The organism is Microbacterium cucumeris (assembly GCF_058349845.2).
Map to the genome: position 1 here is coordinate 1,182,858 of NZ_JBYRIZ020000001.1, position 54,832 is coordinate 1,237,689.

Below are 54,832 nucleotides of genomic sequence, written 5' to 3' on the forward strand. Positions count from 1 at the left end.
TCACACGTACCGGCAGGCGATCACCGCCGCGGGAACGGGCTGCGCGGCGGCGCAGGACGCCCAGCACTACCTGTCGAACCTCGCACCCGCCAACGTTTCCGAGTCCGTTCTGGAGGTCTTCGCATGAGCGCCGTCACCCCCGTCACCGACGCCACTTTCCAGGCGGAGGTGCTCGAGTCCGAGTTGCCCGTCGTGGTCGACATCTGGGCGACCTGGTGCGGCCCGTGCAGGGCGATCGCTCCGATCCTGGACCAGCTCGCCGGCGAGTACGCGGGGCGGGTGAAGATCGTCAAGCTGGACGCCGACCAGAACCCCGAGACGGTTGCCGCGGCGGGAGTCACCTCGATCCCGACTCTCGGCTTCTACCGGGACGGGGAACGGGTGGGCGTGCTGATCGGCGCGCATCCGAAGCCGGTCTACATCGCGAAGATCGAGGAGCTGCTCGTATGACCGACACTTTGATCCGCACCGCCCCGAAGCGGCTCTCCACCCTCGACAAGTGGCTGCCGCTGTGGATCGGTCTCGCCATGGTCGCAGGTCTCCTGCTCGGCCGTTTCGTGCCCGCCCTCTCGGACGCGCTGGCCGCGATGGAGGTCGGCGGGATCTCGGTCCCCATCGGACTGGGACTGCTGGTGATGATGTACCCGGTGCTCGCGAAGGTCCGCTACGACAAGGTCGCCGCGGTCACCGGGGACAAGAAGCTCCTCGTCTCCTCGCTCGTCCTGAACTGGCTCGTGGGGCCTGCGGTGATGTTCGCCCTCGCATGGATCTTCTTGCCGGACCTGCCCGAGTACCGGACCGGGCTGATCATCGTGGGTCTCGCGCGCTGCATCGCGATGGTCGTGATCTGGAACGACCTCGCCTGCGGCGACCGCGAGGCCACGGCGGTGCTCGTCGCGATCAACTCGGTCTTCCAGGTCGTGATGTTCTCGGTGCTGGGGTGGTTCTACCTCACGGTGCTGCCCGGCTGGCTGGGCCTGGAAGCGCAGGGCCTGGAGGTCTCCGTCTGGCAGATCGCGCTGAACGTTCTCGTCTTCCTCGGCGTGCCACTGGTGGCGGGCTTCGCGTCGCGATGGATCGGCGAGAAGCGCCATGGCCGCGCCTGGTACGAGGAGAAGTTCCTCCCCGCCGTCGGCCCGTGGGCGCTGTACGGGCTGCTGTTCACGATCGTGCTGCTGTTTGCGCTGCAGGGCGACGCGGTGCTGGCGAAGCCTCTCGACGTGGCGCGGATCGCGCTGCCGTTGCTGGTCTACTTCGGCCTGATGTGGTTCGCGGGGCTGCTGCTCGGCAAGGGCCTCGGTCTCGGCTATGCACGGTCGACGACGCTCGCGTTCACCGCTGCGGGCAACAACTTCGAGCTCGCCATCGCGGTCGCTATCGGCACCTTCGGCGCGGCCTCCGGGCAGGCCCTCGCGGGCGTTGTCGGCCCGCTGATCGAGGTGCCCGTGCTGGTCGGTCTCGTCTACGTCTCGCTCTGGGCCGCGAAGGCCTGGTTTCGCACCGACCCCTACGCTGTCGAATCGAGGATGTCATGACCGATACCGCCGTCATCTCCGACACGGAGGCGTGCGCGCCGTCCGCGACGCATGCCATCGGCACCGAGGCCGCGACAACCGTTGCCGGCGCACTGAAGGCGCTCGCTGATCCGCTGCGGCTGCGGATGCTGTCCGCGATCGCGACTGATCCGCGCGGCGAGTCCTGCGTGTGCGATCTCGCCGAGCTCGCCGAGGTGTCGCAGCCGACGGTCTCGCACCATTTGAGAGTGCTGAAGGAGACCGGGATGCTGTTCTCGGAGCGCCGTGGCACCTGGGTGTACTACCGCATCGCGCCGGGCAAGCAGCGCGCCGTCGCGGCCCTCCTCGACGCGTTCGCTCCCGCCGCAGCCGTCATGGACGAGCCCGAAGACGCGCAGGCGCGGACCAAGGCCTTGCAGCAGATGGACGCCCGCGTGACCCGGCTCGCCGAGGAGCTCGCGGACGAGCTGACCGGGCTGAACCGTGATCTCGTGGTCGCGATCGTGCGCGAGTCCTACGCCGGCCTGGTGCGCTCGGCGAAGCTGACGGCGCACATGATCCCGCTCACCGAGCGGTTCGCCCGGCAGCGCCTGGCCGACCTGACCCGGGACCGGACGGCCGGGGTGCCTCAGGTGCTGTTCGTGTGCGTGCAGAACGCCGGCCGCTCCCAGCTCGCCGCCGCGATCGTCAACCAGCTTGCGGACGGCCGCGTGGTCGCCCGTTCCGCAGGTTCCACCCCGGCGTCGGACGTGCACCCGCACGTGCGTTCTCTGCTCACCGACATCGAGGGCGCGCAGGAGGCCGGGGATGCGTTCCCGAAGCCGCTAACCGACGACGCGGTGCGCGCCGCGGACGTGGTCGTGACGATGGGCTGCGGCGACATCTGCCCGATCATCCCCGGTGTCCGCTACGAGGACTGGGCCGTCGGAGACCCAGCGCTGGCCTCGCCCGAGGGCGTCGCCGCGATCCGCGATGACATCGAGGGCCGCGTCCGCGAGCTCCTCGCTACTCTCACCGACTGACTGAAGGAAACTGCCATGACTGACCAGAAGCCCTCCGTCCTTTTCGTCTGCGTCCACAACGCCGGACGCTCCCAGATGGCCGCCGGCTGGCTCCGCGAGCTCGCCGGTGACCGCGTCGAGGTCCGCTCCGCCGGATCCATGCCCGCTGACCAGATCAACCCCGTCGCCGTCGAGGCGATGCGTGAGGTGGGCATCGACATCACTGCGGAGCAGCCAAAAGTGCTCACCACCGAAGCGGTGCAAGACTCCGATGTCGTGATCACGATGGGCTGCGGCGACGCCTGCCCGTTCTTCCCGGGCAAGCGGTATGAGGACTGGAAGCTCGACGACCCCGCCGGGCAGGGCATCGAGGCGGTTCGTCCCATCCGCGACGAGATCAAGGGCCGCGTCGAGCCCCTTCTCGCCGACCTCCTGGGCTGAGCAGTACCGCACGTGCGAAGGGGCAGGAACCGTCTGGTTCCTGCCCCTTCCTGTTGTCCGCGATTCAGCGGCCAGCTGGTGCCGTGCCGAGCTGGATGAGCTGGGGGCTCGACGCGCAGCACGACCCGGCGGAAGACTCCTGGTCGGGAGCGTCGAACAGGCCGGAGCCTCCGCACACGCCCGTGTCCGGGAGGACGAGGTCCACGCGCTCGGCGGCCTCGCGGTCCCCGGCGATCGCGGCGACGACGCTGCGCACCTGCTCGAACCCGGTCAGGGCGAGGAACGTCGGCGCACGGCCGTAGGACTTCGCGCCCACGATGTAGAAGCCCGGCTCGGGCTGCTCGAGGTCGGCTGCGCCGGTGGCCCGCACGGAGCCGCACGAGTGCACGTTCGGATCGACCTCCGCAGCGATCTTCGACGGTGCCTGCAGGCGCATGTCGAGGTCGAGACGGATCTCGGAGAGGAAGGACAGGTCGGGGCGGAACCCGGTGGCGACGAACACCCGAGCGGCAGGTGCGAGCCGGCGGCCATCTTCTGCCACGAGCGCCGCCTGGCCGCCGTCGATGACGACCCGCTCGGAGCGGAACCCGGTCACGAGATCGACGAGCCCGTCTTCGACGGCCTTCTTCGCCCGCTGGCCCAGCGCGCCGCGCTCGGGCAGCTCGTCGGCGCTGCCGCCGCCGAAGGTGTTGCCGACCGCGCCGCGGCGCAGCACCCAGGTGATCCGCGTCCCCGGCTCACGCTTGGCCACCCTGGACAGGACCCCGATCGTCGTCGCCGCGGAGTGCCCGTTGCCGACCACCACGACGTGCTGGCCCGCCAGGGGGCTGGCGTCCTCGATCGCGGGCATGCGGTGCTCCAGGAGCCCAGCTTCGACCGCTGCCCTCTCACCGAGGGCGGGAAGACCGTCAGCGCCGGCGGGGCTGGGTGTCCGCCAGGTGCCGGAAGCGTCGATCACGGCACTCGCTTCGATCCGCTCCTCGGTGCCGTCGGCGCGCGCGACGTGGACGACGAAGGGCTGCTCGGCGCGGCCCGCGTCGACGGAGAGGTCCCGGCCCTTGCGGCCGACGCCGACCACGCGAGCTCCGTAGCGTACGCGGTCACCGAGGGCGTCGGCGAGGGGCGCGAGGTACTGATCGATCCACTGCGCGCCGGTCGGGTAGCCCTGAGTCGGGGCCGACCACCCGGTGGGCTCCAGCAGGCGTCGCGACGCGGCGTCGGTGAGCTCGGTCCACGGAGAGAACAGGCGGACGTGGCCCCACTCGGCCACCGCGGAGGCAGCCGTGTCGCCGGATTCCAGGACGATCGGGTCGAGCCCGCGCTCGAGCAGGTGAGCGGCGGCGGCCAGTCCCTGCGGACCGGCCCCGATGACGACGACAGGATTCACTGCGACCTCCATGCATTGACGTTCTTCGATGCGTTGACAGGAACGATCCTGTCCTTCATATCGACAGATGTCAATACGTCGGGCAGAATGGAGCCATGAACGCACTGCCCGCCACCATCGCCTCTTCCGCTGGGGCGTGCTGCGCCCCCGGCCAGGCGATGGACGACGGCACGGCCCACGACCTCGCGAAGGTCTTCAAGGCCCTCGGCGACCCGACGCGGGTGAAGCTGCTCTCGATGATCGTCGGCAGCAGCGCCGGCGAGATGTGCGTCTGCGACCTCACGGACCCCGTGGGCCTGTCGCAGCCGACCGTCTCGCACCACATGAAGCTGCTCGTCGAGGCGGAACTGGTCACCAGGGAGCAGCGCGGGAAGTGGGCCTACTACCGGCCTACCACCGGCACGCTCGCCGATGCGGCGAAGGCGCTGCTGGGCTGATGGGAGCGGTCGGGCTCCGGCCGATGGTCGAGACGGACTGGCCCGCGGTCGAGAAGATCTACCGCGCCGGGATCGCGACCGGCCACGCGACGTTCGAATCCGAGCCGCCGCCCTCCTGGGACGTGTTCGCAGCGGGCAAGCAGCCCGGTCTCATGCTCGTCGCGGCGGATGGACCGACGGTCGTCGGCTGGGCGGCCGCAGGCCCCGTCTCCGCCCGCGCCGTGTACCGCGGCGTGGTCGAGCACTCCGTCTACGTCGCGCCGCAGTCGTCGGGCAGAGGCGTCGGGCGTCTCCTGCTGGAGGGGCTGATCAGCGCCGCCGAGCACACGGGCATCTGGACCATCCAGTCCTCGGTATTCCCCGAGAACACGGCCAGCCTCCGCCTCCACGAGCGAGCGGGGTTCCGCCAGGTCGGCCGGCGCGAGCGGATAGCGCTCATGGAGCACGGCCCGCTCGCAGGCCAGTGGCGCGACACCATCCTGCTCGAACGACGCGCGGACGTGACGAGTGTAGGTGCACCTGTTCATAAGCCGGGGGCCGAGCGGAGCCCTGGATAGTCCGTCCAATCGCCGCTGGCGAGACGCGACCATGCGGCTGCGGAGGCGGGGGTGATGCCGAGCAGGTCGGAGACGATCCGCGGGTGCATCCGACGGGTGAGATCGATCAAGGCCGTGGTCCGGGCGCTTCCTGAGCGAAGCCCCTGTTCGCGGAGACGTCGACTGAGCGGGCCGGGTGTGAGATGGAGCCCGGGGTTCCGTGGATCACCACGGACCTCGGATACTCGCAGGCCCCCGTCGTCGTTGTCGACGAGCAGGATCACTGGTCCGGGTTCCAACCCGACGAGATCATACTGGTAGCGCCGACTGTTGTTGAGTTGCGTATTCAGCGGCTTCCGACTCTTCTCCCAATGAATGGTGGGGAACTGATCACCAATGATTGATCAGCGCTTGCTGTATAGTTCAGTACATGCTGACTATTGCTTCGCGCCTCGACGTCATGAACCGGCTCGGCCGGGCCATGGCGGACCCGACGCGCTCCCGGATCTTGATGACTCTGCTGAACGCCCCGAGCTATCCAGCCGTGCTCTCGCGCGAGCTGGAGCTGACCCGCTCGAACGTCTCGAACCACCTGACGTGCCTGCGTGACTGCGGGATCGTGGTCGCCGAGCCTGAGGGTCGCCAGACGCGCTACGAGATCGCTGACCCGCATCTTGCGGCTGCGCTCGTCGCGCTCGTGGATGTGACGCTGGCGGTCGATGAGTACGCGCCGTGTGTGGACTCGTCGTGCACGGTGCCGGGCTGCTGCGGTACAGGGGCGGACGCGTGAGCGCGGCGTGTAGCTGCGAGCACGAGCCTGCCACTGCGGCGGAGGATGAGACCGAAGAGGTGGAGCGGCCCTGGTGGAGGGACCGTGGGATCATGGTGCCGGTCTTCTCCGGTGTCGCGTTCCTGGCTGGTCTGATCCTTGAATGGTCCGGGCTCGAGATCCCGGCGCTCGTACTGTTCTGGATCGGCCTGCTGCTGGGCGCGTCGACGTTCACTCCTGGCGCGATTCGGAAGCTGTTCAAGGGCAAGCTCGGGATCGGGCTGCTGATGACGATCAGCGCGATCGGCGCGGTCATCCTCGGCTATGTGGAGGAGGCCGCTGCTCTGGCGTTCTTGTACTCGATTGCTGAGGCGCTTGAGGACAAGGCGATGGACCGTGCCCGTGGCGGCCTGCGGGCGCTGCTGAAGCTCGTGCCGGAGACGGCGACCGTGCTGCAGAGCGGCGTCTCTGCGCAGGTGCCGGCGAGGGAGTTGACGGTCGGCCAGGTCATGGTGGTCCGCCCGGGCGAACGGATCGCAACCGACGGGATCGTCCGCTCTGGCCGCTCAAGCCTGGACACCTCGGCGATCACCGGGGAGTCGATCCCCGTCGAGGTCGAGCCCGGGGACGCGGTGTCGGCCGGCGCGATTAACAGCTCCGGCGTGCTGGAGGTCGAGGCGACCGCGGCCGGTACCGATAACTCGCTTACGACGATCGTGGAGTTGGTCGAGAAAGCGCAGACGGAGAAGGGCGAGCGTGCGCGTCTCGCGGACCGGATCGCCCGCCCGCTCGTACCCGGTGTGCTGATTCTCGCAGCGCTCGTCGCGATCATTGGGTCACTGCTGGGCGACCCGGAGGTATGGATCACTCGTGCGCTCGTCGTGCTGGTAGCGGCCTCTCCGTGCGCGCTGGCGATCTCGGTGCCGTTGACGGTCGTTGCCGCGATCGGCGCGGCGAGCAAGTTCGGCGTGATCATCAAGTCCGGCGCGGTCTTCGAGCGCTTCGGCACGGTCCGGCACGTCGCGGTCGACAAGACCGGCACCCTGACCCGTAACGAGCCCGCGGTCACCGCGGTCCTCACTGCGAACGGCATTGCCGAGGAGCAGGCGCTGGCTTGGGCGGCGGCTCTGGAGCAGCACAGCACGCATCCCCTTGCGGCGGCGATCACCGCTGCAGCCCCGGGTGTTCCCGTGGCCGCGGATGTGACCGAGCAGGCCGGGCACGGCATCGACGGCACCGTCGATGGCGCTCGTATCACGGTCGGCAGTCCCCGCTGGCTCGACGCCGGCGAGCTCGGCGACCGGGTTGCAGGGCTTGAGGAGCAGGGCATGACTGTCGTGATCGTGCACCGCGACGAGGCACCGGTCGCGGCGATCGGCGTCCGCGACGAGCTGCGTCCGGAAGTCCCCGAGGTGGTCCGCACGCTTGCGGATCAGGGCGTCGGCATGACGATGCTCACCGGGGACAACGCCCGCACCGCTCGTGCGCTGGCTGCGCAGGCCGGGATCGCTGATGTGCGCGCGGAGCTGCGCCCTGAGGACAAGGCGACCGCGATCGGCGAGTTGTCGAAGGCGGGATCGGTCGCGATGATCGGTGACGGCATCAACGACGCCCCGGCCCTGGCGTCCGCGGACATCGGCATCGCGATGGGAGCGACCGGCTCCGATGCGGCGATCGAGTCTGCGGACGTGGCCTTCACGGGTCATGATCTGCGGCTCATCCCGCGGGCGTTCGATCACGCGCGGCGGGGCCGGCGGATCATCAACCAGAACATCATCCTGTCCCTGCTGATCATCACCGCACTGCTCCCGCTCGCGCTCTTCGGGGTCCTGGGGCTCGCGGCTGTCGTCCTGGTCCACGAGGTCGCGGAGGTCATCGTGATCCTCAACGGCCTGCGCGCCGCACGCACCCGCACACCACGAATGGAAAGCTGATGCTCGCAACCATCGGGTCGGCGATCGGCCTGTTCGCGGCGACCAACATCGACGACATCGTCGTGCTCACCGTGCTGTTCCTCGCCTCCAGCCGGGGAAAGCCGCGACCGTGGCAGATCGTCGCAGGCCAGTACCTCGGGTTCATCACACTCGTCGTGATCAGCGTGATCGCCGCGCTCGGTCTCACGATCGTCCCGGACGAATGGGTCGGCTTCCTGGGTCTGATCCCGCTCGGCATCGGCATCTGGACGCTCATTCGCGGCCTGCGCCGTAACGGCGACGACGATGATGACGACTCCAAGATCACCGCGGTCGGACTATGGGGGGTCGCCGGGATCACGATCGCCAACGGGGCCGACAACATCTCCCTCTACACGCCGATCTTCCGCACCAGCTCGCCCGGCGACGTCGCGGTCATGATCGTCGTGTTCCTGATCCTCGTCGCCGTCTGGTGCGCTGCCGGGCGACTGATCGGCACCCACAAGGCCGTCACCGAAACGCTCGAACGTGTCGAGCACTGGCTCGTCCCCGTCGTGTTCATCGGCCTGGGCCTGTTCATCCTCATTGAATCCGGCGTTATCGTCCGTCTCTTCGAGGCCCTCGCATGACCCCGGACACGAATACCGACGTTGAGTCGGCATCGGCGTCGGGAGAGCGTCCGCAGAGAGGACGCTGGCGGCTCACTGCCTGGGCGCTTCTGATCGCCGTGGTCGTCGTCGTGATCGATCAGGGAACGAAAGTGTGGGCCGAGGCCACCCTGTCGGAGCACGAGCGCATCCCGCTGATCGGCGACCTGTTGGGCCTGCAGCTCGCGTACAACCCCGGCGCGGCGTTCTCCTTCGGGGAGAGCTTCACCTGGGTGTTCGCTCTCATCGCCGTCGCGGCCACGGCCACCGCGATCGTGTTCGCGTTCCGGGTCCGACGCCCCGGGTGGGCGATCGTGATCGGTGCGCTCGGCGGGGCCGCTGCTTCGCACGCCGGCGACCGGCTTTTCCGCCAACCAGGATTCGCCCGGGGGCACGTCGTCGACTTCCTCGCCTACGGCAACTGGTTCATCGGGAACCTCGCCGACATCGTGATCGTCACCGCTACGATTGCCGGAGCGCTCCTGATGCTCCGCGGCACCGAGAACTGAGAGGGCCAACCATGGAGATCACCCTGCAGTACTTCGACGGCTGCCCGAACTGGGAAGTACTCGACCGCCGGCTTGCTGAGCTGCTCGACGGTCGATCAGATATCCGCGTCACACGACAGTTGGTCGAGACCGCCGAGGACGCCGAGCGCCTCGGATTCCACGGGTCACCGACCGTCCTCGTCGACGGCGTCGATCCCTTCGCCGACGAGCACACGCCGGTCGGGCTCGCCTGCCGGGTGTTCCGTACCCCTGCCGGGCTGGGAGGCTCTCCGACCGTCGAGCAACTGCGCGAAGCGATTTCCGGCCCGGCTCTGACGGGTGATGCTTGATCAGGGGTGGGTGGAGCGGAGAGCCGGGTAATCGGACCACTCGCCACCGGCGAGACGCGACCATGAGGCAGCGGATGCCGTCGTGATGCCGAGGAGATCCGAGACGATCCGGGGATGCAGTTGCCGGGTGAGCTCGATGAGCGCTGTCGTGCGGGCGCTCCCGGCAAGCAGGCCTTCGGCGCGAAGGCGACGGCTGAGCGGCCCCGGGGTGAGGTGACGGCCCGGGTTCCGGCCGGGGAACAACCACCCTTCAGGATGGCCCTTTGTGGCATCGACGAGCTCGACGATGGCGTCGCCGAGGATCGCGGGGACCTCGATCGGCTCGGCCCCGACGGTGAGCGTCACGGGCCGCGAGCTCGTGTCGACCTGTGCCCGGGTGATCGTGACGATGCGGGTCAGCTGGATCCCGTAGAGCAGCACGAGGAGACCCGCGGCCCGGGTCTTCGGGTCCATGTCGGCATCGGACAGGAACCTGCGGGCCATCTGCCATCGGTGATCAGAGGCGTAGTCTCGCCCCTCGAGGCGATGGGCTCGAAACTCGACCCGAAGGGTGCTCAGCCGGTGTTTTCGCAGCCAGCGAGTGAACGGTGCCAGCGCGTCGCGTTGGCTAGGCGAATCGGTCAGATACGCGTCGAGTAGGCGCTGCGGGAACGTCGCCAGCGTCTCCTGCTGCGCCCGGATCTCCCCGAGGAACGCGGCGCAGTACTTCAGTGCAGCCCTCTGCCTCTGGAAGCCGGAAGCAGGGCTGGACGCGCTGCGCAGTGTCCGAGTGGATCGGAGGAGCTCCCAGGTGCAGTAGCGGCGCAGGATCAGCCGGTCCTCGGGATGGTCGATGCCACCGAGCCAGTCGTTGAGCCAGTGGTCGAAGCGCGTGCCCTCGACGTCGAGCTCCGGCAGCACGCCGGAACGGACCAGCAGTGAGAGGAGGAACGCGACCGACTGTCCCGACCGGGCTCGGGTGATGATCGCCTCGGCGGTGAGCGGCAGGGTCCCGTCCGCGAGCTCGCGGAGCACCATCGCGCACTTGCTCTTGTGCAGCCAGCGTTCGAGCGACGCCGCTTTGCCATGGTGCGTGAGCAGATAGTCAGCAAGCGGGTGGAGATCCTCACGGATCTCTCCCGCATCGTCGGCGAGCAGCTGTTGGATCGCGACGGGCCGGCGGCACTCGACGCAGAGGTGATGTTTGCGGATTTCCTCGATCGAGCCGCATCCAGGGCAGGCCATCGTGATCGGAGTGCCCGCGCAGTCGGCGCAGACCTTCTGGCCATTCATGAACCCGGTGAGGAACACTCTGCGCGCGCACTCGGGACAAGGTTGGGGTCTGCGCATCGCGTAGTAGCAGCGCGCGCATACTCGTCGTCCGTCGAGGTGCGAGGCGACGCGGCCAGGTTCTCCGCAAAGACCACAGGTCTTGATCGGTGCGGTGTAGCAGGCCAGGCAGACGAGTTCCGGGCGACGGACGACGATGGTCGCGTGCTGACCGCACCGCGAGCAGTCGCCGAACGATCGAGGGTCGGCTCGCCAACAGTCACGGCAGAAACGCTGTCCGTCGATGGTGCGCTGCACGGGCCGGACCCGGCCACAGGACGCGCAGGAGACGGACCGGGCCTTCCGCTCGCATCGGGAGCAGTGCCGACCACCGCCCGGCGTCTTGTGGGGCATTCTCACCGCGCGTCCGCAGGACTCACACGTCGGCAACACCACCCGGCTCGCCCCTTCTTTGACCAGCGCATGGGCCAGATTCTGAACGGTCGCTGGCACGTTCGCATGCTGCCCCTCCAGGACTCCGGGCTGCTTGATCAGCGCGAGCTCAAGAAGCCGCTGCGTGAGGGGTACTGGCGCGACCGTATGCACGATCTCAGTGAGTCGCTCGGGAGAGTTCTCGGGAACGAGAGGGCGGACGAGAGCGACGACTTCAGCGACTCGCGGCAGCTGCGGAGGCTTGGCCACCGCGGCTACTTCGTACGCGGCCGACGGATCGCCGCGCGAACAGGACGGAGATCACCGATCGCCCCCCGTGTCGCCTCCTCACCCACCGCCACCGGGGTCGAGGCCTCCCGGCGAGTGATCGTCACGAGATCGTCGAGCGAGCACTCCAGCGCATCGCACAACGCCGCCAACACGTCGAGACGCACCCGCTGGGGCGGCTGAGTCACCAGCCGATACACCTGCTCCCGGGACAGGTCGATGCCGCGCTCTTCGAGTAGGGGTTTCAGTTTGGAGGTCTGGAAGATCCCGCGCGACGCCATCACGCTGCGCAGATTCCAGCCGGTGTCGAGCTCAACGGTCATCAGCTTCTCCTTCGATGAGGGCCTTCAGCGCTTCGGCGCGCACACGGTTCTTGTAGTCCGAGCTGACGGAGGCGTAGATCGAGGTCGTCGAGGCATGCATATGCCCGACCTGCTCTTGGACGAATCGATCGGCGTACCCGAACTCCAGAAGGTGTGTGACATAGGAGTGCCGGAGGCTGTGCAACGTCAGGTCCTTCGACAGGCCGGCTTCATCACGCAACTCTGCGAACCTCCGATCGAGATACCCAGCAGACAGACGCGTGCGGCGCTCGGTCACCCAGAGCGCGTCGAGGTCGTCTCCGGGCGCGAAACGGGCCCGGGCCTGCTCGAGCCATTGCTGCATGCCGGGGACCCACCAGTCGAATTCCGGCACCAGCAGCACCGTGCGACGTCGTGGCGCGCCACCGCCCGCCGCCTTCGCCCATCGCACGTGGACCGCGCCGTAGCGGCCCCACTGGCGCATCTTCGCGTTGTGGTGCAAATCGACGGTATCGAGCATCACCGCCTCAGTGCGGCGCAGACCGAACGCGTAGACCGTCTTCAGCAACTGGGCATCCCGCAACGCGCCGAGCGCACCCTTTCGCCCGGAACTCACGAGCAGCTCGACGCGGGCGTCGGCCGTATCGAACAGGCGCTCGATCTCGTCGTACGTGAACGGGCGACGCTTCCCATGGCCTTCGAACTCGAACCGGTGCGCCACGGTGTTCCACGGCAGGCACACCTGCGAAGGGACCTCCCCAAACTCGCGATCGCAGATCTCCATCCAGTCGTACAACGGGTTCGTGAGGTAGTCACAGAACCCACGGATAGACCCATGGTTGGCGCGCATCGTCGACAACGTCCGAGTGCGACCGCCAGACTGAGCAGTGAACTCATCCACATCCGCGACAGTCCACCTCCAAGGCGGTTTGTCCACGAAATCACGGAACCGTGTCACCGTCGCCGTCCGGTTCCGGATCGTCTGCTCACGGAGCCCGCGCGACAGCTGCTGGTTCCGCCAACCATCGATCATCGCACTGAAAACCTGCGCTTCCGGGTTCGCCAGTGCGACGTTCGATGCTGACGTGATCAGCCGAAGCGCCGCTGGAGAAGCCTCAAAATCTTGCATTAGATGCAACAAAGTATGGGACAGTGCATCACTGTGTCAACCCAGATCTCCGCATCCGCGAGATCACGCTGTTATGGTCGGAACACTTCGACACCGAAGGAGCCGAATAGGTATCGATTGCAAGCACGGACAGTTGCATTCACTGCAACATGCGAGGGTTTCCTATGCGGGTTCCGTGGTACGGATAACGCCGCAAGTCAGGCACGACCAAGCGACGAGGAACTTCTCGTAGTCGAGGATCTCGAAGGCCAACTCGTCGCCGCAGGTCGGGCAGGCCTTCGGGTCGGCTTGCGAGTCACGCATGCTGCCAGCCTAGGGCGGTGGGGCGTCGTCGATCCCTATCCGTGCGCCGGCTCGATGTGGATCCCCATACGGGCACCGCTCAATGAGTGCACCATGACGGGCACTCCCATGAGTGCGTGATCCACCGCGGCTGGCGTGCGATCCAACGGAGGGCTTGCCGCCCGGACAACCATCCTCGGGACAAGCTCGGGAGACACTTGCGACGCTTGGCTGCGGATACTTCTGAGTTCGTCGCCCCGTCCAACCACACCACGATCTCGATTTCCGAGGGCATGTCGGCCTGAGGTCGAAATCGTTCAGCACCTTTCTAGCGGGCCAAGGCCGCGGAGAGCAGGTGTGCTCCGGACCGCAGTGGGATTCGGTTGCGCACGTCAACGGCCGGATTCAAGCTTCCCCAAGACCGTCGACGTCCGGCAAGCTGAGTGTCAGTCAGGGCGAGGAGGCCAAATGGTGAACAAGCTTGAAATGGGGACGCGTCGGGTCGGGGACTTCATCGACTTCGACCCGGACACACCCCAGGTGAAGGTGATCCTCGAGCGCTCGGAGCGAGGGATCAGCATCACACTGCCGTGGTCGGAGCCGGGTAGTCCCTACGCGGCCTGGTTTGTCGGCGATGGATTCATGCAGCCCTCTGTGCTCGAGGGGGAGAAGCCTGCCGAACGGAAGCCCGTCCCGAAGCGGGTCCTCTTCCATGATTCGCATGGCCCGATTCTTCTCACCGGCTGCCGCGCAAAGGGATTCCATGCGAACGTCTGGGGGCCTGGCAGCGGGACGCTCTGGTCACGGGCCGCGATCCTGGGAGTGGACCAGGATGTCGAGTACGACAAGCCCCACGGTCTGAAGACCGAGATCTCCGGTCTCCGGGAGTGGCTTGGCGTCACGTCTTGGAAAGAGACATATACCTGGCCAGACGGCCCAGTCGTCGCTTCATTCATCTCGGTTGACGCCGACAATTTCGAGATCGGTGACGTCGACGGGATCGCGCTGTCATTCGTGCCGGGATGGGCCGTCGTCCCCGAAAGTGGGCGCGATGCTCGCACCCTGAAAGACCTGATGAGGTGCACCACGCGGAGCACCGACCCCAGGCGCTGGCGCGACCACTACGCCAAGCATCGGGCGATTTGCGACCTCCTCGTGCTGTCCCGCTGGTGGAACGAGTCTTGTGTAGAGGTGCTTGCCTACCGCGAGGATGACCCTCGCACGACGCTGGATGGCAAGGAACACGGCGAACAGTGGCGCAACGTCGTGGTGCCTGATGACACGCCGACGGCGCCGCCCAGCGGATACCGCCCCCACATCATCCGGTTCGCCGACCTGCAGGTCGTGGGGATCAAAACTTGGCTTGCCCTGCATGACGAGTTCTCCCGAGCTCTCGATCCCGTGATCACTTGCATCAACCTGAAAGAAGCCGGTGGTCACACTCGGCTCGCGCACACCGGCCCCGGCCTGGAAGCCCTGGGCTACCTGTTGATGATCCGAGATAGCGTCGCGGAGAAGGACGCGGCCCATGCCTCACTGCGCGCGCGCCTGGAACGAATACTCGCCGATCTCGGGGACAGCTTGCCGTTCGATGGAGCGGACTGGGTCGACTCATTCGTCGAGGTATACAACGGGATCAAGCACGCTAACCGCGCGGAGCCCGACATGGTAGACGTGCTCAACGCTTGGCAGCGGGGCGTGCTCGTCGTCCGAGCGTGGGTTGCCGCGGAGCTGGGAGTGCCTTTGGACGAGCTGAAGACCCGCCTCAAAGACGACTCGCAACAGCACGGCTTTGTGAAGGCCACGTAACGTCCGCCGGATCACCAGGGCAGGTCCGAGCCGGCCAGACCCTGGCCGGTCAGGCAGCTAAACCTGTGCCTCCTCCGTCCGTCCCGGGCCATCCAGGGAGAGGGAGTCCAGGACGAACTCCCGGAGGACGGATGGATCGACATCGGGGCTTGGGAGATCATCCAGCTGATACGAAAGCCCGGTCCTCGCTGCCTTCACCTGTTCAAGAAACTGTGACCTCGTAACAGTCGAGACAACCGCCGCAAACTCCGGTTGGGCGAATCGCATCTCGTACGTGATGTCGCTTCCCACCCACCGAGAGAAGCGAACGAAGGCGCTGGCAACGCGCACGTAGCTGTCAAAACTATCGATTGCGTTGTCAAGAAGGCCCTCGACCATCTCGACTCCGTAAGACCAGGCGATCAGTTCGATTGAACTGGTCAATCGAACGTGGTCGTCGAGCAACTCATCCTTTCGGGTGCGAACGGCATTGAGCCAGTAGTCGGCGAAGCCTCGAGCAATCGACTTGGCGCGATCACGGTCCCGGAGAACGTTCGTGAATTGCATGATCACCGTGAACGAGTCCACTTCGCCAACCGCTTCGATAACGTCGGCCGCTACGGCCTGTCCTGCCTCCACGCTCAGCGCGACTTCTCGCGCCAGCCAGGGAGTTAGAGTCGTGCGCGGCGAACCGGGGATGCGAGGGTCCGTGAGGCGACGTCGGGCACGCTCGAGCAGAAATTCGACCAATGCGCGGCTGGTCGAACTTGCATTGCTCCGATGCTCAAACGCGCGCTTGTATCCGAGATTCGCGGTCGCGTCTGCACCGTCGAGCAATGCGATGAGCTCGTCCAGCCGTTGTGACTCTCCTCGGTCGACGAGGTCGTCGACCACAGCCGCGATCAACTCATCACTCACATCATCCTCGGGAAGCGCCAGCAGCAGGTATCGCCCGAAGTAGACCTCATCTGCCACTGACCGTGGATGTGCGTAATGGCTGCTCACTTCGTCCAGACTGATGCCGGGGAACAGTAAGTCGAGCACCCTCGCTATGTCCCGTGGGTCGCCCGCTGGGTAAACGCCGCGGATTCGCGCTAGCCAGTCGTCGAGCGGGATCTTCTCACTAGTAAGCAAGCCGGTGCTTCGGGTCCCAGACTTCAGTTCCGAGTGCCAGCGAGACAGCTGGCTCCAAACGCCATGAGCCTCGAGGCGCAACCATGTAACTCCGGCGTAGTCGAGCACGTCGAGCTCAGCGTCTCGAACGTGAGTTGCGAAGGCCAGCAACTGCGACCGAAAGCGCCCCAGGGTTCGGGGCGTTCTGATCATGGGAGCAAGCACATGTGCGAGTTCGGCCTCACGCTGTAGCCCAAGATCATCCAGGCGGGCGCCGCTTGCCTCCATCAACTGACTCAGCGTCTGGTGGGTTAGTCGTAGTGTGGCGGCCCGCGAGATGGGCGGTACTTCGAATGGGTATTGGACGATCTTCTCCATGAAGGAAGTGGCACGCCCCACGGACCCACTAACCTCAAGGAGTTCCTCAATCGTCGCCTGGTCGTACGCCATCAAGTAGTGGATTCCCCGGAACCTGCCGAGCAGTCGCACCACGCGCAGCAAGTTCATGAGCTCGGACCCAGCCAGCCGGTCCACATCGTCGATCACGACCAGCACCCGCGTGCCCACCTCGGCAACGGTTGAAGACAGCTCTTCAAACTGCTTGTGCCAGGGCGGCCGCGATGCGAGGGTGGCGAGCACTTCGTTCGCTACACCGCCGGCCGCCGCGCCCGCGAGGGGCACCGCATTTAGTAAGGGCGCGACAAATCCGGCGTACCGGGCGAACTTCGCGCGCGTCTCCCCAGACGCGGCGACACCAAGTGCATCAGCGAGAGTCGACACGAATTCGAAGGACATTGCACTCGTGTCTCCGCTTGACCACGGCGTGAAATCCGCAACGATCCAGTCATCAGACAGCTTCGATCTGACCTGCTGGATGATGGAGGTCTTCCCAGACCCCCATTCCCCGACCAGCCCGAAAACTGTGCTTGGATCACTCGCGGTGCTTTCGCTGATTTGAGAGACGACGGTGGCGACAAAGGGTCCGCGACCAAGCTCATCCCCAGTCGCGTCCGTTAGCGGCTGATCGGCCCACGGTGCCGGGTCGTGCGGGTGCCGTTCGTATGCCATGGTCACAGATTGGCACGATCAAGCGTGCGGACCTCTTCACACACGCCCAGCCGGGCGTTGCACACCGCTGGAGGGCGCGTTGGGACTGGCACTCGCGACCGGGTCGCTCACGTACTCGTGTCGAGTCGAGGCCGGTTGGTCGTCAACCTGCTACAGCGGGATCTGCCCACCATCTGTCCATTCCACAACCGCGCTCCCCGAGCAGCGTGCGAGAAGATGGGAGCGACCGGCGGATTCGCCACCATTCACCACGGGATGAGGGGTTCTACAGTGACCGACATGGCGGGCTCGGTTTACCGAGGGGTAATCGCGACGACGAAGCCGACCGTTCTTACCTCTGGCGAGCACGTGGTCTTCGCGAGGCAGGCGCTCGAGGGCATGATCACACAGATCGACGGTGGCTTCATTCCGCTCTCTGAAGAGCATCTCACCATCTACCCGCCTTTGGGACGAATCGTTAGTGGGGCGCTCGAGCCGACTGAAGACGGCTACGAGGCGTTGGTTATCGAAGGCGTTACGTTGCCAATCCACGACCGCGATGACGACAACGATCCGTTCGCGTCGTTGAGCGACACGCCGGAGGAACCGCCGGAGTCCGTCGAAGTCAACGTGCAGGTTGAGACCCGGAACTTCGAGCCCGAAGTGTGGAGTGAACTCGCGGTTGCCAGCCCGCTTCCCATCCATGAGGTTCAGAAGTGGTCATCGCTGCCGCCCATCGAGTGGCTGCTCGCCATTCCGGTTACGTGGGGCGCGGCGAAGTTCGCAGGCAGCTTCCTCGAGCGTCTCGGAGGGTTGACCGCAGATCGCCTAACCCAGTGGATCGGGCGCGCCTCGGATGCAGCGAAAGAATCCGGACGCGATCGGTTCGTGACCCTCTCGTTCGATCTCTCGGACGGGCGCCGACTCTTGGGCTTCGTCCCCTTCTCTGCGGGCACCGACCTTACCGAGCTTGGGACCGCCGTCGACAGCGCTGGCAAGCTGGCCGAGATCGCTGGGAGCTGGCGGGATGCAACCAGGGTGGACGCTCAGATCGTCGCATATCTGTACTCCGCTGGGCAGTGGCGCCTGGCGTGGTTTGTCACGGACTCGATGGTTCTCAGAACGCCCTACTTCGTCAAGCATCTCCCAGATCCGTCGCGCTTCCTCCAGGAATAGGTTGGCCTTAGGCCACGCTCAACGCGTCAGGACTCAATCGGCCAGTTGCTCCACGGCGTCTTGCTCTGAAAGCTCCCCTTCGTCGTGACTCGCGGGGTTCGAATGCCGACGTAGCAGTCCTCCGCAAACGCCGTGATTCCTCATCGCAAGCTCAGCGAGGTCATACCGCCGTCGTGATTCGCGGCCGAAGTCGAGCCTTCCCGACCGTCTGTCGGCGGCGCTTTGATTCTGAACGGTTTCGGCGTGGCGGGTTCAAGCGATCGTCGCAACAGCGCCCGCCAAGCGGGCGCCTCTGCATCCCCGCCCCGCACCCGGGATGCTCATCCCGAAGCCGCAGCGTGGGCGCCGGTAGGCGGAAGTGAGGAACCGGTGCGCTATGTTGAACTCCACTGCGGCCTCCGAACACCTCTCGAGGACCCCATCACGTCACGGACTCAACCCGATGCGCGCTCAGCAACTACGGCGTGGCGTGCGATGAGGACAGGAGCGCAGCATCGGCTACGCGTCAGCGTCCCGACATCCGACGAATCACCGACGCATACTCATCGAGCGCCTCGAAGATGCCCCGGTGCTGCCACACGCGACCGCGGCTCTTCCCTGTGGTCTCCGTGAGCACGGCCCGTTCGGTGAGCGAATCGAGCGCGCGGAGCGCGGTCATCTCACCGAGGCCGAGCGTGTTCTTGAGGTATCTGACGTTCACCGCCGGCTGCCCCACCAGGTGCGGCAGGATCTTCCACGCCGCAGCATCCGCGCGGATGCCCGCCATCTTCGCGCGGGAATCCTCGAGTTGTTCGACGAGGTCGTCGACGAGCCGCGTGCCCGTAGCGGCTGCGATCCTGCTCGCGCCGGCGAAGGTGCGGATGGTCGGACCGGCATCACCGACGCGGAAGGAGCCGAGGGCCTCGAAGTAGCGGGGCACGTCAACGAGGAGGCCGGCAGAGATCGGCACAGCCGTCGATCCGACGAGGCCTTTGTTTCGCAGAATCGACTGCGCGAGGGCGCGGCCAGTGCGGCCGTTGCCATCGGGGAACGGGTGGATCGTCTCAAACTGTGCGTGTGCCACGGCGACTTGCACGAGCACGGGCACGTCCTGGCGTCTCACGAACTGGACAAGGTCCTCGATCGCACCGGGAACGCGATCCTGATGCGGTGCGACGAAGTCGGCGAGGCGAGGACCGGCTTCTCCCTTCCCGACCCAGACCTGCTCGGTGCGGAATCGTCCAACTTCCTCGGATGGGAAGCCCGCCTGGTGGAGCATCAGCGCTCTGTGCATCGCCAGAATGGACCGCTCGCTGACATCATCGGCCAACTGGAGGGCAGCCTCCATGGCACGGACATTCCCGACGACCGCGAGCGCGTTCGCTTTGGCGCCCTCGTCGATCTCCGCGAGGGCCAGCTGCTTGGCCGACGTCGTGAGCTGCTCGATCTGCGAGCTCGACGCCGACTCCGTACGCAGCAGGATCGCCGTCATCGGCCCCAGCGCGGGGTTGCCCGTGCCGAGCTTCCGCTGCGCGTGATGGTCGAACTCGACCAACCGGCGAGTCGCGTCCTCGACATCTGCCGAGTCTTCGCTCGAGATGACAGGAGTCCAAGCGGCTATGGCCGGCGTCACCGCTGCCTCGTATGCTCCAGTCTGGCGCTCCACTTCGGCTCGCGAGTGCATCTGGGGTGCGCGCGGCGTCCAGTCGAAGGTCTCGTACGTCACCGCGTCGATAGGGACAGGACTGCTGGCAGGTGTAGCCATGGATGCATGTTACCAACACTTAAGCCAATAAATGTTGGTAAAGCCTGTCGCCACTAACACTACGTTGCGATTCCGCGCCCTGCCCACGGCGGCTCCATGACCGTCGGCCCGGTAGAGATCGTGGCCTCTTGCCTCCGTGCCGCACGTCTCATCTCCGCCGCCGCTGCGCGCGTGGCATCCTGGATCGTCAGTTCTGGCGTTCCTCGCTGCATCGACTCGGCGAGGCGCTCGCGGGCCGCGGCATCCGTTCGTGCGACCACGATCGCGAGATTGCGCACCCGCCCGCGTGTGAGGCCTACGTAGAGCCCCGCGGCATCCACATCCGGTCCGACGACCGAGGCATCCGCGGTGTCGCCTTGCACGCCGTGCACGGTGGACGCGTAGGCGAGTTGCAGATACTCGCGCGCGTACTCGGCAGAGACGCGCGCCATCTCGCCGCTGTCGGTCACGGAGACAAGCGACACGAACCCGTCGCGAATGCCGCGCACGATCCACTGCGCGCGATTCTCGACGCCGGTGTGCCGGTCGTTGCGGCGGGTTTGGACGGTGTCGCCGACGAGGATGCGCTGCTCCCCCATGCCCCAGGTGACGATGCTGACGTCGAGTTCGCCCTGGTCGACTCTCCGTTGCTGGACGGCGTCGTTGATCGCATCCGCCTCCGCATTCGAACCAGACACCAGCGTGACCCGCTTGCCGCGCGCGTGCCACTCAAAGTACGCCTCGATCATCCGCTCGCGCGCTGCGTCCTGGTGATCCACCCGGGCGACGTGACCGCGCTCCAAGAGCTCGGCTGCGACCATCAGCGCATGCTCGCGGTCGCCCGCGTCGCGGAGCCGGAGCGTGAGCGCCGCGTAGTCAGGATCACGGAACCGATGCACGGTATCGAGCTCGACCGCAGCGTTCGCGTGCCGAATCGCGGATCCCATCGCACCCGCGTGTCCGACCGGCAACGCCTGATGCGTGTCGTCCACGAAGGCCAGCCCGACCCCGTGCTCGATCGCGAGTTCGGTAAGGATGTTCGCCGTCTGCAGGTCGACCATGCCAGCCTCGTCGACGACGATCCGATCGCGTGGGTGCAGCGGGAATCGTGCCGTGCCGGCGTAGACGACTCCGGTCGTCGGATCTGTCTCCCCAACATGGAGCCGCGTCCAGACCATCGCGCCCGCTTCATCGGCGCCCCACCGGTACCCGTAGTCTGAGAGCAGCGCGTGCAGGCTGGATGCTTCGGCTCCGACCTCGCGCGACGCCACCGACGCCGCCTTCCGGGTCGGTGCGACGACGAGCATCCGCCGTCGTTGCGTCGAGAGTGCCGTGAATGCGACACGGAGCATCGTCGTCTTGCCCGCGCCGGCCGGCCCAGTCACTGTCACGAGCCCGCCCGTGCCGGCGATGGCGCAAGCGGCCGCCCGTTGCGAGGCATCCAAGATCGCGTGGTCTTCTTTCGGTGCGAGCCTTGTCAGTTCGGTGGGCACCAGCGAGCGTCCTGGCTGCGCTATGGCATCGAGGCGGCCGACGAGACGCACCTTGGCGCGCAGGGTCTCGGTTGCCATGAAGGCTTTGACGTGCGACGGCGGGGCGTCCGCGACGAGTCGGTGCACCGCACTCATCGCTTGTGTCGTGATGTCGGCGATCACACCGTCGAGGCGGTCACGCTCCGTGACGATGCCAGTGCGGGATAGTGCGCGGATCGCACCGGCGCGAATGTCGAAGCGGCTGAATCGCCCTCCGCAGGAGGTGGATCGCTCGTCCGCGTCGACGACCGCTTGCGCGGCGAGCAGGTCGAGATCGAGCGCATCCAGGTCTGCCGCGGCAACGGGCCTCGGCGCGCGCGGGGCAGTGAGTTTCGGGGTGATGGCCGTGATCTCGTCACGGATACGCGCCTCCCACGCCGCCTCGTCAAGGTCGTCCGGCTTGTTCGGTCGTGCGATGGCCCATGCGCGCCGGTCGATCTGTTGGAGTGCGTCGACGCTGGGCAATGATCCTCCGTGCGACGCGGACCACTCGGCGATCAGGCGTGCACGGTTCGTCTCGATCTGTGCGGACCGCCGCGAGAGGGGTCGCACAGCGTCGGCAAGTTCGGAGATCTCGCCCGATTCGTCGAGCGTGTACCCGTGGTGCGCGAGCGCGGTGATCCATGCGGGGTCTGTGCGGGCGGCGAGCTCGCCCTCGGCGTTGACGACGGTGTGCAGCTTCATGGCGACGCGCGAGTCGAGGTTCGACCACTTGCCGTCGGCGCCGAGCACTTTGATGTTGAGCCAGAGGTGCCGGTGGATGTGCGGGTCGAGTGCGCGTGAGCGCCGGTGCTGCAGCTCAACGACCTCGAGGCGAGTGATGTCCTCTCGGACGAGCCCGCCGTGTCCGCGGCGAGCGTTGAGCTCGGTCTGCCAGGTGAGCAGGATGCGGTCGCGCAGCCGGTCCTGGAGTGCCTCGAACTCGGCGGCCAGTTCTGGATGCAGGAGTGCGGCGATGCTGTAGGACTTCGGGTGATTGATCGTCCCATCGAGCAGCAAGTCGGCATCCGGACTCAACCGTTGCTGGCCGCGCTCCTCCCCCGCGATCGGATCATGCCCGGTGAGCCAGACCCGAAGACCGCCGGCCGTGAGCTCGTCGGATGTGATGACGCCGTTGTTGACGATGAACCGGGCGACGGCGGAATCGGATGCTGCGCTGTACGCCTCGAGCGCTTCCGCGCCTGTCGCGTGGTGGATGTGGGCGTCGCAGGTGCCCTCCAGCGCATACGAGATCGCCCGCCGAACCCCACGAGATTCGACACCTCGTTTCCAGCGCTCGAGACCTCCGCGCATGCCGTCAGGGTAGGCTCGTTTTTAGCTATTGGCCAGGTATTTTTGCGGGTTGTAGGTAACTGTAGCGAAGAGGTGTCGCAGGTTGTCGCCCACCGTGGGTGCCTGCGTGCATCGTCAGCTGGCTGCATCGATCGTTAGTGACAGCATCGACATTGACGACAAGATCGGTAGCGATGGGCCACACTACTGGACGTGAACGACGTGATCCACGTAGGGTGCGCTACGCGCGGCTCGGCGGATCACTCAGCCTTCGACTCCATCGTCCGACGGATCGGAGATTTGATCCTGTGCGGAGACCGTCGTCGCGACAGCCTGCGCCGCAGCTGCCTCCTTCTTTGCCTTCTTCTCGTCGTACATCAGTCGATCTGCAGTATTGATCACCGTTGACGTGTCCGAATCCACATCCGGCCATATTGCGATGCCCGCACTGAACGAACGACCAGTCTGCTGCACCCTCCGTTGCGCGGCCTGAACCGCTGTTGTCAGTGGTTCGTGGCTGTCTGCGAACGCCACGACGATGCCGAACTCGTCGCCGCCGTATCGGAATGCTTCCCCTCCGATGTCCCCAGCGGCGCGGCGCAACTCCTCGCCGATTTCGCGAAGGAACGTATCACCGGCTGCATGTCCGCCGGCGGGGTCATCGTTGATTTGTTTGAGCCCGTCCGCATCAACGGAGGCGTAGGCAAAACGGCTCTCAGCCTCTGCCAACGACGCAACGAGCGCCTCCATCTTCCGCCGATTGCCTAGGCGCGTCAGCCCATCAATCTCGGCCTCCCCACGCCAGGTGCTGACCAGAAGGCTCACTGCGGCCTGCCCCACAAGCCCCAGCACATCGAGCGCGGACCTTAGATCCGCGGCTGGGTCCTTTGCTGCTTCCCGGACGAGCGCAGCCAACTGGAGATACTTGGCCTCTCCCGTCGCCGCGTACTCCGTGCTGGCGAACCCGATTGCAGCGCCAACGATGATCGTGTCAGGCGGCTGCGTTCCACCACGTACACGCGAAAGGATATGGGCGGCAAGACCCGACGAGTCTTCTGGTTCAGGGTATCGGCGCATCAATTCGTCGCTCCGACACGCACGCTTCCAGTTCTCGATCAGCTCGTCGACGCTCACGAGGCGCCCCCACGGCTCTCCGCAGCAAGCGGCCAAATACCGAGTGCTCGTTGAGACATGTAATCCTGCCTCTTCATCACGTCTTCGAGCGACGGCGTCGACCACGGCGCAATTAGACCTCCAGCACGTTCAGCAGCCTCAACGAGATAGTTGAATCGATCCATCGGACGATTCGGAACTGACTTGGCGTCGTCGTGCCGCACGAGAACGAAGTTGCCGAGTCTCCCCGGCAGGTCGGCCATATCTTCGACCGGGAGTACCTCCTCCCACGACCCAGCCGAATCAGTCCGCGGAATGATTGCCACCGGGACGAGAGCGTTTGCCCAAGTTGGCAGCGATTCTCCCTGAGCCAGAGCTCGAAGGAGATAGCGCGCGGTTCGGACGCGGTGGATCTTTCGAGATGCGAACGCGGTCGCAAATTCCGCATCGCGCGGCACCAATTGCCGGACGTCCTGCCAGACGCTTGCAACCGAATCCGACCGATGATTCGTAACGCGAACTGCTGCCTCAGCGAAGAGTCGCTCCGCCGTGCCACCTCCAGAGACGCCGCTCATCAACGATCGGACGGACCAGCTCACCGTGGCCTGAAGGACTTCTGCTGCTTCTTCAGCCTGCAAAACGCTCAGGGATGCGAGAGCAAGGGGCCTGTATTGCTCGAGCCCCAATTCGAGCAATACCCCGGCCGCCTCACGCGCTCGATCGGTTTGCGTCTCCCAATAAACGTTGGCTGTGTCAGTGATTGCCGCATAGACAGGCGCCCGCCGCGCTAGATCCTCCAAGGCCTCCATTGACTGCTGCTCTGAACGGACAGCTGCGCGGATGAACGTGTAGAGATCTCGCTCCCTCGTGGCACCCCGACGTGAACTCCACCACTGGCGGATATAGCTGGTGAGACTAGCCCCTGCTCCCGCTTCTTCGATCGTCTGGGCCGCCAGCAGCCACAGCCCTGACGCCTCCTCCAGTCGACCTCTAGCCAAGCTAAGGAAGTAATTCTTGATCACGTCGGCGACGGCCAGCGGCAATCCGCGGTCATTCAGCGTCTCGAAGACCATGAATGCGTCCGCCTCGTCAGCGGTCTCCATGAAGATGACTTGCGCGTTGCGATCCACGAATTCCACCCACTGGATTAGGCGATCGGCCCACCGGGGTCCGGCCGAGTCCGCCTCATCCCTTACGTGATCTCGTAGCCGTTCGAAGGCACGCTCGAGCAGGGGACGATCGGCTCCCGGATCCGCCGTCGGCTGTCTCAGAACTGCGGACTTGAAGAATCCACGATCGGCGTCGTTGAGATCGAGTCGAGGCTCCTCGGCGTTCCTCGCCAAGGACCAACTCGTCAGATATCGGTTCTGAATGGCCAAAGCTCGATCATGCTCGCCGCCGGCGGCAAACGCGTCACGGATTGCTGCGATCAAGAGCGACGTCGTGGCGAGCCTTTGCTGCCCATCAATCACAACAGCAGTAGAGCTTGACGTGCGGCTGACCACAACCGTTCCCATGAAATAGTACGGCTGTGCAGATGTGAGTGCCGCGCGAAGATCGAACCAAAACTCGTCCACTTGATCGATCTTCCAGGAGTAGTTGCGCTGGAAGGGCGGAACGCTCAGGCTCACGTCGCGCAGGACGTGTCCTATCCCACGAAGATTCGCGTCTAGTTCCAACTTATGCACGCTTACACCCCTCTGGCCTGTTTCGGTGCTAATTGCGACAACCACTGCTGAGCTCGACGTGGTCGAGCTTATCGACTTCTAACGCTTACAGTTACACCTACGGCGTTGTCAGCACTGAGTGCCGTCAGCTCCGGCATTTGGCCGCTTCAGCGATCGCGGGCCGCGCATTAGTTGTCGTCTAACGAGTCCGAAGCGGATCGCGCCGGCGCGGCGTCTGCAATGGAGTGACTATTGGGGACAGAGACCCGCCCACTGGCGGCCCACGCCGGACCTCGCCACAGTTTCATCTTCAGCCTTGAAGGCGAGCGTGCGGGCTTCCGAGCGCTTGAGGTAGCCGACGATCACCCCGTAGTGCTCGACTGCGAGTCTCACTCGGCGCACCCGCCATCCCATGTCGCGGTGAGTTGGACGCCCGGCGTACGCAGCAGATCGAAGACCTTCCGCATGTAGGTCGTCGGCCTGCCGGATTCGATGTCGCTCACCGACCGCTGCGAGCTCCCCAACTGGTCCGCGAGCGCCGTCTGCGACAGCCCTTGAGCGAGGCGAGCCTGTTGAATCACCAGGCCGGTGTCGCCTCGAGAGCGAAGCCGTACCGCATGGTCGCCCATCTTCACACCCCATTACGTTCTCCAGATTTCCGCATAGCGAGGCGCGAGACTTTCCCGACAGGATCTCCACCTCGGGCGATCAAATCCAACGCACATCGCGGCCCGCTCCGACATTCGGCCGCCCCAGCGATCGGGCGCGGCGCAGTGCTCGACGTCGAACGGCTGCTAAGCGGAGCGCGCCAGCGCGGAGTCTGCAAGGAGTGAGCGGCGAGAACGGAGCCGCGCCCGATCGCTACACTCTCGGCGTCGGAGGGAGGCGCGCCTCCCGCTCCAACGCCAGTTAGCGACATCCTGCTTCATCTATCCACAACCGTCACAGATCGCGTTGATGGGGCCCTGCAAGAGTCCGACACTAGGCGCATACTTGACGACTAAGCCGGTCAATCGGAGGTCGACATGGGCACCATCACGCCGTATGAAACGGTACATGGCCGCCGGTACCGCGTGCGCTATCAGAAGCCGGATCGCACGGAGACGCAGAAGCGCGGCTTCACGACGATGCGGGAGGCAGAGCTCTACCTGTCGATGGTGACGGTGTCGAAGTCGAAGGGCGAGTACGTCGATCCGTCCTCGTCCCGCGTTCCGGTGCAGATGTTCGCGGACAGTTGGTTGCGTTCCAAGCAGCCGCCGATGTCGAAGCCGTCGTACTACATGACGCTCGAGCGGGCGTGGAAGAACCATGTGGCGCCGGTGTGGGCGGATCGGGAGATCTGGTCGATCCGGCGCTCGGAGGTCCAGGACTGGGTGTCCGACCTCGCAACCCAGCGGTCGCGCACCGTCGTCCTCCGCGCCCTCGGCGTCCTCGCCGGCATCCTCGATGTCGCGATCGACGATCGGCGGCTCGCGAGCAATCCGGCCCGCCACATCCGCAGCCTTCCTCGGAAGGGTCCGGGCAAGCGTCGCGTGTACCTCACGCATGATCAGGTGGCGACGCTGGCGGCGTGCTCGACGCATCCGACGCTGGTGCTGACGCTGGCGTACACGGGCCTGCGCTGGGGCGAGGCCACGGGACTGCGGGTGCGCAGTGTGAACCGACTGCGGCGGCGCTTCGTGATCGAGGAGAACGCGGTGATGATCGCGTACGAGATCCATGTCGGCACACCCAAGACGCACGAGAAGCGGTCGGTGCCCTACCCCGAGCGGCTGGCCGCGATGATCGAGGAGGCCTGCGCGGGCAAGGGGCCCGAGGGGTTGCTGTTCGGCGATGGGGTCAATCACATGCGCAATTCGGGTGCGCAGGGCTGGTTTGCGAACGGGGTGCGCCGGGCGCAGGCAATCGATCCATCGATCCCGCGGCTCACCCCGCACGATCTGCGGCACACCGCCGCGTCGCTGGCGATCAGCTCGGGTGCGAACGTGAAGGCCGTGCAGCGGATGCTCGGGCACGCTTCGGCGGCGATGACGTTGGATACCTACGCCGATCTCTTCGATGACGACCTGGATGCCGTCGCATCCCGGCTCAACGCCGCCATGCCGCTGATCGCGCTGCCGACGGGCCCACAGACCCGGCACACCCGACCACGATCGGCGCAATGAGCAGATTGCTCAGTTCTCCGATACCTCGCGTCACGGCCGAGATGCTCGATTTTGACGTCCTGCGACGCCCGATGAAGCCCCCTGCAGGACCTCGTCGCAGACCCACTTTCGACCTCATAGGAGATTCAAATCCGGCCAAAAACCGGCCAAAAACGAGATCTCTGTGGTCTGACCTCGGAAGAAACTCGTGGTCAGAGCGAAAAACAGACGGTGCCCCTGGAGGGACTCGAACCCCCAACCGTTTGCTTAGGACGCAACTGCTCTTCCATTGAGCTACAGAGGCTGGCTCGACCAGTCTACCCAGGCCGGACGAGGTGCTCCGTCTCCCCGCGCCCGCAGACGGCGGCGGTCACGCCGCAAGCGCGAGATACGGCTCCCACCGCGGATCGCTGCGCTCCGTGCCGCGCACGGTCCAGCTCGTGCCTCGCGGAGGGCGCGGCGTGATCCGCAGTTCCCACCCCATCTCCTGCGGAGTCCGGTCGCTCTTGATGTTGTTGCAGCGCAGGCAGCAGGCGACCAGGTTCTCCCAGGAGTCCGCCCCTCCTCGCGAGCGCGGCAGGACGTGGTCGATCGTGGAGGCCGCCTTGCCGCAGTACCCGCAGCGCTGGTTGTCGCGACGGAGCACGCCGCGCCTGGTCACCGGGACGCGCCGGGTGGAAGGAACCCGTACATAGCGGCTGAGGATGATGACGACCGGGCGGTCGAACGAGCCGTGGCTCGCCCAGACCGGATCGCCTTCCACATGCTCGATCACGGTCGCCTTGTCGTTCATGACGAGCACGAGCGCTCTCTTGAAGGACACCACGGCGAGGGGTTCGTATCCGGCGTTCAGGACCAGTGTGCGCATCTTCATCCTCTCGATACGCCGGGACGGCTTCCCGGCACTCTCGACTCACACGAGGCCGCGCGGGCGGAGGAACGCAGGGACGAGAAAAGGCGCCGTCTCTAGAGACAGCGCCTTTCACGCACGGTTGCACCGTGGCATCCCTGCGGGCAATGCCGAAGCACCAGAAGGCCGAGCGCATCCATGGTTCGGATGCCCGGTATTCGGTCCATCAGCCACTCCCGCCTGTGCGACAACGGGATCAGGCTAACCCATCAGCCCGAGTATCGGCGAAACGCCCGGTGAACGCCGAGGGGCGTGTCGATGGCGATCAGGCAGGAGCGCCGTTGGCGTTGAGCCAGCCGATCGGCTCGACGAGCCCTCCGCCGATGCGCACCTCGAAGTGGAGGTGGTTGGCGGTCGAGCGCCCGGTGCTGCCCATGAATCCGATCAGCTGCCCGGCCTGGACGGTCTGCCCCGCCTGGACCTGACGCGAGCCGTAGATCATGTGGCCGTAGAGCGTCGAGACCTGCTGGCCGCCGAGCACGTGGTCGATGACGACACCGACGCCGTAGCCGTAGTAACTGTCCGTCGAGATGCGGACCGTGCCGGCGGCGGCCGCGTAGAGCGGAGTGCCGGCGTCGCCCACCATGTCGGCGCCGTTGTGGCTGCCGCTGAGCGTGCGGCTGACGTAGTACGAGCCGCCGACCGGGTTGCGCACCTGGCCGGATCCCGGAGCGACGAGCGCGACTCCGGCGGTGCTGTACGACGAGGGCGAGGATGAGGCCGCCGCCTTGGCCGCGGCCGCGGCACGCGCCTTGGCGGCCTCCTCGGCCTTCTTCTGCGCGATCTCTTCAGGGGTGGTGGCCGAGTAGTTGCCGCGATCCATGGGTGCGGACGTCGCCTCGGACGCGACGACGAGGGACTGCGCGTCATCCATCGCGACCTGCTGCAGCGTGGTCGCCGCCTCGGTCGTCGGAGTCGTGGACGCATACGCGGGCAGGGCGACCGCGGCGACCAGGGCACCGACCGCGCCGAAGATGGCGATCGATCGCAGTGGCTTCTTCACGGACACCTTGCGCCCGCTTCGACCCGCGCCACGACGGGCGAGGGTGCGCTTTTCGGTTGACTTCTCGGGCGATTCGATGTCTGTGGCCAAGATCAGTGATCCTCCTGCGCCTCGGCGCTCGGGTTGCGCTGGCTCGTCGGCACTCTGCTGTCGGGGCACGTGTGTAGCTCGGGCACTGTGCGTTCTGTTCCCGTGAAGACGACGAGCCGGTGAGGCGATCTTCACGGTCATCGCCTGCGGGCTTCTTCGCGGACGACCTGACCGAGGTTACCGGAAGATAACGATTCTGTCACCCTGCGAACCTGGCAATCATCCGAACCCGGATGCCGCGCATCCGCGACCGGCGGAATCAGGCCTCGTCGCGCACGAGGAAGATGTGCGAAGCGAGCTCGACCGGGAGCTCGAGTCCCTCGTCGCTGCCGTCCATCTGGATCAGCACGTAGCCCTCGTTGTACCGGTACGACCCGCGCGCCCCGGGCACCACGCCCGCACCGCGCAGCTGCTCGAGCAGCTCCGGATCGACCTGCGCGGGCTCGGCGAGGCGGCGCACCGTCCCCTCCGTCGACTCCTCCGCGGCGTTGAGCTTCTGCACGAGACCGATCACGCCCTCATCGAACGTCCGCGCAGGAAGATCGCCGAGCTGGTCGAGCCCGGGGATGGGGTTGCCGTACGGCGATTCGGTCGGGTGGCCGAGCAGCTCGACGAGACGACGCTCGACCTGTTCGCTCATGACGTGCTCCCACCGGCAGGCCTCTTCGTGCACGTACGCCCAGTCGAGCCCGATCACGTCGGACAGCAGGCGCTCGGCCAGCCGGTGCTTGCGCATCACGTCGACGGCCTTGCGGCGCCCGGCGTCCGTCAATTCGAGGGTGCGGTCCTCGGACACGACGACAAGGCCGTCGCGCTCCATGCGGCCCACCGTCTGCGACACCGTCGGACCGGAGTGACCCAGCCGCTCGGAGATCCGCGCGCGCAGCGGCACGATGTTCTCCTCCTCGAGTTCGAGGATGGTGCGGAGATACATCTCCGTGGTGTCGATCAGGTCGGTCATCTGGCCCTCCGAAGGTTCTTAGGCAAGCCTACATTCCTGTTCCGACATCAGCGGCGTCACCGGGGGAAACAGCATGGAGCGCGGGTCCTAGAATCGACCCATGGCGATCGAGATTCCCCGAGACCTCCTGCCCGTCGACGGCCGCTTCGGATGCGGACCGTCCAAGGTGCGCCCCGCGCAGCTCGAGGCACTGGTGTCGTCCGGCGGATCGATCCTCGGCACGTCCCACCGCCAGGCCCCGGTGAAGAACCTCGTCGGCAGCGTCCGAGAGCAGCTCGCCTCGCTCCTGCGCCTTCCGGAGGGCTACGAGATCATCCTCGGCAACGGCGGGTCGACCGCGTTCTGGGATGCCGCGGCGTTCGGCCTGATCCAGAACCGAGCGCAGAACCTCGTGTTCGGCGAGTTCGGCGGCAAGTTCGCCAAGGCCGCGGCAGCGCCGTGGCTGCAGGCGCCGGATGTGCGCAACGCGGAACCCGGATCGCGCACCGCTGCCGAGATCGTGGACGGCGTGGACGTGTACGCCTGGCCTCACAACGAGACCTCCACCGGCGTCGCCGCTCCGGTCGAGCGCGTGGCGGCCGAGGGCGCACTGACGGTCATCGACGCGACGAGCGCTGCCGGCGGCATCGACTTCGACGTCACCCAGGCCGACGTCTACTACTTCGCCCCGCAGAAGAACCTCGGCTCCGACGGCGGGCTCTGGTTCGCCGCGGTGTCACCGGCGGCCATCGAGCGGATCGAGCGGATCGCGGCATCCGGTCGCTACATCCCCGAGTTCCTCAGCCTCAAGAACGCGGTCGAGAACTCGCGCCTGAACCAGACGCTGAACACGCCTGCGCTGACCACCCTGCACCTGCTGGACAGCCAGCTGCAGTGGATCAACGGCAACGGCGGACTCGCGTGGGCGGGCGGGCGCACATCCGAATCCTCCCAGGCACTGTACGACTGGGCCGAGGCGTCCGACGTCGCGACGCCGTACGTCGCCGAGGCGGCGCACCGCTCCCCCGTCGTCGCGACGATCGACTTCGACGACAGCATCGACGCGGCAGCGATCGCCAAGACCCTCCGCGCCAACGGCATCGTGGACACCGAGCCCTACCGCAAGCTCGGGCGCAACCAGCTGCGCATCGCGACCTTCGTCTCCATCGAGCCGGATGATGTCCGCCAGCTCATCCGCTCGATCGACTACGTCCTGGAGCACACGCAGGCGTGAGCCTGCGGCGTCCGGATCTCACGCTGCTGATCCCGGGATCGCACTGATCCCGGTTTCGCGCTTCCGATCCGAGCGTCGCGGAATGAGCGGCGTCTGCAGGTAATGGCAGCGCGACGCAGGGCACGAGCCGCACGACACCGGTCACAGCAGCGTGACGCGAGAGCAGCGGATGCCGCAGCGCGCGGCATCCGGGGTCATTCCTCCTCGTCGGAGACTTCCTCGTCGGAGACTTCGTCCTCGTCGGAGAGCTCGGTCTCGTCCTCGTCCGAGAGCTCGTCCTCATCCTCGTCGGGCGCGGAATCGTCGAGCTCGTCGATGTCGACGCCGTCGAGATCGCCGGCGTGCAGGCGCGGCGAGACGGCGTCCTCGTCGAGGTCCAGGTCGTCCTCGACGTCCTCATCGGCCTCGGCGTCCAGATCCAGGTCGTCGTCGAAGTCGTCCTCCGACTCGGCGTCCTCGTCGTCGACGTCCTCTTCGGCGTCGTCGTCCGCGACCGCGGCGGATGCCTCGGCGGCCGCCTGCTCGGCGAGCTCCGCCTGGTGCGCACGGTACTCCGCGAGGCGTTCGGCCCACGGCACCCAGTCCGGCGCGAGCAGCGCGCCGTCACCGGGCAGCAGCTCGACCTCGAGCACGGTCGGCTCCTCGTCATCGACGCGCGCCACGGTCACCGTCCAATACCAGCCGGGATATCCGGCCAGCCGGTTCTCGAAGCGCAGGGACAGTGAGCCGTCCTCCTCGACCAGGTGGCCCGCGGCGGGACCGACGGTCGACGGAGCCGTGATCTCATGCAGCGCGGAGAGCGCGAGATCACGGGCGTCGATCAGACGCGCATCGGGCTCAGGCGTCGAGGTCATCGGCCACCTTGCGCAGCACGGCCGCGATCTTCCGACCGTGGCTGGAGGACGGATAGCGGCCGCGGCGCAGGTCGCCGCCGATGCCGTCGAGCAGCTTCACGAGGTCCTCGACGATGATCGCCATGTCATCGGCCGGCTTGCGCTTGGCCTTGGACAGGCTCACCGGTGCCTCGAGCACGCGCACGGACAGCGCCTGCAGTCCGCGCTTGCCGTCGGCGACGCCGAACTCGACGCGACTGCCGGCCTTCACCGTCGCTCCTGCGGGGAGAGCGGAGGCGTGCAGGAAGACGTCCTGGCCGTCATCGCTGGCGATGAAGCCGAACCCCTTCTCGTCGTCGTAGAACCTGACCTTGCCGGTGGGCATGGAGAACCTCACTGTGTTGCGATCGGAAATCGGGTGCGCCCCCGCGCACCTCCCTCCAGCCTACCGGGGAACGAGGGACTAGGCTGAGACGGATGAGCACGCAGAACTCCGGACCGGACGTGCCGGTCCGCGCGGTGGATCGCATCCTCGCCTTCACCGCGCTCACCCTGGCCGCCCTGTCGGTCATCTGCTTCTTCGCGATCATCATCGCCACGGCGGTGGGAATGCAGCACGAGGACTTCGGCACCGGCGTCTGGCCGGTCGTCGCGGCCGTCCCCCAATGGGGCCTTCCGATCGCGTTCGTGCTGATCATCACGCTGCTGATCATGAGCTTCGTGCGGAAGGGACGCGCGACCAAGCGCTCCTGACATGAGCACGCACGCCCGCCCGCTCGCCGTGTGGCTGGCCGCTGCAGACGATGAGGACCTGGAGCGGCTGTTCACCGCGCGCGGGGTGCGTGCGGATGCGGCGTGGCAGGACTTCTTCGACGCCGCGGAGGCGCTGCTCGATCCCGGATCGGTCGACCGCGCCGTCACCGCGCTCCCCCGTGAGGACGCCGCGGCGCTCGCTCGAGCCGCCTCCGGAGCGAATGCCGGGGAGAGCCGCGAACGCCTGATCGCCCTGGCACTGATCGCCGCCGATGGCCGCCCGTACGCGCCCGTCGCGGACTCCGTGTCGGGGCGCCCCGTCGTCCCCGCATCGGCCGACATCGAACCGGAAGCCGCGTCCGACGGCGCATCGGCGCGCGCCGCCGAGCACGCGTTCGCCACGTCGGGTCGCGTCGCCGACATCCTCCTCGCCGCACGCGAGTCTCCGCTCGCCCTGCTCGCGACGGGTGCTCTCGCATCCGGCGAGAAGAAGCGGCTGGCGGAGTCCGGCATCGATCCGGACGACGCCGACGAGCTGCGCGCTCTGGCCGAGGATGCCGGACTGCTGCGGACGCAGGAACGCCGCGTGGTGCCGACGGCCGACGCACGGGAATGGCTGGATCTCGGTTTCGCCGAGCGCTGGAAGCGTCTCGCGACAGCGTTCCGCACCTCGTTGCCCGCCGGGCTGCGAGACCGGGCCGGCTGGATCCCGCCCGCGTCGTGGTCCTCGGCCTACCCGTGGGATCCGGCCTGGCCGGAACGACAGGAACGGCTCCAGCGCCGCGCGCGGCTGCTCGGCCTCCTCGCCGACGACGACACCGAGCCGGAGTGGTCCGCCCGCCTGCGACGAGGAGGGGATGCCGACGCCGACGCTCTGCGCGGACTCGTCCCCGCGGAGGTGGATCGGGTCTTCCTCCAGAACGATCTGACCGCGATCGCCCCCGGCCCGCTGCAGCCCGCGCTCGAGGTGCGACTGCGCGGCATGGTGGAGCGGGACTCGGCGCAGTCGTCCTCGTACCGCTTCACAGCGGATTCCCTCACGCGCGCGCTCGTGGAGGGAGAGACCGAGTCCTCGATCGTCGAGTTCCTCACCGGCCTGTCGCTGACCGGTCTGCCGCAGCCGCTGGCTTACCTCGTCACCCAGACGGCCGCGCGGCACGGGCTCGTGCGCGTCTGGTCCTCGGACGAGGGGACCGTCGTGACGAGCAGCGACCCCCACCTGATCGAGGCGATCGGCATCGACCGCGGGCTGCGTCCGCTCGCCCTCGCTCGGGAGGACGGGATGCTCACCTCCCGCGTGCGCGCGGACACCGTGTACTGGTCGCTCGTCGACGCCCGCTATCCCGCGACGCTCGTGGACGCCGACGGACAGGCGGTCTCGATGCGCCGCACCCCGCCCGCGGATGCCTCATCGACCACGGTGGATGCAGCGTCCTATGCGCCGCTCATCGCCCGTCTGCGCGAGCGGCAGGGGCCGGACGCCGACGCCGCGTGGCTGGACCGCGAGCTCGAAGCGGCAGTCCGCCAGCGCGCCGTGGTCGTCGTGGAGGTGGGGATGCCGGACGGTTCGTCGCGCGAGCTGACCCTCGAGGCGAGCGGGCTCGGCGGCGGTCGGCTGCGCGGTCGTGATCGCGCGGCCGATGTCGAACGGACCCTGCCCGTCTCCAGCATCCGATCCGCGCGGATCCTGGACGCGGCTCCGGAGGCCTGAGCGCCCGACGCCCGTCGCGGTCACTCCCGGTAGACTGGTCTGCTATGTCTGATGGCCCCCTGATCGTCCAGAGCGATCGCACCGTCCTGCTCGAGGTCGCGCACGCGGATGCCGAGAGCGCCCGCCACGAGCTGGCCATCTTCGCCGAGCTGGAGCGGGCCCCCGAGCACATCCACACGTATCGCATCACGCGTCTCGGACTGTGGAACGCACGGGCGGCCGGGCACACGGCCGAGGACATGCTCGAGACCCTCGATCGCTGGTCGCGCTTCCCCGTGCCGCCGTCGGTGGCCGTGGACCTCGCCGAGACCGTCAACCGCTACGGCCGCCTGGTCATCGAACGCGACGACGAGGGCACGTTGATCCTGCGCTCCACAGACCCCGCCGTCCTCGCGCAGGTCGCGAACAACAAGCGCATCCAGCCGCTGCTGATCGGGCACCCGTCGCCCGACTCGTACGTCGTCGACGCCTGGGCGCGCGGCCAGATCAAGCAGGAACTGCTGAAGATCGGCTGGCCCGCTGAGGACCTCGCCGGGTACACGCCCGGCACGCCGCACGAGATCGAGCTCGCCGAGGACGGCTGGACGATCCGGCCGTACCAGCAGGAGGCCGTGGATGCCTTCGCGAAGGACGGCTCCGGCGTCGTGGTGCTCCCCTGCGGTGCGGGCAAGACGATCGTCGGGGCCGGCGCGATGGCCGCGACCAAGACGACGACGCTGATCCTCGTGACGAACACCGTCTCGGCGCGGCAGTGGCGGGATGAGCTGCTCAAGAGGACCTCGCTCACTCCCGAGGAGATCGGCGAGTACTCCGGGCAGGCCAAGGAGGTCAAGCCCGTCACGATCGCGACGTACCAGATCCTCACGGCGAAGCGGAAGGGGCAGTACGCCCACCTGGCGCTGCTCGATGCCCTGGACTGGGGTCTCATCGTGTACGACGAGGTGCATCTGCTCCCCGCTCCGGTCTTCAAGCTCACGGCCGACCTGCAGGCGCGTCGCCGCATCGGTCTGACCGCCACGCTCGTGCGCGAGGACGGCCGCGAAGGCGACGTCTTCAGCCTGATCGGCCCCAAGCGCTTCGACGCGCCGTGGAAGCAGATCGAGGCGCAGGGCTTCATCTCCCCCGCCGCCTGCTACGAGGTGCGCGTCGACCTGCCACCCGGCGACCGGCTGGAGTACGCCGCGGCCACGGATGACGACCGCTACCGCCTCGCCGCCTCGGCGCCCGCCAAGATCGATGCCGTGCGCGAACTGATCGCCAAGCACCCGGGCGAGCGGGTCCTCGTGATCGGCCAGTACCTCGACCAGCTCGACACGCTGTCCGAGGCGCTGAACGCCCCGCAGATCACCGGCGCGACGCCCGTGGACGAGCGGGAGGAGCTGTACCGGCAGTTCCGCGAGGGCGAGATCTCGCTGCTGGTGGTCTCGAAGGTCGCGAACTTCTCGATCGACCTCCCCGAGGCATCCGTCGCCATCCAGGTGTCCGGATCCTTCGGCTCCCGACAGGAGGAGGCGCAGCGCCTGGGGCGCCTGCTGCGGCCGAAGCAGTCCGGCCACACCGCCAGCTTCTACACGCTCATCGCACGGGACACCGTGGACCAGGACTACGCGCAGAACCGCCAGCGTTTCCTCGCCGAACAGGGGTACAGCTACACGATCCTCGACGCCGACGAGCTCACCGCCGCGTGAGGGCGTGATGCGCCATTCCGGCGAATGATCAGCCACGGCATGGCCGGAGTCACCATAATGGGGGCATGACTGATGCGCGCATCCTGGTCGTCGACGACGAGCCGAACATCCGCGACCTGCTCTCCACGGGTCTGAGCTTCGCCGGATTCCAGGTGAAGACCGTCGGGAACGGAGCGGCCACCATCTCGGCGGTCCTCGAGGAGGAGCCCGACCTCATCATCCTCGACGTCATGCTGCCGGACATGAACGGCTTCAGCGTCACCAAGCGCCTCCGCGGTGCCGGGTTCACGGCGCCGATCCTCTTCCTCACCGCCAAGGACGACACGCAGGACAAGATCGAGGGTCTCAACGCAGGCGGCGACGACTACGTCACCAAGCCCTTCGCCCTCGACGAGATCGTGGCGCGCGCCCAGGCGATCCTGCGCCGCACGATGCAGGCCGACGAGGAGTCGATCATCCGCGCCGGCGAGCTGTCGATGGACCAGGACACGCACGACGTCTACGTCGGCAAGGTCCCGATCGAGCTGAGCCCGACCGAGTTCAAGCTGCTGCGCTACCTCATGCTCAACCCGAACCGCGTGCTGTCCAAGGCGCAGATCCTGGATCACGTCTGGGAGTACGACTTCAACGGGGACGCCGGGATCGTGGAGAGCTACATCTCGTACCTCCGCCGCAAGATCGACCCGCACACCGAGGAGTCGCTCATCCAGACCAAGCGCGGATTCGGCTACATGCTGAAGGTCGGCGGCAAGTCCGCCTGACCGGCAGCCGCCGCACGCCGTTCACGGGAGGGACCGCATGGCGCACAAGCCCGACGCGGTCACCAGCGGGTGGCGGCGGATCAGCCTGCGGGCGAAGGTCACCGGCGTCACCGTCGCCGTGCTCGCGCTCGGCCTCGTGGTCGCGGGCATCGGCACCGTGCCGATCATGCGCCAGGCGCTGATCGGCAACATCAACTCGCAGCTGCCGTCACTGGCCAGCACCGACATGGCCGATCGCTTCTTCGACGTCGGCTCGGACGGGGACGGCGGACTGGTCCTGACCGAACGGGAGGACGCGGTCCGCAGCGAGGCGTTCGTCGCCTTCTACGACTCTGCAGGCACCTTCGTCGCGCAGGCCGGCGGGGCCCAGGATGCCGTGTCCCCCGACTTCCCTGACACGTACACGCTCGCTCAGGCGAAGGCCGATGAGGACAGGACGCCGCTGGAGCTGACCAGCGCCGACGGCACCGCCCACTTCAACGGAGCGGTCAGCACGAAACAGGGGCCGGAGGGCATCGTCTATGTACAGTACGTGGCGATGCCTCTGGAGGAGGTCGATCGGATCGTCGGCGTCTACTTCGGCGTCTACACGACGGTCGCGCTGTTCACCATCCTCATCGCGGCGCTGCTGACGCGGGGCCTGGTGACCCTGACGTTCCGTCGCCTCGGGCATGTCGAGACGACGGCCATGTCGATCGCGTCCGGCGATTTCAGTCAGCGCATGACCGACCTCGAACCGACCACCGAGGTCGGGCGACTGAACTTCGCGATCAACACCATGCTCGACCGTCTGGACCGATCGATCGCCGAGCGGGACCGGACCGTGCAGCACATGCGGCGCTTCATCGGCGACGCCAGCCATGAGCTGCGCACGCCGCTGGTGAGCGTGCGCGGCTACGCCGAGCTGTACCGGATGGGAGCCATCCGCGGTGAGGAGGACACCGCTCGCGCCATGGAGCGCATCGAGAAGGAGGCGACCAGGATGGGCGTGCTCGTCGAGGACCTCCTCGCCCTCGCGCGGCTGGACGAGAAGCGCGAGCTGGAGATCGTCCCCCTGGACCTGCGTCCGATCGCTCGGGATGCCGCGCTCGACGTCCGGGCGGCGGCCCCCGGTCGCACCGTGACGGTCATCGACACCACCGCACGCCGGCCTCCGCCGCGGGAGCCCTCGACGTCGACCGTCCCGGTGGAGCAGCAGCGTCCGGCGCCGACTCCGCGCGGTCGAGCCGGGGCGACGCTGGCGCGCCTGCGCCGCCGACCCCGCACGCCGTCGGCCGAGCCGGTCCCGGAGATCGACTTCAGCGAGGTGGTCGACACCCCGGTGAGCACGCCCCCCATCGTGCTGGGCGAGGAGAACAAGGTGCGCCAGGTCGTGGCGAACCTGCTCGGGAACGCGCGGCGCTTCTCGAACGAGGACTCGCCGATCGAGATCATCGTCGGCGCCGATCGCGTGGCGGGTGTCGGCACGATCGCGATCGCCGACCATGGGGAGGGCGTGCCGGAGCAGATCCGGGAGCAGATCTTCCAGCGCTTCTGGCGTGCCGACACGTCCCGCGCGCGCGAGACGGGCGGATCCGGTCTGGGCCTGGCGATCGTCGCCTCCATCGTGGAGGCGCTGCAGGGCTCGGTCGCGGTCTCGGAGACTCCGGGAGGCGGGGCGACGTTCACCGTGACCCTGCCGCTCGCCCCGGCACGCGCCATCCCCGAGCATCTGCTCCAGGACACGCAGCCGATCGAGCGGCTCGACATCTGACGTACTCGCCCTGCACAGCGGGGCCGGCAGCGCAGGCTGTCCACGGATGCCGCAGAAGCCGGGCTCCGGACCGAGCGCCCGTGGCCGCCGACGACCTACTGTGGAGCTCCCCCGGCAGCAACGCAGGGGCGACGAGAGGAGTCTCCATGTCCGTCTTCAGCGTCGACACCGACGCCGTCAACACCGCGACCACGGCCGCCAGGGGAACGGTCGAGCGGCTGCAGGCCGAATCCACCGCGCTGGCCGCCCAGCTGACGCAGTTGCAGTCCTCCTGGACCGGCAACGCGTCCGCGGCGTTCCAGGCATGCGGGGAGCAATGGCGGGCGGCTCAGCTGCACGTCGAGCAGGTGCTGTCGTCCATCAGCACCGCGCTCGGCACCGCGGCCGCGCAGTACGCGGATGCCGACCAGTACTCGGCCAGCCTGTTCCGCTGACCCCCGCGCGGAACGCAGAAACGCCCTGGCCGGAGCCAGGGCGTTTCTGTGCGTGGATGGGGTCAGAAGTCCATGCCACCCGTCGGGTCGGCGGCCGGAGCCGCGGCCTTCTCGGGCTTGTCGGCGACGACGGCCTCGGTCGTGAGGAACAGACCGGCGATCGACGCGGCGTTCTGCAGAGCCGATCGGGTCACCTTGGCCGGGTCGATGATGCCAGCGCCGAACATCTCGACGTACTCGCCGCTGGCGGCGTTCAGGCCCTGCCCGGTCGGGAGCTCGGCGACCTTGGCCGCCACGACGCCCGGCTCGAGGCCGGCGTTGAGGGCGATCTGCTTCAGCGGAGCCGAGATCGCGACGCGGACGATGTTCGCGCCGGTCGCCTCGTCGCCCTCGAGCGTGAGAGCGTCGAGCGCCTTGGTGCCCGCCTGGATGAGCGCGACGCCACCGCCGGGGACGATGCCCTCCTCGACGGCCGCCTTCGCGTTGCGGACGGCGTCCTCGATGCGGTGCTTGCGCTCCTTGAGCTCGACCTCGGTGGCCGCGCCCGCCTTGATGACGGCGACGCCGCCGGCGAGCTTGGCGAGGCGCTCCTGCAGCTTCTCGCGGTCGTAGTCGCTGTCGGTGTTCTCGATCTCGCGACGGATCTGGGTCACGCGGCCCTCGATCTGGTCGTGGTCACCGGCACCCTCGACGATCGTGGTCTCGTCCTTGGTGATGATGACCTTGCGCGCACGGCCGAGCAGGTCGAGGGTGGTGTTCTCGAGCTTGAGACCGACCTCCTCGGTGATGACCTGTCCGCCCGTGAGGATCGCGATGTCCTGCAGCTGAGCCTTGCGGCGGTCGCCGAAGCCGGGAGCCTTGACGGCCGCCGACTTGAAGATGCCGCGGATCTTGTTCAGCACGAGAGTCGCGAGAGCCTCGCCCTCGACGTCCTCGGCGATGATGACGAGCTCCTTGCCGTCCTGGATCACCTTGTCGACGACGGGGAGAAGATCCTTGATGTTCGAGATCTTCGAGTTCGCGATGAGGATGTAGGGCTCCTCGAACACGGCCTCCTGGCGGTCGGCGTCCGTGACGAAGTAGGGGTTGATGTAGCCCTTGTCGAAGCGCATGCCCTCGGTGAGCTCGAGCTCGGTGCCGAAGGTCTGCGACTCCTCGACGGTGACGACGCCCTCCTTGCCGACCTTGTCGATCGCCTCGGCGATCAGCTCGCCGATCGAGGCGTCGGCGGCGGAGATGGACGCGGTCGCGGCGATCTCCTCCTTGGACTCGATCTCCTTGGCGCTGGAGAGCAGCTCCTCGGTGATGGCGGCGACGGCCTTCTCGATGCCCTTCTTGAGCGAGATCGGGTCGGCGCCGGCCGCGACGTTGCGCAGGCCCTCGCGGACCAGTGCCTGGGCGAGGACGGTCGCGGTGGTGGTTCCGTCACCGGCGACGTCATCGGTCTTCTTGGCGACCTCCTTGACGAGCTCCGCGCCGATCTTCTCGTACGGGTCGTCCAGCTCGATCTCCTTGGCGATCGACACACCGTCGTTCGTGATCGTGGGGGCGCCCCACTTCTTCTCGAGCACGACGTTGCGACCGCGCGGGCCGAGGGTCACCTTGACAGCGTCGGCGAGGATGTTCAGGCCGCGCTCGAGACCACGACGGGCCTCCTCATCGAAAGCGATGATCTTTGCCATGAGTTTTGTCGTCCCTCCTGGACGTATACGTTCGGTTTAGCACTCAGAGTGATCGAGTGCTAACGCCCATTCTGGCACTCGACCCCATCGAGTGCAAGCCGCGCCCGCGCAGGAGGAAACAGCCGGGGACGCTACTCCTCGGGCGTCTGTTCGGCGGACCCCGCTGCCGTGCGGTCGAGCCCGATCGCGACCGCCAGCTGCTTCTGCCCGGTGTCGTTCATGCCGGCGTAGGCGTCGCTCTGCTCGACGGCCGCTCCTCCGATGAGTCCGGCCAGTCCGATCGCCGCCTGCTCGTCGGCGTCCTCGACGTAGTACACGGTGGTCTCGGGGAAGTCGTCCGAGCTGCCGTCGACGGCGAAGACCAGATCCGCGGCGAAACCGGCGTTGACGAGATCATCCCGCATCTGCTCGTCCAGCCCGTCCTCGGGCGTGGCGTTCAGGATCATCACGGAGTACGACGTGTCCACGATCCCGGTCTCCTCCGGCATCGGCGTCACGGACTCCTGCGGAGCGGGGAAAAGGGTGATGCGCCCCATGATCATCAGCGACGCGAAGATGCCGACCACGAGAAGGACGAGCGCGGCCACGACGGCCCACAGCAGGACCATCCAGCCGTTGCTGCCGGGGTTCTCGGCGCGGTGCGCGCCGACGCGTCCGGACGTGCGGGGAACATCGTCGAAACGATCACGAACGGGCTTTGACACCCCTCGATGCTAGGGCATGCGTCTCGGCATCCCTGTCTCGGACGTTCAGGTTGCGGCGTGTGCGCCTTGTCAGCCGACGAAACCCTGCATCCGGGCGGTGCGCTGCGCGCCGCGCGCATCGCGGATCCGTCGCAGCCGCCGGATGAGGAGCGGGTCGTGCTGCAGCGCCTGTTCGGTGTCGATGAGCCGCCACAGCAGCTGGTAATAGCGCGCCGGGCTCATCCCCAGCTGGGTGCGGATCGCCTCTTCCTTCGACCCGCTGTGGCGCGGCCAGGAGACCTCCAGGGCGAGGATCGCGCGATCGCGGTCCGTCAGGTCTCCGAGCATGCTCGAAGCCTACGCCGCACGTCGCGGCATCCCCGGAAGCCACTCCCGGCGCGCTCCAGCTCGTGATCCCGCAAGCCGCCGGGGACGCGAGAGAACTCCCAGGCAGCGATCGCCCGAGCTGCCCGGAACGCGAGAGAATGGAGAGCGACTCAGGAGGTCTCATGTCCTACAGCGTGAACAAGTCCGATGCCGAGTGGCGTGCCGAGCTCGGCGACGACCAGTACGCCGTGCTCCGCCAGGCCGCGACCGAGCGGGCCTGGACCGGCGAGCTGCTCGACGAGAAGCGCGCCGGGCTCTACACCTGCGGCGCCTGCGGGGCGGAGCTGTTCCAGAGCGGAACGAAGTTCGACTCCGGGTGCGGCTGGCCCAGCTTCTACGAATCGATCCGCCCCGAGGCGGTCGAGCTCATCGAGGACACCAGCCTCGGAATGGTCCGCACCGAGGTGCGCTGCGCGAACTGCGGCTCGCACCTCGGGCACGTGTTCCCCGACGGATTCGGCACGCCGACGGGCGACCGTTACTGCATGAACTCGCTGGCGCTCACCTTCACCCCCGAGGAACCATCGGCGTGAGCGCCCTCGACGCCGTCCGTGCGCGTCAGTCCTGGTCGAAGGTCACCGAGGACGCGCCCAGCCGCGAGGAGCTCCTGCCGCTCGTGGCCGCGGCGGGCCGCGTCGCCGATCACTCCTCTCTGCGTCCGTGGCGGCTGATCGAGCTGCGCGGCGCCGACCGCGAGGTGCTCGGGAAGGCGATCGCGAAGGCGCAGGGCGACAAGCATCCCTCCTCGAAGCCGCTGCGCGCCTCGCTGCTGATCGCCGTCGTCGTCAGCCACCGCAAGAGCGACAAGGTGCCGGGCTGGGAACAGGAGGCCGTGGCCTCGGGCGTCGCGCACACGCTCAGCCTTCTGCTCGACGAGGCAGGATGGGGTGTCATCTGGCGCACCGGCCATTACACGCGGTCGAAGGCGGTCGCGAAGGCCCATGGTCTGAAGAAGAACGAGGAGCTGCTGGGCTGGCTGTACGTCGGCGGAAAGCCCGCGAAGAAGCCGGGGCGCCGCAAGCCCGTCGACGCCCGGGCGCTGCTCACCCGGATGCCGCACAAGAACTAGCGACTCCGCGACCCCAGGACGGGGTCAGCGTCGGCGCGGACGGATGAGCGCGACCAGCACGCCGGTCACCGCCACCGTCACCATCGCGATGATCTGCCAGATCGCGGGCGCCGAGTCCGCCGGCCAGATCGCATCGATGAGCACGGCCGTCACGAGCTGCCCGAGCACGGAGCCGAGGCCGAGCAGCAGCACCCCCGTCTGAGCCACGAGGAAGGCGCCGAGGAAGATGTAGACCACCCCGAGCGCGCCACCCAGATAGAGCCAGGGCTCCGCGGGCAGAGGCTCCGGAGGGCCCTGCACGAGGACGCTGATCCCGGCGGCGACGGCGAGGACGATCGTCCCCGCGATGAAGCTCGTCATGGTCGCGATCATGGGTGAGCCGACGCGCTGTGCGAGCCGCCCGTTCGTCGCCTGCTGCCACGCGATGCCGACTCCGGCGGCGAACGGCAGGATCAGCATCCACAGCGGCGCGTCCTCGAGCACGTCGCCGCCGAGGGAGATGCCGACGGCGACGAGCGCGAGCGCTCCCCCGGCGACGCGTCCCATCGTGACGGCCACGACTCCCGCCGGCCCGAAGCCGATCCGGTCGAGGATCAGCCCGTGCACCGTCTGCCCTGCGACGACGCCGACCGTGAACAGCGAGACCCCCAGCACGGCCGCCGTGAGACCCTGCGTGGTCACGGTGAGAGCGCCGCAGGCGCCGCCGAGCAGCATCCAGGGCGGGATGTCGCGGCTGCGGACATTGCGCCAGAGCCGCCGCATTCCGGAGCGACCGGACGGTAGCACCAGGACGATCACGGCGAGCAGGACCGTCCCGGAGAGGAACGAGACGAGGCCCGCGAGGATGCCGTCGTCGAGCCGGACGCCGAGCACGCCGTTGATCCGGGCCTGGACGGCCGTCATCGCCCCGATCGAGACGGCGCCGCCGACGGCCGCGAAGGCGGGCAGTCGACGGGTATCCGGCACTCCTGCCACGCTACCCGAACCCGACCGCGGCGGATGTCGGTGATCGGGGCTACCCTGGCGGCATGTGCGCGAGCTATGGACTCGATCCCCGATTCACCGACGCCGAGCTGCTGGCGGAGGCGGACGCCGACATCCTCGACGGCCTCCGCGAGTGGGCGGAGCGCAACGCCGGGGAGACGCTGCGTCCGACGGGGAAGAACCTGCGCAATCTCAACCCGGTCGTCGTTCCCCAGGACGGCGAAGCGGTGCTGGAACCCGCGTGGTGGGGCTTCCTCGTGAACGGCGAACCCGCGAAGTTCCCCTCGATCAACACCCGGTCCGAACGGCTGCAGGATCAGCCGGGCAAGGCTCGCTCCCGCGCGATCGTGCCGGCCACCGGCTGGTTCGAACTGCAGAAGCCCGACCGCGTGTGGCACGAGTTCGGCCTCGACGAGGGGGCGCTGTTCGGCATGGCCGCCGTGACGCAGCGCGGCCGCACAGCCGACGGCGCCTGGTTCACCTGCTACTCGATCGTGATGCGCCCCGCGCCCGATCATCTGGCCGGGATCCATGACCGGATGCCGGTGCTCATCCCGACCGACTACGCCCGCGAGTGGCTTCTGGGAGAGGGCGGGCGCGAGGTGATCGACGACGCGCTGGCGGCCGCGGCGTCCCTCGACGAGCGGGTCACAGCCACTCCACGGGAGAACGACAAGGGCTCGGCGGAGAAGCTGTTCTGATGGACGACGAAGCCCTGCTGCGCATCGCGACGGCGCGCGCCGATGAGCTCCCCGGCGCAGGCCTCGAGCATCCGTTCGGGCCGGAGTGGGACGTCTTCAAGGTGCGCGGCAAGGTGTTCATGCTGCAGACGCACTACGCGGGGCGTGCGATGGTGACGCTGAAGTCGCACCCCGAGGATGCCGCGGCGCTGTGCGAGACCTTCGCGGACATCACGCCCGGCTATCACATGAACAAGAAGCATTGGATCTCCGTGAGCCCGGGCCCCTCACTGGAACCCGGGCTGGTCACGGAACTGGTCACCGAGTCGTACCGGCTGGTTGTCGAGAAGCTGCCGCGGGCGCAGCGGCCGGTCGACCCGCACGTGTTCGGTGTGGGTTCACCTCACCAGGCGTAGGCCTCGGGTGCCTGGCCGCCGGGTCCGGGGAAGATCTCGTCCAGCTCGCGGAGGTCCTCCGCGGTGAGTTCGATGTCCAGCGCCTCGACGGCGGATTCCAGCTGGGCGACGGTGCGCGGCCCGATGATCGGCCCGGTGACGCCGGGCTGGTGCAGGAGCCAGGCGAGGCCGAGCGCGGCCGGCTTCCAGCCGTGCTCGCGGGCGAAGCGCTCGTAGGACTCAACGGCCTCCTTATGCTTGGCCCGGGTCTCCGCCGCGCGACCGGTGTTGGACCGGGCGTTCGCGTCGGAGGAGCCTCCGCTGAGCAGTCCTCCGCTGAGCGGCGACCAGGGCAGGATGCCGAGGCCGTAGTTCAGCGCCGCGGGGATGACCTCGAGTTCGATCGTTCGGTGCGCGAGGTTGTAGAGCGACTGCTCGCTCACCAGGCCCAGGAAGTGACGCTGCTTCGCGATCTCGTTCGCCTGGGCGATGTTCCACGCCGCGAAGTTGGAGCTGCCGGTGTAGACGACCTCTCCGCGGGAGACGAGGATCTCCATCGCCTGCCACATCTCCTCCCACGGGATGTGCCGGTCGATGTGGTGGAACTGGTAGAGGTCGATCCGGTCGGTCTGCAGGCGACGCAGCGAGCCGATCGCCTCGCGCCGCACCTGCCAGGCCGACGCGCCCCGCGCGTTGACGACGTCGCCGTCCTCGGTCGGAGCCACCATCGGGGAGTGCACCTTCGTCGCGAGCACGATGTCGTCGCGGACCCCGGGGCGGGCCGCGAACCAGCGTCCGACGATCTCCTCGGTGGCGCCGCGACCCGCCGCGCCGCCGTAGGCGTTCGCCGTGTCGAAGAAGTTCACCCCCAGCTCGAGGGCGCGGTCCATGATCGCGAAGGACTCCTCCTCCGAGGTGCGATCGCCGAAGTTCATGGTCCCGAGAACGATGCGCGAGACCTGCGTGCCGGTGCGTCCGAGATGCGTGTAGTCCATGGGGTTCATCCTGGCACGCGCATCAGCCGGCGTCGTCGGATCAGGAAGGCGTCGTCGGATCAGGAGAGCACGGAGCCGACTGCGGGACTCGAACCCGCGACCGCCTGTTTACAAGACAGGTGCTCTACCAGCTGAGCTAAGTCGGCGAGCGGCGCCACGGCACCGCATGACAGAGTCTATGGCACGGCGCTCCGCGCCCTGCCCGACGGGATGTCAGCCTCTCAGGCCGCCCGTCACTCGGCGGGGGTCTGCGTCGGAGTCGGGGTCTCGGCCGCCTCGTAGTAGGCGTCGCTCGCGACCGTGAGGACGAACTGCGAGAACTCGGCCGGATCCTCGAGGGAACCCACGTAGGCCTGGCCGTTGACGACCACCATGGGCGCCGCGCTCAGTGCGAGATCGTCTGAACCGGGCAACGGCCCCTCGAGGGCGCGAGCCGTGGCATCCTTCGCCCAGGAGACGAAGTCCTGGCCCTCGATGCAGGAGCGCACCGTCTTCGCGTCGTCGACGCCGACGGCGCCGGCGAGATCGGCGAGCTCCACGTCGGAGCGGCCGTCGCTGTCGACCTCGGGCTGCTCGACGAGCAGCTCGTGGTTGAACGCGTAGAACTGCGTCGGCGAGTACTCCGCCACGCAGGCCGCTGCGGCAGCAGCACGCAGCGAGTACTTGGTGCCGTTCGAGTTCGCCGTCAGGAGCGACACCGGGTGGTACGTGACCGTCGCCGCGCCCTCCGTGATCCAGCCCGTCAGCTGCAGCGCGTTGGCGCGCTCGAAGTCACCGGCGCCCGGCGACAGGTAGTCGACGTAGATGTGGATGTCGACCGTCCCAGGGGTCTCGGTCGGCTCCGGGGTCGGCGTCGCCGCTTCCCCGGCCTCGGTCGGCTCGGCCGTCGGCGTCGCGGGGATCTCGGATCCGGCGACGGTCGCGCCGGTGATCTCCTGCACGACGATGCCGTCATCGGCGAGCCCGGCGGGGTTGAGCGTCGGCTCGGAGACCGACGAGTTCACGGCCATCGTCACCGCGGTGCCGACGGCGCCGATCGCGACGACCGCGACCAGGCCGATGATGATCCGCCGCACGATGCGCGCGCGGGACTGCTTGGCGTTGACCTGCTGAGCCTTCTCCCGGACCGCCTCGCGGGAATTGCGGGTGGCGGGGACGTTCGGCGTTTCGTCGCTCGACATCGTTCCTCTTGAAAATCTGCGCGGGGACGGGTTCCCCGGATGGCCGCTGAAGAAGCAGCACTGACATCGATGTTAACGAGGCAGGCTGGGAAATACCCAGATGTGGGAACTCATGCCATACTGAACTCGGCCCAACGGTGGGCCACGGTGGGTGCTACCCGCCGCTTCCATCACTACGGATCGTCCGGCACGTACCTGCCGGTGAAGGAGAAATGCCATGGCATCTGTCACGTTCGATGACGCCACCCGCCTGTACCCCGGCGGAACCCGTCCCGCTGTCGACAAGCTCAACCTCGAAGTGGGAGACGGCGAGTTCCTCGTCCTGGTCGGCCCCTCCGGTTGCGGTAAGTCCACCTCGCTGCGCATGCTCGCCGGCCTCGAAGAGGTCAACGCCGGCCGCATCCTCATCGGCGACCGCGACGTCACCGACGTCCCGCCGAAGGACCGTGACATCGCGATGGTCTTCCAGAACTACGCCCTGTACCCGCACATGACCGTCGCCGAGAACATGGGCTTCGCGCTCAAGATCGCGGGCGTCGGCAAGGAGGAGCGCGCTGCTCGCGTTCTCGAGGCCGCCAAGCTCCTCGACCTCGAGCAGTACCTGACCCGCAAGCCGAAGGCCCTCTCGGGTGGTCAGCGTCAGCGTGTCGCCATGGGTCGCGCCATCGTCCGCCAGCCGCAGGTGTTCCTCATGGACGAGCCGCTGTCGAACCTCGACGCCAAGCTCCGCGTGCAGACCCGTACGCAGATCGCGTCGCTGCAGCGCCGCCTGGGCGTCACCACCGTCTACGTCACGCACGACCAGACCGAGGCCCTCACCATGGGTGACCGCATCGCGGTCCTCAAGGACGGCATCCTCCAGCAGGTCGGTTCGCCGCGCGACCTGTACGAGAAGCCGAACAACGTGTTCGTCGCCGGCTTCATCGGCTCCCCCGCCATGAACCTGTTCGCGGCGGACCTCGCCGAGGGCGGCGTCCAGTTCGGCTCCGAGGTCGTCCCGCTCGACCGTGACACGGTCGGCCGTGCCACGGGCAGCCAGGTCACGGTCGGCGTGCGCCCCGAGGACATCACCGTCGGCCCTGCCGACGGCAAGGGCCTCGCGGTGACGGTCGACCTCGTCGAGGAGCTCGGTGCTGACGGCTACCTGTACGGCCACACGGACATCAACGGCAAGCGCACCGACATCGTCGCGCGCGTCGACGGCCGCAGCCACCCGAACGCGGGCGAGACCGTCACGCTGGCCGCCAACCCCGGCCACGTGCACGCCTTCGACCTCGAGTCGGGCGATCGCCTGAACGACAAGCCGGTCGTCTCGGCGGCGTAAGTCCGCCTCACACGCGGCGCGGGCCGACCTTCGGGTCGCCCGCGCCGCGTCGTTTCCGGATCGATCTCGAGGAGCACCATGCAGGACGCCTTGCGCATCACCGCGAGCACCGTGGACCCGGGCCTGCTCGGCCTGCCGTGGTCCGTGCCGCTGGCGAAATGGCCGTCCGAGCACATCGTCTCCCTCCCCAAGGGGCTGTCGCGTCACCTGGTGCGCTTCGCGGATCTCTCCGGACGCGTCGTCGCCGTGAAGGAGACGACGGGTGAGATGGCCAGGCGCGAGTACGAGATGCTCGGCAGCCTCGCGCGGCTCGACGTCCCGTGCGTCTCGCGCGTCGCCGTCATCGACGGGCGGACCGACGCCGCGGGCGCGCCGCTTCCCGCCGTGCTCGTGACCTCGCACCTGCGCTTCTCGATGCCCTACCGAGCCCTGTTCACCCGCGTGCTCCGCCCCGACACGGCGACCCGTCTCGTCGACGCTCTGGCCCTGCTGCTCGTGCGGCTGCACAACGTCGGCTTCTACTGGGGCGACGTGTCGCTGTCGAACACGCTGTTCCGCCGGGATGCCGGGGCGTTCGCCGCCTACCTCGTGGACGCCGAGACGGGAGAGCTGCACGAGGAGGGCCTCACGGACGGACAGCGCGCCTACGACCTCGACCTCGCCCGGACGAACATCGCCGGGGAGATCATGGACCTCGCCGCGGGCGGGCGACTCGAGCACGGGGTGGATGCCGTGGCCATCGCCGACGGCATCGTGTCGTCCTATCGGTCCCTGTGGGCTGCGCTGACCGCCGAGGAGTCGTTCTCGGCCAACGAGACGTGGCGCATCACCGAGCGCGTCGAGCGGCTGAACGCGCTCGGATTCGACATCGACGAGATGTCGATGACGACCACGGCCGACGGCACGCTCGTCGAGATCCAGCCGAAGGTCGTGGACGCCGGTCACCACCAGCGCCGCCTCATCCGCCTCACCGGCCTCGACGTCGAGGAGAACCAGGCGCGCCGCCTGCTGAACGACCTGGACGAGTTCCGCGCCCGCTCGAAGAAGCAGTGGGCCGACGAGGAGATGTACGCGCACGAGTGGCTGACCCGCGTGTTCGAGCCGGTCGTGCGCGCGATCCCCTACGACCTGCGCGCAAAGCTCGAGCCCGCCGAGGTGTTCCACCAGGTCCTCGAGCATCGCTGGTACCTGTCGCAGGCGCAGGGGCGCTCGGTGCCACTGGCCGAGGTCCTGACGAGCTACATCAACGAGGTGCTGCGCCACCGCCGCGATGAGGCCACCATCATGGGTCCCCCGACCGAGACGATGTCGCTGCCGGTGGTGACGGGCGCAGTCCCGGTCTCCGACGACACCGCGGACATCGACTGGCGCGACCTCGTGTAGTCACCACGTCTGCGAACTGGGCGTGGGGATCAGTACCCGACCGTGAACCGTTCGCGGTGGTGGTTGCCCTGCTCGATCTCGTCCACGACGGCGATCGCGAAGTCGGCGCCCGAGATGTAGGACTTGCCGTCCTCGTCCCGCACGAGCACGTCGCCGCCGTCCCGGTAGTGGCCGGTGCGCTCCCCCTCCGCCCACGGCCCGAACACCTCGGCGGGGTGGATGAAGAACCAGTCGAGCCCGGCATCCGAGGACTCCAGCAGTGCGAGCGAGTCGATGCCGACCTGCGCCTCGTGCTTGTACTCCTCGGGGAACCCGGAATCGAACAGCCGGGGACCGCCGGGCGCCACGAGGCTGCCGCCGGCACCGCCGACGACGCCCAGTCGCGTGGGTGTGCCGGCGAGCTTCGCGATGAGGCCCCGCAGAGCGTCCAGGACGCCGTCGGTCATGTCGCCCCGCGGGGAGAGCGCGGAGACCACGGCATCCGCTCCGTCGAAGACGTCGCCCAGGGCGTCGATGTCCAGCACGGAGCCCTGCACGGCGAGCGCGCCGTCCACCGGGTTCTCCGGCTTCGAGCGCGAGACCGAGATCACCTCGTGGCCGCGGCTCACCGCCTCCTGCACGATGTGGCGACCGGCGTAGCCGGTTCCTCCGATGACGACGATGCGCGCCATGCGATCACTTCCCCTGATTGGTGGCGTTCCGGACGGTCGAGACCTGATAGAGCGCGACGGATGCCGCGATCCCGGCGTTCAACGATTCGGTCGCCGCCGAGATCGGGATCGAGACGATCTGGTCGCAGGTCTCGGTGACGAGTCGCGACAGCCCCTTGCCCTCGGAGCCGATCACGAGGACGACAGGGCGGTCGGCGAGTTCCAGGGACGGCAACGAGACGTCGCCGTCGCCGTCAAGGCCCAGCACGAACACGCCTTGCTTCTTGAACTCCTTGAGCTGCGTGGTGAGGTTCGTCGCCAGCGCCACGGGGACGCGTGCGGCAGCCCCGGCGCTCGTCTTCCAGGCCGCCGAGTTCACCCCGGCGGAACGGCGCTGCGGCAGGATGACGCCGTGTCCGCCGAACGCCGCCGTCGACCGGATGATCGCACCGAGGTTACGCGGGTCGGTCACGCCGTCCAGAGCGACGAACAGCGGGACCTCGTCCCGGTCGATCACCTGCTCGAGCAGGTCCTGCGGGTGCGCGTACTCGTACGGCGGGACCTTGAGCGCGACGCCCTGGTGCACGCCGTCGAAGCCAGCCATGCGGTCGAGCTCCTGGCGAGTGACCTCGAGGATCGCGATGTCGCGGTTCTTGGCGAGCGCGAGCATCTCCTTGACGCGGTCGTCCATCTCCACGCGCTGCGCGATGTAGAGCGCGGTCGCGGGGATCCGCGTGCGCAGCGCCTCGAGGACGGAGTTGCGTCCGGTCACCGTCTCGGTGTCAGCGGTGTTGTCCTTCGAACGCGCGCTGCGGTTCGGGTTCCCGCCGGTGGTCTGGCGCTTGCCCGCGACCCCCGGACGCCCCTTTCCGCCGGCGGCGGCGTAGCGCTCGGCAGCGGCCTTGCGCTTCCCGGCCACATGCCAGGAGCGGTCTTCGGCCTTGGGCGTAGGTCCGCGCCCTTCCAGAGCCTTCCGTCCGAGCCCGCCGGTGCCCTTGGTGGGGCCCTTCTTCTTGCCCTTGCCCGCTGAGGGGTTGCCTGGCTTAGCCATCGATGCTCCAATGCGTTCCGTCCGGAGTGTCCTCCAGAGTGATACCCGCCGCCGCGATCGCATCGCGGATGCGATCGGCTGCGGCCCAATCCTTGTCGGCGCGTGCTTGCGCGCGCTGGTCGATCATCGTGCGCACGAGCGCGTCGAGCGCATCGCCTTCCGTTCCGCCGTCGCCCCGCCAGCGCGGCGACAGGGGGTTGATCCCCAGCACCTCGGTCATCGCGGTGACCCCTGAGAACGCGGAGCGCACGGCGTCGTCCTCTCCCCGATCGAGAGCCCCGTTGCCGGCGCGCACGGTCTCGTGCAGCACGGCGAGCGCCTGCGGCACCCCGAGGTCGTCGTCCATCGCGGCGAGGAACGCGGGCGGCAGTTGATCCGCAGCCGATGCCGCGGACTGCTCACCTATCGTGCGGACGGCGCGCTCGAGGAAGGTCCGGATGCGCCCCAGCGCCGATTCTGCCTCGGCCCAGGACGACTCGGTCAGATCCAGACTCGACCGGTAGTGCGCTGCGGCGAGCGCATAGCGGACGACGAGCGGATCGTGCGCGCCGAGCACATCGGCGGCGAGCGTGAAGTTGCCGAGCGACTTCGACATCTTCTGGCCGTCCACGGTCACGAGGCCGTTGTGCACCCAGTAACGGGCGAACCCGTCGCCGGCGGCGGTCGACTGGGCGAGCTCGTTCTCGTGGTGCGGGAAGCGCAGGTCGAGGCCGCCGCCGTGGATGTCGAACTCCGCCCCCAGATAGCGCTTGGCCATCGCGGAGCACTCGATGTGCCATCCGGGCCGGCCGCGGCCCCAGGGGGAGCTCCAGCTCGCGTCGACCGGCTCGTCGGGCTTGGCGCCCTTCCAGAGCGCGAAGTCCTGCGGATTGCGCTTGCCTCGGGGGTCGGCGTCCTCCGCGGGCTCCATCGCGTCGACGGACTGGTGCGTGAGCGCGCCGTACTCCGCCCAGGATCGCACGTCGAAGTACACGTCGCCGGATCCGTCCGGGGCCGGATAGGCGTGCCCTCGTTCGATCAGCACCTCGATGAGTTCCTGCATCTGCGGGATCGACCCGGTCGCACGCGGCTCGTAGGTGGGCGGAAGGATGCCGACTCCGGCGTACGCGGCGGCGAACTCCTGCTCCATCCGATAGGCCAGGGCCCACCAGGTCTCGGCATCCGTCGCGTTCGCCAGCACCTTGTCGTCGATGTCGGTGACGTTGCGGACGACCGTCACGCGTCCGTACCGGAACTGCAGCCAGCGCCGCAGCAGGTCGAAGCCCAGCGCCGCCCGGACGTGACCGATGTGCGGTCCGGACTGCACCGTGGGTCCGCACACGTACATCGTGATGTTCTCGGGGTCGAGAGGCACGAAGTCGCGCAACTGCTGTGCGCGGGTGTCGTAGAGGCGGATCGTCACCGCACCAGCCTACCGGCGCCGTGCTGGACGCCCGCCTGTGTCACGCTCGCCCGGGCATCCTGCCGACCGTACGGGTCAGGACGCCGGGATGAGCAGGGCGACGGCCGTGACAGCGATGCCCTCACCGCGCCCAGGGAACCCCAGACCGTCGGTCGTCGTCGCCGCCACGGTCACGCGTGCTCCGCCGAGCGCGGCCGAAAGAACCCGCTCGGCCTCGGCCCGGCGCGCGCTGAAGCGGGGACGGTTCCCCTGGAACTGCACCGACACGTTGCCGATTCGGAAACCGGCCGCCGTGACGAGCTCGAGCGTCCTGGCGAGGAACACGTCGGCGTGCGCACCCGCGTACTCCGGATGCGCCGTGCCGAAGTGCTGCCCGATGTCTCCAAGGCCCGCGGCGCTCAGCAGGGCGTCCACGATGGCGTGCGCCACGGCGTCGCCGTCCGAGTGCCCCGACAGCGCGGGCTCGTCCGGCCACTCCAGGCCCGCGAGCCACAGGCTCCCTTCGCCGCCGAAGGCGTGCACGTCGGTGCCGATCCCGATGGACGGCACGAGCGGGATCGATGCCGCGCCCGGCCCGCCACCGGCGAGCAGGTGACGCGCCCGCTCGAGGTCCGCGGGTGTGGTGATCTTGAAGGCGCGCTCGGAACCTGCGACGTGGCGGACCGGATGACCGGCCGCGGCGTACAGCGCCGCGTCGTCGGTGTACTCGACGGCGGCGGCGAGCGCCGTCGCATAGGCCGCCTCCAGGGGAAGCCGCGGGAACCCCTGCGGTGTCTGGGCGGCCGCGAGCTCGGCGCGGTCGACGGCGGAGAGCACCTGGGCGGCGTCGACGCGCTTGAGCGTGTCGACGACCGGGAGCACGGGGATGACCCCGGCGTCATCGGTCACGGCATCCGCGACGGCATCGATCTGCGCGGCCGGGGTCAGCGCCCGCGCGGCGTCGTGCACGAGAACCCGCGTGACGTCGCCCCACAGCGCCGCCAGCCCCGCGGCGACCGATAGCTGACGCGTCTCGCCTCCGGTGACGACGCGCCCCAGATCGGCGCGTTCGCCGGCCGCGGCGCGCAGCTCGCTCTCGGCGTCTCCCTCGAATCCGGCCGGAGCCACCACGACGACC

The 54,832-nt window shown here is 67.7% G+C and carries 53 protein-coding genes and 2 tRNA genes (2 of these 55 only partly in view); 28 read left to right on the forward strand and 27 right to left on the reverse strand.

The window, feature by feature from the left end:
• The 5 genes in view from trxB to AC3RXZ_RS05860 are tightly spaced (at most 15 nt apart) and all read left to right on the forward strand, a layout consistent with a single transcriptional unit that may run on beyond the window.
• Positions 1-127: the final stretch of a thioredoxin-disulfide reductase gene (gene trxB / locus AC3RXZ_RS05840; protein ID WP_491493412.1), read on the forward strand. Its footprint begins 848 nt before the window's first position; only the last 127 of its 975 coding nucleotides appear in the window; its start codon lies off the left edge, out of view; its stop codon occupies positions 125-127.
• A complete protein-coding gene (gene trxA, locus AC3RXZ_RS05845) occupies positions 124-450 on the forward strand; it encodes a thioredoxin (protein WP_491493413.1) in 327 nt (108 codons plus the stop codon). The genes trxB and trxA overlap by 4 nt, the downstream gene beginning before the upstream one ends.
• Positions 447-1,535 carry an ACR3 family arsenite efflux transporter gene (gene arsB / locus AC3RXZ_RS05850; RefSeq protein WP_491493414.1) on the forward strand — a complete coding sequence of 363 codons (1,089 nt, stop codon included), beginning with the start codon at positions 447-449 and terminating at the stop codon, positions 1,533-1,535. Before trxA ends, arsB begins: the two co-directional genes overlap by 4 nt.
• A complete protein-coding gene (locus AC3RXZ_RS05855; protein WP_491493415.1) occupies positions 1,532-2,536 on the forward strand; it encodes a metalloregulator ArsR/SmtB family transcription factor in 1,005 nt (334 codons plus the stop codon). Before arsB ends, AC3RXZ_RS05855 begins: the two co-directional genes overlap by 4 nt.
• 15 nt (positions 2,537-2,551) lie before the next feature.
• Positions 2,552-2,956 (forward strand): arsenate reductase ArsC, encoded by a 405-nt coding sequence (locus AC3RXZ_RS05860; RefSeq protein ID WP_491493416.1) that lies wholly within the window; start codon positions 2,552-2,554, stop codon positions 2,954-2,956.
• Between the two features lie 64 nt (positions 2,957-3,020).
• Here AC3RXZ_RS05860 and AC3RXZ_RS05865 read toward each other — a convergent pair whose 3' ends face one another.
• Complete coding sequence (locus AC3RXZ_RS05865) at positions 3,021-4,355, reverse strand: NAD(P)-binding domain-containing protein (RefSeq protein WP_243226965.1); 1,335 nt, start codon at positions 4,353-4,355, stop codon at positions 3,021-3,023.
• An 83-nt stretch (positions 4,356-4,438) separates the two neighbouring features.
• On the opposite strand from AC3RXZ_RS05865, the gene AC3RXZ_RS05870 reads away from it, so the two are divergent.
• From AC3RXZ_RS05870 to AC3RXZ_RS05900, 7 genes are all read left to right on the forward strand, one after another.
• Positions 4,439-4,780 carry an ArsR/SmtB family transcription factor gene (locus AC3RXZ_RS05870; RefSeq protein ID WP_155048599.1) on the forward strand — a complete coding sequence of 114 codons (342 nt, stop codon included), beginning with the start codon at positions 4,439-4,441 and terminating at the stop codon, positions 4,778-4,780.
• A complete protein-coding gene (locus tag AC3RXZ_RS05875; RefSeq protein WP_155048598.1) occupies positions 4,780-5,337 on the forward strand; it encodes a GNAT family N-acetyltransferase in 558 nt (185 codons plus the stop codon). Before AC3RXZ_RS05870 ends, AC3RXZ_RS05875 begins: the two co-directional genes overlap by 1 nt.
• Before the next feature lie 409 nt (positions 5,338-5,746).
• Entirely contained in the window at positions 5,747-6,106 is a 360-nt protein-coding gene (gene cmtR / locus AC3RXZ_RS05880; protein WP_491493417.1) for a Cd(II)/Pb(II)-sensing metalloregulatory transcriptional regulator CmtR, read from the forward strand.
• Positions 6,103-8,019, forward strand: a complete 1,917-nt coding sequence (locus AC3RXZ_RS05885; protein WP_036297919.1) for a heavy metal translocating P-type ATPase — start codon at positions 6,103-6,105, stop codon at positions 8,017-8,019. The genes cmtR and AC3RXZ_RS05885 overlap by 4 nt, the downstream gene beginning before the upstream one ends.
• Complete coding sequence (locus AC3RXZ_RS05890) at positions 8,019-8,627, forward strand: cadmium resistance transporter (RefSeq protein ID WP_036297875.1); 609 nt, start codon at positions 8,019-8,021, stop codon at positions 8,625-8,627. Before AC3RXZ_RS05885 ends, AC3RXZ_RS05890 begins: the two co-directional genes overlap by 1 nt.
• Positions 8,624-9,154, forward strand: a complete 531-nt coding sequence (locus AC3RXZ_RS05895) for a signal peptidase II (RefSeq protein ID WP_036297873.1) — start codon at positions 8,624-8,626, stop codon at positions 9,152-9,154. The genes AC3RXZ_RS05890 and AC3RXZ_RS05895 overlap by 4 nt, the downstream gene beginning before the upstream one ends.
• Before the next feature lie 11 nt (positions 9,155-9,165).
• The gene (locus AC3RXZ_RS05900; protein WP_058631820.1) at positions 9,166-9,483 is read left to right on the forward strand and encodes a hypothetical protein; all 318 of its coding nucleotides are present in this window, start codon (positions 9,166-9,168) and stop codon (positions 9,481-9,483) included.
• Here AC3RXZ_RS05900 and AC3RXZ_RS05905 read toward each other — a convergent pair whose 3' ends face one another.
• The 3 genes from AC3RXZ_RS05905 to AC3RXZ_RS05915 are packed head-to-tail and all read right to left on the reverse strand — an operon-like array spanning position 9,484 to position 12,882.
• Positions 9,484-11,433 (reverse strand): site-specific integrase, encoded by a 1,950-nt coding sequence (locus tag AC3RXZ_RS05905; protein WP_491493418.1) that lies wholly within the window; start codon positions 11,431-11,433, stop codon positions 9,484-9,486.
• Positions 11,434-11,438: 5 nt separating this feature from the next.
• Entirely contained in the window at positions 11,439-11,774 is a 336-nt protein-coding gene (locus AC3RXZ_RS05910) for a helix-turn-helix domain-containing protein (RefSeq protein WP_058631822.1), read from the reverse strand.
• Complete coding sequence (locus AC3RXZ_RS05915) at positions 11,764-12,882, reverse strand: tyrosine-type recombinase/integrase (protein WP_491493419.1); 1,119 nt, start codon at positions 12,880-12,882, stop codon at positions 11,764-11,766. Before AC3RXZ_RS05915 ends, AC3RXZ_RS05910 begins: the two co-directional genes overlap by 11 nt.
• Positions 12,883-13,632: 750 nt before the next feature.
• On the opposite strand from AC3RXZ_RS05915, the gene AC3RXZ_RS05920 reads away from it, so the two are divergent.
• Positions 13,633-14,973, forward strand: coding sequence for an ApeA N-terminal domain 1-containing protein (locus AC3RXZ_RS05920; RefSeq protein ID WP_491493420.1), 1,341 nt, complete (start codon positions 13,633-13,635; stop codon positions 14,971-14,973).
• Between the two features lie 57 nt (positions 14,974-15,030).
• On the opposite strand, the gene AC3RXZ_RS05925 is transcribed toward AC3RXZ_RS05920, so the two are convergent.
• Complete coding sequence (locus AC3RXZ_RS05925) at positions 15,031-17,133, reverse strand: P-loop NTPase fold protein (protein ID WP_491493421.1); 2,103 nt, start codon at positions 17,131-17,133, stop codon at positions 15,031-15,033.
• A gap of 270 nt (positions 17,134-17,403) precedes the next feature.
• Here AC3RXZ_RS05925 and AC3RXZ_RS05930 point away from each other — a divergent pair, with 270 nt between their 5' ends.
• Positions 17,404-18,288: a hypothetical protein gene (locus AC3RXZ_RS05930; protein WP_491493422.1), complete on the forward strand. Its 885-nt coding sequence runs from the start codon at positions 17,404-17,406 to the stop codon at positions 18,286-18,288.
• A 505-nt stretch (positions 18,289-18,793) separates the two neighbouring features.
• On the opposite strand, the gene AC3RXZ_RS05935 is transcribed toward AC3RXZ_RS05930, so the two are convergent.
• The 5 genes from AC3RXZ_RS05935 to AC3RXZ_RS05955 form a co-directional block, all read right to left on the reverse strand.
• A complete protein-coding gene (locus AC3RXZ_RS05935) occupies positions 18,794-20,032 on the reverse strand; it encodes a Fic family protein (RefSeq protein ID WP_491493423.1) in 1,239 nt (412 codons plus the stop codon).
• 59 nt (positions 20,033-20,091) lie between these two features.
• A complete protein-coding gene (locus AC3RXZ_RS05940) occupies positions 20,092-22,836 on the reverse strand; it encodes an AAA family ATPase (RefSeq protein ID WP_491493424.1) in 2,745 nt (914 codons plus the stop codon).
• Between the two features lie 243 nt (positions 22,837-23,079).
• A complete protein-coding gene (locus AC3RXZ_RS05945; protein ID WP_491493425.1) occupies positions 23,080-23,949 on the reverse strand; it encodes a GGDEF domain-containing protein in 870 nt (289 codons plus the stop codon).
• A complete protein-coding gene (locus AC3RXZ_RS05950; protein WP_491493426.1) occupies positions 23,946-25,559 on the reverse strand; it encodes a DUF262 domain-containing protein in 1,614 nt (537 codons plus the stop codon). Before AC3RXZ_RS05950 ends, AC3RXZ_RS05945 begins: the two co-directional genes overlap by 4 nt.
• A gap of 425 nt (positions 25,560-25,984) precedes the next feature.
• Complete coding sequence (locus AC3RXZ_RS05955; protein ID WP_491493505.1) at positions 25,985-26,224, reverse strand: helix-turn-helix domain-containing protein; 240 nt, start codon at positions 26,222-26,224, stop codon at positions 25,985-25,987.
• A 396-nt stretch (positions 26,225-26,620) separates the two neighbouring features.
• On the opposite strand from AC3RXZ_RS05955, the gene AC3RXZ_RS05960 reads away from it, so the two are divergent.
• On the forward strand, positions 26,621-27,760 hold the full coding sequence (locus tag AC3RXZ_RS05960) for a tyrosine-type recombinase/integrase (RefSeq protein ID WP_491493427.1): 1,140 nt from the start codon (positions 26,621-26,623) through the stop codon (positions 27,758-27,760).
• A 211-nt stretch (positions 27,761-27,971) separates the two neighbouring features.
• Here the strand turns inward: AC3RXZ_RS05960 and AC3RXZ_RS05965 are convergent.
• The 4 genes from AC3RXZ_RS05965 to AC3RXZ_RS05980 form a co-directional block, all read right to left on the reverse strand.
• A tRNA-Arg gene (locus AC3RXZ_RS05965) sits at positions 27,972-28,043 on the reverse strand.
• Positions 28,044-28,109: 66 nt separating this feature from the next.
• Positions 28,110-28,607, reverse strand: a complete 498-nt coding sequence (locus tag AC3RXZ_RS05970; RefSeq protein WP_491493428.1) for an HNH endonuclease — start codon at positions 28,605-28,607, stop codon at positions 28,110-28,112.
• Positions 28,608-28,914: 307 nt separating this feature from the next.
• Positions 28,915-29,742: a M23 family metallopeptidase gene (locus AC3RXZ_RS05975; protein ID WP_249223103.1), complete on the reverse strand. Its 828-nt coding sequence runs from the start codon at positions 29,740-29,742 to the stop codon at positions 28,915-28,917.
• Positions 29,743-30,001: 259 nt separating this feature from the next.
• Complete coding sequence (locus AC3RXZ_RS05980) at positions 30,002-30,703, reverse strand: iron-dependent transcriptional repressor DtxR (RefSeq protein WP_243224644.1); 702 nt, start codon at positions 30,701-30,703, stop codon at positions 30,002-30,004.
• Between the two features lie 100 nt (positions 30,704-30,803).
• On the opposite strand from AC3RXZ_RS05980, the gene serC reads away from it, so the two are divergent.
• Complete coding sequence (serC, locus tag AC3RXZ_RS05985) at positions 30,804-31,916, forward strand: phosphoserine transaminase (RefSeq protein WP_491493429.1); 1,113 nt, start codon at positions 30,804-30,806, stop codon at positions 31,914-31,916.
• A 194-nt stretch (positions 31,917-32,110) separates the two neighbouring features.
• Here the strand turns inward: serC and AC3RXZ_RS05990 are convergent, their stop codons facing one another.
• Together AC3RXZ_RS05990 and AC3RXZ_RS05995 are read right to left on the reverse strand one after the other, a co-directional pair.
• Positions 32,111-32,770 carry a DUF3027 domain-containing protein gene (locus AC3RXZ_RS05990; protein WP_491493430.1) on the reverse strand — a complete coding sequence of 220 codons (660 nt, stop codon included), beginning with the start codon at positions 32,768-32,770 and terminating at the stop codon, positions 32,111-32,113.
• Positions 32,754-33,134, reverse strand: a complete 381-nt coding sequence (locus AC3RXZ_RS05995) for a cold-shock protein (protein ID WP_243224641.1) — start codon at positions 33,132-33,134, stop codon at positions 32,754-32,756. Before AC3RXZ_RS05995 ends, AC3RXZ_RS05990 begins: the two co-directional genes overlap by 17 nt.
• A gap of 92 nt (positions 33,135-33,226) precedes the next feature.
• Here AC3RXZ_RS05995 and AC3RXZ_RS06000 point away from each other — a divergent pair, with 92 nt between their 5' ends.
• The 6 genes from AC3RXZ_RS06000 (at position 33,227) to AC3RXZ_RS06025 (ending at position 39,849) form a co-directional block, all read left to right on the forward strand.
• Positions 33,227-33,502, forward strand: a complete 276-nt coding sequence (locus AC3RXZ_RS06000; RefSeq protein WP_243224640.1) for a multidrug ABC transporter ATPase — start codon at positions 33,227-33,229, stop codon at positions 33,500-33,502.
• A 1-nt stretch (position 33,503) separates the two neighbouring features.
• A complete protein-coding gene (locus AC3RXZ_RS06005) occupies positions 33,504-35,213 on the forward strand; it encodes a helicase-associated domain-containing protein (RefSeq protein WP_491493431.1) in 1,710 nt (569 codons plus the stop codon).
• Between the two features lie 44 nt (positions 35,214-35,257).
• Positions 35,258-36,901, forward strand: a complete 1,644-nt coding sequence (locus AC3RXZ_RS06010; RefSeq protein ID WP_243224638.1) for a DNA repair helicase XPB — start codon at positions 35,258-35,260, stop codon at positions 36,899-36,901.
• 65 nt (positions 36,902-36,966) lie between these two features.
• A complete protein-coding gene (locus AC3RXZ_RS06015; RefSeq protein WP_120229555.1) occupies positions 36,967-37,662 on the forward strand; it encodes a response regulator transcription factor in 696 nt (231 codons plus the stop codon).
• Positions 37,663-37,699: 37 nt separating this feature from the next.
• Positions 37,700-39,415 carry a sensor histidine kinase gene (locus tag AC3RXZ_RS06020; protein WP_243224637.1) on the forward strand — a complete coding sequence of 572 codons (1,716 nt, stop codon included), beginning with the start codon at positions 37,700-37,702 and terminating at the stop codon, positions 39,413-39,415.
• A 146-nt stretch (positions 39,416-39,561) separates the two neighbouring features.
• Positions 39,562-39,849, forward strand: a complete 288-nt coding sequence (locus AC3RXZ_RS06025; protein WP_491493432.1) for a WXG100 family type VII secretion target — start codon at positions 39,562-39,564, stop codon at positions 39,847-39,849.
• Between the two features lie 62 nt (positions 39,850-39,911).
• Here the strand turns inward: AC3RXZ_RS06025 and groL are convergent, their stop codons facing one another.
• The 3 genes from groL to AC3RXZ_RS06040 form a co-directional block, all read right to left on the reverse strand.
• Entirely contained in the window at positions 39,912-41,531 is a 1,620-nt protein-coding gene (groL, locus tag AC3RXZ_RS06030; RefSeq protein WP_243224635.1) for a chaperonin GroEL, read from the reverse strand.
• Between the two features lie 131 nt (positions 41,532-41,662).
• A complete protein-coding gene (locus AC3RXZ_RS06035; protein ID WP_243224634.1) occupies positions 41,663-42,235 on the reverse strand; it encodes a LytR C-terminal domain-containing protein in 573 nt (190 codons plus the stop codon).
• Positions 42,236-42,304: 69 nt separating this feature from the next.
• Positions 42,305-42,562: a DUF3263 domain-containing protein gene (locus tag AC3RXZ_RS06040; RefSeq protein WP_243224633.1), complete on the reverse strand. Its 258-nt coding sequence runs from the start codon at positions 42,560-42,562 to the stop codon at positions 42,305-42,307.
• Between the two features lie 161 nt (positions 42,563-42,723).
• Here AC3RXZ_RS06040 and msrB point away from each other — a divergent pair, with 161 nt between their 5' ends.
• Complete coding sequence (gene msrB / locus AC3RXZ_RS06045) at positions 42,724-43,134, forward strand: peptide-methionine (R)-S-oxide reductase MsrB (protein WP_243224632.1); 411 nt, start codon at positions 42,724-42,726, stop codon at positions 43,132-43,134.
• Positions 43,131-43,670, forward strand: a complete 540-nt coding sequence (locus AC3RXZ_RS06050) for a nitroreductase family protein (RefSeq protein ID WP_243224631.1) — start codon at positions 43,131-43,133, stop codon at positions 43,668-43,670. The genes msrB and AC3RXZ_RS06050 overlap by 4 nt, the downstream gene beginning before the upstream one ends.
• A 24-nt stretch (positions 43,671-43,694) precedes the next feature.
• Here the strand turns inward: AC3RXZ_RS06050 and AC3RXZ_RS06055 are convergent, their stop codons facing one another.
• Positions 43,695-44,636, reverse strand: coding sequence for a DMT family transporter (locus AC3RXZ_RS06055; protein ID WP_243224630.1), 942 nt, complete (start codon positions 44,634-44,636; stop codon positions 43,695-43,697).
• Between the two features lie 62 nt (positions 44,637-44,698).
• Between AC3RXZ_RS06055 and AC3RXZ_RS06060 the strand changes: the two genes are divergently transcribed.
• Together AC3RXZ_RS06060 and AC3RXZ_RS06065 are read left to right on the forward strand one after the other, a co-directional pair.
• Positions 44,699-45,355 carry an SOS response-associated peptidase family protein gene (locus AC3RXZ_RS06060; protein WP_243224629.1) on the forward strand — a complete coding sequence of 219 codons (657 nt, stop codon included), beginning with the start codon at positions 44,699-44,701 and terminating at the stop codon, positions 45,353-45,355.
• Positions 45,355-45,750, forward strand: a complete 396-nt coding sequence (locus AC3RXZ_RS06065; protein ID WP_243224628.1) for an MmcQ/YjbR family DNA-binding protein — start codon at positions 45,355-45,357, stop codon at positions 45,748-45,750. The genes AC3RXZ_RS06060 and AC3RXZ_RS06065 overlap by 1 nt, the downstream gene beginning before the upstream one ends.
• Here the strand turns inward: AC3RXZ_RS06065 and AC3RXZ_RS06070 are convergent.
• From AC3RXZ_RS06070 to AC3RXZ_RS06080, 3 genes are all read right to left on the reverse strand, one after another.
• On the reverse strand, positions 45,738-46,724 hold the full coding sequence (locus AC3RXZ_RS06070; protein ID WP_243224627.1) for an aldo/keto reductase: 987 nt from the start codon (positions 46,722-46,724) through the stop codon (positions 45,738-45,740). The two genes, AC3RXZ_RS06065 and AC3RXZ_RS06070, sit on opposite strands and share 13 nt — an antisense overlap.
• Before the next feature lie 73 nt (positions 46,725-46,797).
• Positions 46,798-46,870, reverse strand: a tRNA-Thr gene (locus AC3RXZ_RS06075).
• Between the two features lie 87 nt (positions 46,871-46,957).
• Positions 46,958-47,905, reverse strand: a complete 948-nt coding sequence (locus AC3RXZ_RS06080; RefSeq protein ID WP_243224626.1) for a DsbA family protein — start codon at positions 47,903-47,905, stop codon at positions 46,958-46,960.
• Between the two features lie 217 nt (positions 47,906-48,122).
• Here AC3RXZ_RS06080 and AC3RXZ_RS06085 point away from each other — a divergent pair, with 217 nt between their 5' ends.
• On the forward strand, positions 48,123-49,229 hold the full coding sequence (locus AC3RXZ_RS06085) for an ABC transporter ATP-binding protein (protein ID WP_243224625.1): 1,107 nt from the start codon (positions 48,123-48,125) through the stop codon (positions 49,227-49,229).
• A 78-nt stretch (positions 49,230-49,307) separates the two neighbouring features.
• A complete protein-coding gene (locus tag AC3RXZ_RS06090) occupies positions 49,308-50,612 on the forward strand; it encodes a DUF4032 domain-containing protein (protein WP_243224624.1) in 1,305 nt (434 codons plus the stop codon).
• 29 nt (positions 50,613-50,641) lie between these two features.
• On the opposite strand, the gene AC3RXZ_RS06095 is transcribed toward AC3RXZ_RS06090, so the two are convergent.
• The 4 genes from AC3RXZ_RS06095 to ispD form a co-directional block, all read right to left on the reverse strand.
• Positions 50,642-51,283, reverse strand: coding sequence for an NAD(P)-dependent oxidoreductase (locus AC3RXZ_RS06095; protein WP_491493433.1), 642 nt, complete (start codon positions 51,281-51,283; stop codon positions 50,642-50,644).
• A gap of 4 nt (positions 51,284-51,287) precedes the next feature.
• Entirely contained in the window at positions 51,288-52,313 is a 1,026-nt protein-coding gene (gene rlmB / locus AC3RXZ_RS06100; RefSeq protein WP_491493434.1) for a 23S rRNA (guanosine(2251)-2'-O)-methyltransferase RlmB, read from the reverse strand.
• Positions 52,306-53,715 carry a cysteine--tRNA ligase gene (cysS, locus tag AC3RXZ_RS06105; protein ID WP_491493435.1) on the reverse strand — a complete coding sequence of 470 codons (1,410 nt, stop codon included), beginning with the start codon at positions 53,713-53,715 and terminating at the stop codon, positions 52,306-52,308. Before cysS ends, rlmB begins: the two co-directional genes overlap by 8 nt.
• Positions 53,716-53,790: 75 nt before the next feature.
• Positions 53,791-54,832 carry the 3' portion of a 2-C-methyl-D-erythritol 4-phosphate cytidylyltransferase gene (ispD, locus tag AC3RXZ_RS06110; RefSeq protein WP_491493436.1) on the reverse strand. The gene runs 158 nt beyond the window's last position, so 1,042 of the gene's 1,200 nt are visible here — the last part of the coding sequence; the start codon falls outside the window, past its right edge; it ends in the stop codon at positions 53,791-53,793.

What these genes read in the sequence shown, in the direction of transcription:
- AC3RXZ_RS06010 (WP_243224638.1), top strand. Translation starts at nt 35,258, where the DNA reads ATGTCTGATGGCCCCCTGATCGTCCAGAGCGATCGCACCGTCCTGCTC.
- AC3RXZ_RS05935 (WP_491493423.1), bottom strand. Translation starts at nt 20,032, where the DNA reads ATGGCTACACCTGCCAGCAGTCCTGTCCCTATCGACGCGGTGACGTAC.
- AC3RXZ_RS05890 (WP_036297875.1), top strand. Translation starts at nt 8,019, where the DNA reads ATGCTCGCAACCATCGGGTCGGCGATCGGCCTGTTCGCGGCGACCAAC.
- AC3RXZ_RS05865 (WP_243226965.1), bottom strand. Translation starts at nt 4,355, where the DNA reads ATGGAGGTCGCAGTGAATCCTGTCGTCGTCATCGGGGCCGGTCCGCAG.
- AC3RXZ_RS06065 (WP_243224628.1), top strand. Translation starts at nt 45,355, where the DNA reads ATGGACGACGAAGCCCTGCTGCGCATCGCGACGGCGCGCGCCGATGAG.
- AC3RXZ_RS05995 (WP_243224641.1), bottom strand. Translation starts at nt 33,134, where the DNA reads ATGCCCACCGGCAAGGTCAGGTTCTACGACGACGAGAAGGGGTTCGGC.
- AC3RXZ_RS05980 (WP_243224644.1), bottom strand. Translation starts at nt 30,703, where the DNA reads ATGACCGACCTGATCGACACCACGGAGATGTATCTCCGCACCATCCTC.
- trxA (WP_491493413.1), top strand. Translation starts at nt 124, where the DNA reads ATGAGCGCCGTCACCCCCGTCACCGACGCCACTTTCCAGGCGGAGGTG.
- AC3RXZ_RS05960 (WP_491493427.1), top strand. Translation starts at nt 26,621, where the DNA reads ATGGGCACCATCACGCCGTATGAAACGGTACATGGCCGCCGGTACCGC.
- AC3RXZ_RS06095 (WP_491493433.1), bottom strand. Translation starts at nt 51,283, where the DNA reads ATGGCGCGCATCGTCGTCATCGGAGGAACCGGCTACGCCGGTCGCCAC.
- AC3RXZ_RS06040 (WP_243224633.1), bottom strand. Translation starts at nt 42,562, where the DNA reads ATGCTCGGAGACCTGACGGACCGCGATCGCGCGATCCTCGCCCTGGAG.
- AC3RXZ_RS06000 (WP_243224640.1), top strand. Translation starts at nt 33,227, where the DNA reads ATGAGCACGCAGAACTCCGGACCGGACGTGCCGGTCCGCGCGGTGGAT.
- AC3RXZ_RS06020 (WP_243224637.1), top strand. Translation starts at nt 37,700, where the DNA reads ATGGCGCACAAGCCCGACGCGGTCACCAGCGGGTGGCGGCGGATCAGC.
- AC3RXZ_RS06085 (WP_243224625.1), top strand. Translation starts at nt 48,123, where the DNA reads ATGGCATCTGTCACGTTCGATGACGCCACCCGCCTGTACCCCGGCGGA.
- AC3RXZ_RS05925 (WP_491493421.1), bottom strand. Translation starts at nt 17,133, where the DNA reads ATGGCATACGAACGGCACCCGCACGACCCGGCACCGTGGGCCGATCAG.
- AC3RXZ_RS05895 (WP_036297873.1), top strand. Translation starts at nt 8,624, where the DNA reads ATGACCCCGGACACGAATACCGACGTTGAGTCGGCATCGGCGTCGGGA.
- AC3RXZ_RS05990 (WP_491493430.1), bottom strand. Translation starts at nt 32,770, where the DNA reads ATGACCTCGACGCCTGAGCCCGATGCGCGTCTGATCGACGCCCGTGAT.
- AC3RXZ_RS05940 (WP_491493424.1), bottom strand. Translation starts at nt 22,836, where the DNA reads ATGCGCGGAGGTCTCGAGCGCTGGAAACGAGGTGTCGAATCTCGTGGG.
- rlmB (WP_491493434.1), bottom strand. Translation starts at nt 52,313, where the DNA reads ATGGCTAAGCCAGGCAACCCCTCAGCGGGCAAGGGCAAGAAGAAGGGC.
- AC3RXZ_RS05875 (WP_155048598.1), top strand. Translation starts at nt 4,780, where the DNA reads ATGGGAGCGGTCGGGCTCCGGCCGATGGTCGAGACGGACTGGCCCGCG.
- AC3RXZ_RS06090 (WP_243224624.1), top strand. Translation starts at nt 49,308, where the DNA reads ATGCAGGACGCCTTGCGCATCACCGCGAGCACCGTGGACCCGGGCCTG.
- AC3RXZ_RS06025 (WP_491493432.1), top strand. Translation starts at nt 39,562, where the DNA reads ATGTCCGTCTTCAGCGTCGACACCGACGCCGTCAACACCGCGACCACG.
- AC3RXZ_RS05920 (WP_491493420.1), top strand. Translation starts at nt 13,633, where the DNA reads ATGGTGAACAAGCTTGAAATGGGGACGCGTCGGGTCGGGGACTTCATC.
- AC3RXZ_RS05855 (WP_491493415.1), top strand. Translation starts at nt 1,532, where the DNA reads ATGACCGATACCGCCGTCATCTCCGACACGGAGGCGTGCGCGCCGTCC.
- AC3RXZ_RS05870 (WP_155048599.1), top strand. Translation starts at nt 4,439, where the DNA reads ATGAACGCACTGCCCGCCACCATCGCCTCTTCCGCTGGGGCGTGCTGC.
- arsB (WP_491493414.1), top strand. Translation starts at nt 447, where the DNA reads ATGACCGACACTTTGATCCGCACCGCCCCGAAGCGGCTCTCCACCCTC.
- groL (WP_243224635.1), bottom strand. Translation starts at nt 41,531, where the DNA reads ATGGCAAAGATCATCGCTTTCGATGAGGAGGCCCGTCGTGGTCTCGAG.
- AC3RXZ_RS05910 (WP_058631822.1), bottom strand. Translation starts at nt 11,774, where the DNA reads ATGACCGTTGAGCTCGACACCGGCTGGAATCTGCGCAGCGTGATGGCG.
- AC3RXZ_RS05900 (WP_058631820.1), top strand. Translation starts at nt 9,166, where the DNA reads ATGGAGATCACCCTGCAGTACTTCGACGGCTGCCCGAACTGGGAAGTA.
- AC3RXZ_RS05970 (WP_491493428.1), bottom strand. Translation starts at nt 28,607, where the DNA reads ATGCGCACACTGGTCCTGAACGCCGGATACGAACCCCTCGCCGTGGTG.
- AC3RXZ_RS05915 (WP_491493419.1), bottom strand. Translation starts at nt 12,882, where the DNA reads ATGCAAGATTTTGAGGCTTCTCCAGCGGCGCTTCGGCTGATCACGTCA.
- AC3RXZ_RS06015 (WP_120229555.1), top strand. Translation starts at nt 36,967, where the DNA reads ATGACTGATGCGCGCATCCTGGTCGTCGACGACGAGCCGAACATCCGC.
- AC3RXZ_RS06005 (WP_491493431.1), top strand. Translation starts at nt 33,504, where the DNA reads ATGAGCACGCACGCCCGCCCGCTCGCCGTGTGGCTGGCCGCTGCAGAC.
- AC3RXZ_RS06060 (WP_243224629.1), top strand. Translation starts at nt 44,699, where the DNA reads ATGTGCGCGAGCTATGGACTCGATCCCCGATTCACCGACGCCGAGCTG.
- serC (WP_491493429.1), top strand. Translation starts at nt 30,804, where the DNA reads ATGGCGATCGAGATTCCCCGAGACCTCCTGCCCGTCGACGGCCGCTTC.
- AC3RXZ_RS06070 (WP_243224627.1), bottom strand. Translation starts at nt 46,724, where the DNA reads ATGGACTACACGCATCTCGGACGCACCGGCACGCAGGTCTCGCGCATC.
- cmtR (WP_491493417.1), top strand. Translation starts at nt 5,747, where the DNA reads ATGCTGACTATTGCTTCGCGCCTCGACGTCATGAACCGGCTCGGCCGG.
- AC3RXZ_RS05860 (WP_491493416.1), top strand. Translation starts at nt 2,552, where the DNA reads ATGACTGACCAGAAGCCCTCCGTCCTTTTCGTCTGCGTCCACAACGCC.
- AC3RXZ_RS06080 (WP_243224626.1), bottom strand. Translation starts at nt 47,905, where the DNA reads ATGTCGAGCGACGAAACGCCGAACGTCCCCGCCACCCGCAATTCCCGC.
- AC3RXZ_RS05955 (WP_491493505.1), bottom strand. Translation starts at nt 26,224, where the DNA reads ATGGGCGACCATGCGGTACGGCTTCGCTCTCGAGGCGACACCGGCCTG.
- msrB (WP_243224632.1), top strand. Translation starts at nt 42,724, where the DNA reads ATGTCCTACAGCGTGAACAAGTCCGATGCCGAGTGGCGTGCCGAGCTC.